41 protein-coding genes and 13 pseudogenes (1 of these 54 cut by a window edge) are annotated in these 57671 nt (G+C 62.6%); 37 read left to right on the forward strand and 17 right to left on the reverse strand.

Going from position 1 to position 57671, the window contains the following annotated elements; genetic code table 11:
• Positions 1 to 108: 108 nt before the first annotated feature.
• The 10 genes and pseudogenes from OG963_RS43695 to OG963_RS43740 form a co-directional block, all read left to right on the forward strand.
• Positions 109 to 708: a sulfite oxidase-like oxidoreductase gene (locus tag OG963_RS43695; RefSeq protein WP_331750319.1), complete on the forward strand. Its 600-nt coding sequence runs from the start codon at positions 109 to 111 to the stop codon at positions 706 to 708.
• Positions 678 to 1433, forward strand: a complete 756-nt coding sequence (locus OG963_RS43700) for a ferredoxin reductase (protein ID WP_331750148.1) — start codon at positions 678 to 680, stop codon at positions 1431 to 1433. The genes OG963_RS43695 and OG963_RS43700 overlap by 31 nt, the downstream gene beginning before the upstream one ends.
• A 1-nt stretch (position 1434) precedes the next feature.
• Positions 1435 to 1740 (forward strand): annotated as a pseudogene (locus tag OG963_RS43705) (DUF6510 family protein).
• Between the two features lie 113 nt (positions 1741 to 1853).
• Complete coding sequence (locus tag OG963_RS43710) at positions 1854 to 2057, forward strand: cold-shock protein (protein ID WP_331750150.1); 204 nt, start codon at positions 1854 to 1856, stop codon at positions 2055 to 2057.
• 208 nt (positions 2058 to 2265) lie between these two features.
• Positions 2266 to 2667, forward strand: a complete 402-nt coding sequence (locus OG963_RS43715; RefSeq protein WP_331750152.1) for a hypothetical protein — start codon at positions 2266 to 2268, stop codon at positions 2665 to 2667.
• Entirely contained in the window at positions 2664 to 3035 is a 372-nt protein-coding gene (locus OG963_RS43720) for a hypothetical protein (RefSeq protein ID WP_331750155.1), read from the forward strand. The genes OG963_RS43715 and OG963_RS43720 overlap by 4 nt, the downstream gene beginning before the upstream one ends.
• Before the next feature lie 334 nt (positions 3036 to 3369).
• Positions 3370 to 3567 (forward strand): hypothetical protein, encoded by a 198-nt coding sequence (locus OG963_RS43725; RefSeq protein ID WP_331750158.1) that lies wholly within the window; start codon positions 3370 to 3372, stop codon positions 3565 to 3567.
• A 78-nt stretch (positions 3568 to 3645) separates the two neighbouring features.
• Positions 3646 to 4380, forward strand: a pseudogene (locus OG963_RS43730) (transposase).
• Positions 4381 to 4781: 401 nt separating this feature from the next.
• A complete protein-coding gene (locus OG963_RS43735; protein ID WP_331750160.1) occupies positions 4782 to 5840 on the forward strand; it encodes a bifunctional DNA primase/polymerase in 1059 nt (352 codons plus the stop codon).
• Positions 5841 to 5934: 94 nt separating this feature from the next.
• A pseudogene (locus tag OG963_RS43740) lies at positions 5935 to 6211 on the forward strand (transposase family protein); the annotation flags it as partial.
• A gap of 258 nt (positions 6212 to 6469) precedes the next feature.
• Here the strand turns inward: OG963_RS43740 and OG963_RS43745 are convergent.
• Positions 6470 to 7236, reverse strand: a pseudogene (locus OG963_RS43745) (transposase).
• Between the two features lie 100 nt (positions 7237 to 7336).
• Between OG963_RS43745 and OG963_RS43750 the strand changes: the two are divergent.
• On the forward strand, positions 7337 to 7750 hold the full coding sequence (locus OG963_RS43750) for a hypothetical protein (protein WP_331750166.1): 414 nt from the start codon (positions 7337 to 7339) through the stop codon (positions 7748 to 7750).
• Between the two features lie 2005 nt (positions 7751 to 9755).
• Positions 9756 to 10913: an acyl-CoA dehydrogenase family protein gene (locus tag OG963_RS43755; protein ID WP_331750171.1), complete on the forward strand. Its 1158-nt coding sequence runs from the start codon at positions 9756 to 9758 to the stop codon at positions 10911 to 10913.
• A gap of 480 nt (positions 10914 to 11393) precedes the next feature.
• On the opposite strand, the gene OG963_RS43760 is transcribed toward OG963_RS43755, so the two are convergent.
• The gene (locus tag OG963_RS43760) at positions 11394 to 11582 is read right to left on the reverse strand and encodes a hypothetical protein (protein WP_331750174.1); all 189 of its coding nucleotides are present in this window, start codon (positions 11580 to 11582) and stop codon (positions 11394 to 11396) included.
• Positions 11583 to 12633: 1051 nt separating this feature from the next.
• Between OG963_RS43760 and OG963_RS43765 the strand changes: the two genes are divergently transcribed.
• The 3 genes and pseudogenes from OG963_RS43765 (at position 12634) to OG963_RS43775 (ending at position 14326) form a co-directional block, all read left to right on the forward strand.
• Entirely contained in the window at positions 12634 to 13329 is a 696-nt protein-coding gene (locus OG963_RS43765) for a helix-turn-helix domain-containing protein (RefSeq protein WP_371800402.1), read from the forward strand.
• A gap of 161 nt (positions 13330 to 13490) precedes the next feature.
• A pseudogene (locus OG963_RS43770) lies at positions 13491 to 13619 on the forward strand (IS5/IS1182 family transposase); the annotation flags it as partial.
• A gap of 95 nt (positions 13620 to 13714) precedes the next feature.
• Positions 13715 to 14326 carry a DinB family protein gene (locus OG963_RS43775; RefSeq protein ID WP_331750179.1) on the forward strand — a complete coding sequence of 204 codons (612 nt, stop codon included), beginning with the start codon at positions 13715 to 13717 and terminating at the stop codon, positions 14324 to 14326.
• 29 nt (positions 14327 to 14355) lie between these two features.
• On the opposite strand, the gene OG963_RS43780 is transcribed toward OG963_RS43775, so the two are convergent.
• From OG963_RS43780 to OG963_RS43790, 3 genes are all read right to left on the reverse strand, one after another.
• Positions 14356 to 15164, reverse strand: a protein-coding gene (locus OG963_RS43780; protein ID WP_331750182.1) for an IS5 family transposase whose coding sequence is annotated in 2 segments (ribosomal slippage) — positions 14356 to 14844 and positions 14847 to 15164 — 807 coding nt in all. Because the reading frame shifts where the segments join, the coding sequence is not laid out codon by codon here.
• Between the two features lie 157 nt (positions 15165 to 15321).
• A complete protein-coding gene (locus tag OG963_RS43785) occupies positions 15322 to 16479 on the reverse strand; it encodes an acyl-CoA dehydrogenase family protein (protein WP_331750185.1) in 1158 nt (385 codons plus the stop codon).
• Between the two features lie 3578 nt (positions 16480 to 20057).
• On the reverse strand, positions 20058 to 20825 hold the full coding sequence (locus OG963_RS43790; RefSeq protein ID WP_371800403.1) for a GNAT family N-acetyltransferase: 768 nt from the start codon (positions 20823 to 20825) through the stop codon (positions 20058 to 20060).
• A gap of 429 nt (positions 20826 to 21254) precedes the next feature.
• On the opposite strand from OG963_RS43790, the gene OG963_RS43795 reads away from it, so the two are divergent.
• Both OG963_RS43795 and OG963_RS43800 read left to right on the forward strand, forming a co-directional pair.
• Positions 21255 to 21902, forward strand: coding sequence for an XRE family transcriptional regulator (locus OG963_RS43795; protein ID WP_331750194.1), 648 nt, complete (start codon positions 21255 to 21257; stop codon positions 21900 to 21902).
• A gap of 180 nt (positions 21903 to 22082) precedes the next feature.
• Positions 22083 to 22711 (forward strand): annotated as a pseudogene (locus OG963_RS43800) (transposase).
• Positions 22712 to 23543: 832 nt separating this feature from the next.
• Here the strand turns inward: OG963_RS43800 and OG963_RS43805 are convergent.
• The 3 genes from OG963_RS43805 to OG963_RS43815 form a co-directional block, all read right to left on the reverse strand.
• Positions 23544 to 24563, reverse strand: coding sequence for a helix-turn-helix domain-containing protein (locus tag OG963_RS43805; RefSeq protein WP_331750196.1), 1020 nt, complete (start codon positions 24561 to 24563; stop codon positions 23544 to 23546).
• Positions 24564 to 25588: 1025 nt separating this feature from the next.
• Complete coding sequence (locus OG963_RS43810) at positions 25589 to 26422, reverse strand: N-acetyltransferase (protein WP_331750198.1); 834 nt, start codon at positions 26420 to 26422, stop codon at positions 25589 to 25591.
• 163 nt (positions 26423 to 26585) lie between these two features.
• Positions 26586 to 27113: a cupin domain-containing protein gene (locus tag OG963_RS43815; protein WP_371800404.1), complete on the reverse strand. Its 528-nt coding sequence runs from the start codon at positions 27111 to 27113 to the stop codon at positions 26586 to 26588.
• 286 nt (positions 27114 to 27399) lie between these two features.
• Here OG963_RS43815 and OG963_RS43820 point away from each other — a divergent pair, with 286 nt between their 5' ends.
• Complete coding sequence (locus tag OG963_RS43820; protein ID WP_371800405.1) at positions 27400 to 28020, forward strand: hypothetical protein; 621 nt, start codon at positions 27400 to 27402, stop codon at positions 28018 to 28020.
• 557 nt (positions 28021 to 28577) lie between these two features.
• On the opposite strand, the pseudogene tnpA reads toward OG963_RS43820, so the two are convergent.
• Positions 28578 to 28865 (reverse strand): annotated as a pseudogene (gene tnpA / locus OG963_RS43825) (IS200/IS605 family transposase).
• 16 nt (positions 28866 to 28881) lie between these two features.
• Between tnpA and OG963_RS43830 the strand changes: the two are divergent.
• The 14 genes and pseudogenes from OG963_RS43830 to OG963_RS43895 form a co-directional block, all read left to right on the forward strand.
• Positions 28882 to 29377: pseudogene (locus OG963_RS43830) on the forward strand (RNA-guided endonuclease InsQ/TnpB family protein); the annotation flags it as partial.
• A 413-nt stretch (positions 29378 to 29790) separates the two neighbouring features.
• A complete protein-coding gene (locus tag OG963_RS43835; RefSeq protein ID WP_331750203.1) occupies positions 29791 to 30309 on the forward strand; it encodes a transposase in 519 nt (172 codons plus the stop codon).
• Between the two features lie 925 nt (positions 30310 to 31234).
• Positions 31235 to 32104, forward strand: coding sequence for a helix-turn-helix domain-containing protein (locus OG963_RS43840; protein ID WP_331750322.1), 870 nt, complete (start codon positions 31235 to 31237; stop codon positions 32102 to 32104).
• A 173-nt stretch (positions 32105 to 32277) separates the two neighbouring features.
• A complete protein-coding gene (locus OG963_RS43845; RefSeq protein ID WP_371800406.1) occupies positions 32278 to 33294 on the forward strand; it encodes a helix-turn-helix domain-containing protein in 1017 nt (338 codons plus the stop codon).
• A 680-nt stretch (positions 33295 to 33974) separates the two neighbouring features.
• Positions 33975 to 35223, forward strand: a pseudogene (locus tag OG963_RS43850) (NF041680 family putative transposase); the annotation flags it as partial.
• A gap of 312 nt (positions 35224 to 35535) precedes the next feature.
• A complete protein-coding gene (locus OG963_RS43855; protein WP_331750206.1) occupies positions 35536 to 35868 on the forward strand; it encodes an Lsr2 family protein in 333 nt (110 codons plus the stop codon).
• 945 nt (positions 35869 to 36813) lie between these two features.
• Positions 36814 to 38499 carry a DUF885 domain-containing protein gene (locus OG963_RS43860; RefSeq protein ID WP_331750209.1) on the forward strand — a complete coding sequence of 562 codons (1686 nt, stop codon included), beginning with the start codon at positions 36814 to 36816 and terminating at the stop codon, positions 38497 to 38499.
• Between the two features lie 333 nt (positions 38500 to 38832).
• Positions 38833 to 39567, forward strand: coding sequence for a 4'-phosphopantetheinyl transferase superfamily protein (locus tag OG963_RS43865; RefSeq protein ID WP_371800407.1), 735 nt, complete (start codon positions 38833 to 38835; stop codon positions 39565 to 39567).
• A 426-nt stretch (positions 39568 to 39993) separates the two neighbouring features.
• Complete coding sequence (locus tag OG963_RS43870; protein WP_331750215.1) at positions 39994 to 41394, forward strand: serine/threonine-protein kinase; 1401 nt, start codon at positions 39994 to 39996, stop codon at positions 41392 to 41394.
• A 270-nt stretch (positions 41395 to 41664) separates the two neighbouring features.
• A protein-coding gene (locus tag OG963_RS43875; protein ID WP_331750324.1) for an IS5 family transposase occupies positions 41665 to 42479 on the forward strand; the annotation gives its coding sequence in 2 pieces (ribosomal slippage) (positions 41665 to 42007 and positions 42007 to 42479; 816 coding nt in all).
• 42 nt (positions 42480 to 42521) lie between these two features.
• A complete protein-coding gene (locus OG963_RS43880) occupies positions 42522 to 42668 on the forward strand; it encodes a hypothetical protein (RefSeq protein WP_331750217.1) in 147 nt (48 codons plus the stop codon).
• Between the two features lie 171 nt (positions 42669 to 42839).
• The gene (locus tag OG963_RS43885) at positions 42840 to 43136 is read left to right on the forward strand and encodes a hypothetical protein (protein ID WP_371800408.1); all 297 of its coding nucleotides are present in this window, start codon (positions 42840 to 42842) and stop codon (positions 43134 to 43136) included.
• 52 nt (positions 43137 to 43188) lie between these two features.
• Positions 43189 to 43605, forward strand: a complete 417-nt coding sequence (locus OG963_RS43890) for a hypothetical protein (RefSeq protein WP_331750326.1) — start codon at positions 43189 to 43191, stop codon at positions 43603 to 43605.
• A 1441-nt stretch (positions 43606 to 45046) separates the two neighbouring features.
• Positions 45047 to 45880, forward strand: a complete 834-nt coding sequence (locus OG963_RS43895) for an alanine--tRNA ligase-related protein (RefSeq protein WP_331750222.1) — start codon at positions 45047 to 45049, stop codon at positions 45878 to 45880.
• A 331-nt stretch (positions 45881 to 46211) separates the two neighbouring features.
• Here OG963_RS43895 and OG963_RS43900 read toward each other — a convergent pair whose 3' ends face one another.
• From OG963_RS43900 to OG963_RS43925, 6 genes and pseudogenes are all read right to left on the reverse strand, one after another.
• On the reverse strand, positions 46212 to 47549 hold the full coding sequence (locus tag OG963_RS43900) for a helix-turn-helix domain-containing protein (protein ID WP_331750224.1): 1338 nt from the start codon (positions 47547 to 47549) through the stop codon (positions 46212 to 46214).
• 935 nt (positions 47550 to 48484) lie between these two features.
• Positions 48485 to 49084 carry a hypothetical protein gene (locus OG963_RS43905; RefSeq protein WP_331750226.1) on the reverse strand — a complete coding sequence of 200 codons (600 nt, stop codon included), beginning with the start codon at positions 49082 to 49084 and terminating at the stop codon, positions 48485 to 48487.
• 43 nt (positions 49085 to 49127) lie between these two features.
• A pseudogene (locus OG963_RS43910) lies at positions 49128 to 49330 on the reverse strand (IS5/IS1182 family transposase); the annotation flags it as partial.
• A gap of 402 nt (positions 49331 to 49732) precedes the next feature.
• Entirely contained in the window at positions 49733 to 50800 is a 1068-nt protein-coding gene (locus OG963_RS43915) for a helix-turn-helix transcriptional regulator (protein ID WP_331750228.1), read from the reverse strand.
• A gap of 549 nt (positions 50801 to 51349) precedes the next feature.
• Positions 51350 to 52149 (reverse strand): annotated as a pseudogene (locus OG963_RS43920) (IS5/IS1182 family transposase).
• A 171-nt stretch (positions 52150 to 52320) separates the two neighbouring features.
• On the reverse strand, positions 52321 to 52845 hold the full coding sequence (locus OG963_RS43925; protein ID WP_331750230.1) for a GNAT family N-acetyltransferase: 525 nt from the start codon (positions 52843 to 52845) through the stop codon (positions 52321 to 52323).
• A 298-nt stretch (positions 52846 to 53143) separates the two neighbouring features.
• Between OG963_RS43925 and OG963_RS43930 the strand changes: the two are divergent.
• Positions 53144 to 53589: pseudogene (locus OG963_RS43930) on the forward strand (transposase); the annotation flags it as partial.
• Between the two features lie 616 nt (positions 53590 to 54205).
• On the opposite strand, the gene OG963_RS43935 reads toward OG963_RS43930, so the two are convergent.
• Positions 54206 to 54421, reverse strand: a complete 216-nt coding sequence (locus tag OG963_RS43935) for a hypothetical protein (RefSeq protein WP_371800409.1) — start codon at positions 54419 to 54421, stop codon at positions 54206 to 54208.
• 161 nt (positions 54422 to 54582) lie between these two features.
• Positions 54583 to 54831, reverse strand: a complete 249-nt coding sequence (locus tag OG963_RS43940) for a transposase domain-containing protein (protein ID WP_371800410.1) — start codon at positions 54829 to 54831, stop codon at positions 54583 to 54585.
• Between the two features lie 667 nt (positions 54832 to 55498).
• Here OG963_RS43940 and OG963_RS43945 point away from each other — a divergent pair.
• From OG963_RS43945 to OG963_RS43960, 4 genes and pseudogenes are all read left to right on the forward strand, one after another.
• Positions 55499 to 55793 (forward strand): annotated as a pseudogene (locus OG963_RS43945) (ATP-binding protein); the annotation flags it as partial.
• Between the two features lie 513 nt (positions 55794 to 56306).
• Positions 56307 to 56567, forward strand: coding sequence for an acyl carrier protein (locus OG963_RS43950; RefSeq protein ID WP_319740998.1), 261 nt, complete (start codon positions 56307 to 56309; stop codon positions 56565 to 56567).
• 61 nt (positions 56568 to 56628) lie between these two features.
• On the forward strand, positions 56629 to 56814 hold the full coding sequence (locus OG963_RS43955) for an MbtH family NRPS accessory protein (protein ID WP_319740997.1): 186 nt from the start codon (positions 56629 to 56631) through the stop codon (positions 56812 to 56814).
• 53 nt (positions 56815 to 56867) lie between these two features.
• On the forward strand, positions 56868 to 57671 hold the 5' end (the start) of the coding sequence (locus OG963_RS43960; RefSeq protein ID WP_371800411.1) for an amino acid adenylation domain-containing protein. 11217 nt of this gene lie beyond the right edge of the window; the window shows 804 of its 12021 coding nt (coding positions 1-804); the start codon lies at positions 56868 to 56870; its stop codon lies off the right edge, out of view.

The raw sequence follows: 57671 nt of genomic DNA on the forward strand, positions 1-57671 counted from the left end.
ATGGTCACCAGCAGGAACTCAGCTCTCGTCAAAGCCCACCCTGCTCCACGACGCTACTTCATCATCCACAGTGAAATCGACAAAGCACGACAGGAAGGGGGTGACACTGTGGGGACCTTCTCACCCGGTTTCCGGGGACGGCCGAGATCCTCCGACGGGCGGCTGCCGCCCGGACAGTACGAGGCCTACGACTTCCCAGTGCTGTCTGCCGGACCCACGCCCCGGGTCAGCCGCGACACCTGGCAGTTCACGGTGACCACCGAGACCGGCGCCGAGCACACCTGGACCTGGACGGACCTGATGAGGTTGCCCTCGGAGCGGCCGACCGTGGATCTGCACTGCGTCACCAAGTGGTCCAAGTTCGACACTCTCTGGCAGGGCGTCGCGCTCGACCTCCTGCTCGCGGACGTCGAGACGGCCGCAGAGTTCGCCCTGGTCCACTCCTACGGCGGCTACACCACCAACCTACCCCTGGAAGACCTACTCGACGGGAAGGCCTGGATCGCCTACGGCTACGACGGCGACGACCTGCACCCGGAGCACGGCGGCCCGGCCCGCCTGCTGGTCCCTCACCTGTACCTGTGGAAGTCCGCCAAATGGGTGCGCGGCATCCAGCTGCTGCTCGACGACGAACCGGGCTTCTGGGAGAGCGCCGGCTACCACGACTACGGAGACCCATGGCGCGAACAGCGGTACCAGGGCGACTAGGCGACCGGCTGCCCTGGCGGGCGGCCACGCTGACGGAGCGGCGGTCGGAGACACGAGGGGCGAGCACCCTGGTCCTGGAGGTCCCCGGCTGGCCGGGACACCTGGCCGGCCAGCACGTGGACGTGCGGCTGACGGCCGCCGACGGCTACAGCACCCAGCGCAGCTACTCGATCGCGTCCGCACCGGGCGCCGAGCAGGTCGAGCTGACGGTGCAGCGCGTCACGGACGGGGAGGTGTCGCCGTACCTCGTCGACGTGTTCTGTGCCGGTGATGCGGTGGAGCTGCGCGGGCCGGTTGGCGGCTGGTTTGTGTGGCGCCCGGAGCAGACCGAGCCCGTTCTCCTGGTCGCCGGCGGCTCCGGACTGGTCCCGCTGATGGCGATGGTCCGCGCGCGTCGTGCCGTCGGTGGCCGGTCGCCGTTCCGGCTCATCTACTCGGTGCGCACCCCGGAGGACCGGCTCTACCAGGACGAACTGCGGCACACCGACCCGGGGTTGGACGTGGAGTACGTCTACACGCGCACCGCCCCCGAGGGATCGCGGCGCCCGCCCGGCCGGCTGCGCGCCGAGGACCTCGTGGCGTCCGGGTGGCCGCCCGACCTCGAGCCGACCGTCTACGTTTGTGGTCCCACCGGCTTCGTCGAGTGTGTGGCCGACCAGCTGGTCGGGCTCGGTCACGCCCCTGGACTCGTCCGCACCGAACGCTTCGGTCCCAGCGGAGGCTGACATGACCAGGCTCCCCATCGACGCACCGTACGACGCCTATGACGATGCCCCCGAGGACGGCAACGTCATGGGCCATCCCCTCTCGGGGGTTTTCGCCGTCGACCTGACCGATGCGGTCGCCACCTGCACCGGCTGCGGCTGCGCGGAACCCGTCGCCGGGCTGCGCGTCTAGGGCCGCGGGCCCGGGTTGATCGCCCGTTGCCCTGACTGCGTCCACGTCGTGCTCCGGCTGGTCCGCGGCCCCGGCACCGCCTGGCTAAATCTGCGCGGAACTGTCAGCCTGCGCATCCCGCTCAGTGGCAGCTGAGCGAACCACGAGCGACAACCGAGTAAGGAACTTTGCAACGACGAGCTCAACATGGCAGTCATACGCAGCCATGCAGCTGGGGGAGCCCCCGGCGTTATTCGGAGGACAATAGTATGGCCAGTGGCACCGTGAAGTGGTTTAACCGTGACAAGGGCTTCGGCTTCATCGAGCAGGAAGGTGGCGGCCCGGACGTCTTCGCCCACTACTCCAATATCTCCGGCGGGGGCTTCCGCGAACTGGTCGAGGGCGAGCACGTCACGTTCGACGTCACCCAGGGCCAGAAGGGCCCTCAGGCCGAGAATATCGTCCACGGCTGAAACGAATAGTCAGTCCATGGACGCCCGAAGCCTTCGGGCGTCTCGGGCTGAATCCACTCGCGTAAGAGGGCCCGTCACAGCCGGGCCCTCTTCACTGCTCTGCCGCTACGCTCCCCGTCCTGAAGGCATCCGCAGTGACGTGGTCTGCCCGCCCCACCAGAGCGTGACGCTGTTGGTCTATTAGAGGCCTGCGTCCGCCCCCTCGAAGATGAGCTCGGCTGTCGGTCCGGCGGACCTGCTCACCTTCTACGACGGCATCGTCGAGGTCACCTGGGCAGGCATCGGAAACGGCTACTTCCTCGACCGGGCAAGTGACGTTTTTCTACGGCTCCAAGCTCAGGCGCTGCCGGCACGGCCCAGAAGGTGGCAATGGGCTCGAACGTCGGCGGCGTCTTCTGCGTCGTGGGCTCTGATGGATCGGTTCATTGGCGGGACAGCGTCGCGGGACGCATGGGAGCACGACAAGGTAGCGCAACTGAACGAGCGCAGCAGCATGTTCATCAATGATGGCGCCTATGTTCTATCTAAACCTCAGACGAACTGGAAATATGGCCATATCTTACGTCTTTTCCGTTCATGGGCGAGACGGGTAATAAAGGAAAACGAATGAAGTTCATGAAGTCTCTGTCCAGTGTCGCCGCTATAGCAGCCCTTACGGGTGGAGTAACAATCGTCAACGTGGGCACCGCCAATGCGGCGTCCACGGTTACCGTGTGCATGGATGTCAACTTCGTCAATTGTAAGAATTACCCGACAATGGTCGCAACTCTCCGGGAGCTCGGTGCGGCTAATGACAAGATTTCTTCGATTGCCGCGGTTCCGGTCCGGATGTGCTTCTATGACGACGCTAGCTTCCAGGGTAATTACATGGTGCTGCCTGCTGGCGGCTCTGTGTCAGACCTCCGCAGCGTAAAGTACATCTGGGATGGGAAGGTCCAGGACACGAACGACAAGATCTCCTCCTGGAGGCCCTGCTGAACCTCTTTAAGAACTCTCTGAGGCTGTACTCAAGTTGATTCTAAGGGCTGTCCCGTATAAGGAGTGAGCTGGGCGTTTACCTGACGGTACGGTCGTTGGGTGGAGTCGATGAGGGTGAGCGAGTGCCCGTTGCACGGGGCCGATGTGCGTCCTGATTACCTGGTCGGGAGGCGTCTTGAATAAGTGGTGGCTTCGTGGCATCTGTACGGCACGGAGGTTCCCTCCGACCCGCTGGACGTGTGGCTGATCGACGGCGAGGCAGTCGCCACGCACATCACGACCGGTTCGAACTGGTGCCTGATCGTGGAGACGTCGGCCCCTCACGGGATACGACATGGCGGAGTCAGGTCGCATCGAGGTGGCGTCGATCAGCGGCGAGACCCCGTTCGCGGACCATCTGGGCAAGACGGTACTGGCAGTCAGCGAAGTGGGTGCCCCGGACAACGAGCGGCTCGCACTAGAGATCGCCTTCGACTCTGGCCGTGTCCGGTGCGAGACCTGGTCCGGAGCGCTCCGCCTGCCCAGCACGTGATCAGCACACCAGCCGCGGCTGGAACCGTGTGAGGCTCCCGCCGTGGTTGGTGTGATCACGGCGCCGTAGCCGCCCTGGATAGGCCCCGTTCACCGGGCTGAGCCCCCGCTGCTTTGGCACGTTGGTGACACAGTTGCGGCGTGAAGGGGCTGACTTGGTCCGCAGAGGCCGACCGTGGAGCCTGCCGCTGGAGGACCGGGTACTGCTGGGCACGGCCCACTGGCGTACCAACTTGACGCTGCGGCAGCTCGCACCACTGTTCGACGTCTCGAAGTCCGCGGATGACCGGCTCATCAGCCACCTCGGTCCCCTGCTCGCGCTCAAACCCCGCAGACGGTTCCGCAAGGACACCGTGCTCATCGTGGACGGAACCCTGGTCTTCACCCGCGACCACACGGTGGCCGAGCAGTCGTAGAACTACCGCTACTCCACCAATCACCAGGTTGTCATCGACGCCGACACCCGGCTTGTCGTCATGGTCGGCCGGCCGTGCCCGGCAACCGCAATGGCTGCAAGGCGTGGGCACTGTCCGGAGCCAAGGGCACCGTCGGCCGCACCACCGTGATCGCTGACGGCGGCTACCGGGGCACCGGCCTGGTTACCCCGCACCGCCGCGATCGCGGGCAGAGCGAACTGCAGGCCTGGAAGGAAGAGCACAACACTTCCCACCGCCAGGTCCGCGCCCGTGTCGAGCACGCCTCCGCCCGCATGAAGACCTGGAAGATCCTCCGCGACTGCCGCTTGCAGGGCGACGGCATACACCACGCGATGAGTGGAATCGCCCGCCTGCACAACCGTGCCCTCGGCCGATAGACGAGCACAGCAGGCAGCAGCCGATCACGGCCACACTGACTCGAAGATCTTTACGGGACAAGCCTAGGCGACGTCTCCACAGTGAGAGGGACTGACGCGACTCAGGCCGGTAGCTATCAGCGCGTTAGAGGTACTTGGTTAGACACGCGCGTGTAGTGCCTCGGCATATCAGGTACGGGACTGAACTGGGGACTGAACTGTCTCCGCAGGGGTGGCAGAGCAACGGGACTACGGGACTGGCGGCCCCCGCCTGCTCGTCCTGCCCTGCTGAGCTACGCTCTGCTGGTCAATTCCGAAATCTTAGTCCCGTCAGACCTATAGATCCGTCGACGGCGGGCCTGAAGGAATACAGACTTCAAGCACGGACGCACGAGGACGATTCATTGGCCAGCCCGCCCGCGATGCAGGACGCGACCCCCCGCGGGAGCGGGACGGGTCGTGCTGTCGCCCTCTGGTGCGCCAAACAGGGCTGGCCGGTCCACCCGCTTGCTCCTGGTTACAAGGTCCCGCCGGCCAACTGCCAAACCTGCAGGGGACAGGGGCACTCCATCACTTCCTGTGAGTGCCGTGATTTGGGTCGTTGGTGTCACGGATTCCACGCTGCCACGACAATCCCTGCTCATATCGACGAGTGGTGGCGAGAGGAACCCCGTTTCGGTGTCGGAGTCTCATGCGGGCCCGCCAACCTGATAGTGCTGGACGTCGACGCACACGCGTCTCAGGTCCCCGACCGCTCCCGCCTCTTGCCCGGCATTCCGATCGGCCCGGACGTCAACCTTGCCGGTCTGGCCACCGGCTTCGACACGTTGGCTCTCCTGGCTGCCCTACGAAGCCAGCCGGATCCCACCACGCAGGACACCACGCTGCGCGTGCAGACCCCGTCAGGGGGACTGCACATCTGGTATCGCAATCCCGCCCCCGAGATCCGATACCGGTCTTCAACCGGCTCAAGTCTCAAGAGGGCCCTGGCCTGGCAGGTCGACATCCGCGCAGACAACGGATACATCGTCGCCCCACAAACCCGAACTCTGGCTGGGACGTACCGCCGGATCGGCGCATGCCGCTACCCCGCCCCGTTGCCGGACTGGATCGCAACGGAACTCGTCCGCACCGGCCACGTTCCTACGACCCAGCCCACAGCAGCCCACCCGCCCAAGCCTCCACGACAGCGTCGAGCCCCGAAAGCCGCAGAGCGCATGATGCAGCCACTTCTCGATGCCGTATCCGCTTGCGTCGCGATCCCACAGGGCGCGAGCTTTACGGAGAAGCTCAACCGCGCTGCCTACACCGCGGGTGGCCTGATCCAGGGTGGCCACCTCACCGAACCCGAAGCACGAACTCTTCTGCTGGATGCAGCGCGCACGGCCCGCCCGCACCAAGAACATCGCAACACCACGATCATCGAGTCCGCTCTGTCCGCGGGCGCGCAGCGCCCGCTCCATCCCCAGAGACGTTCATGAGCTCCGAGTCCGGCGGCTTCGACGCCGAAGCCGCCGCTACGCAGATCTCCCGGCACAGACAGTGGTTTCGTATTGGGATGGGCTGGCACCCCGCCTGGCCGGCATCAGTGCGGGCGTGACCGTCCTCGCTGACGGCGCTCACATCAACACCGTCCTCGTCGTCCCGCACCGCAATCGCGCCGGCCGGGCCCTGCTGCGCGACGAGGAAGCCGACAACACCGAGCACCGGAGAGTCCGGGCCCCGCGTCGAGCATGCCTTCGCCGGCATGAAGCAGTACGAGATCCTCCGTGACTGCCGACAGCGCGGAAACGGTCTCCACCACGCTGTGCAGTCGGTGACTCACATGTACAATCTCGCCCTCGCCGCATGATCACCCCCGCCATGAAACCCGCGCAGGCCTGTCCAGGCAAAGCCTTCTGCAACACGGGGAAGCTTCACCTGGCCCACTTCTCTCGCAAGCAGTTGAATTCTGCTGGAACCTACGTCGGGTCGGAGTCGAGCCGCGTATATGCAGCCGTGGACAGTAGCGGTAGCGGGACCGGCTCTACGAAATCGATTGCTAAGGGCCGTCCCGTAAATGATCTCTGAGTGGCCTCGGGCATGGTGGGCTGCTGTGCGGCGGGATGGTCTATGCGGCGAGGGCGAGGTTGTGCATCCGTGCGATGCCGAGCATGGCGTGGTGGACGCCGTCGCCTTTGAGGCGGCAGTCGCGGAGGATCTTCCAAGTCTTCATGCGGGCGAAGACGTGCTCGACGCGGGCGCGGACCTGCTTGTGAGACTTTTTGTGGGCCTGCTTCCAGTCGGGCAATTCCTCGCTCTTGCGGCGCCGGTGGGGCATCACGAGCCCGGTCCCCGGATAGCCCCCGTCGGCGATGGCCATGGTCTTGCCGACTGCGGCCTTCGCTCCGGACTCCTCCCACGCCTTGCAGTCGTTGCGGTTGCCGGGCAGGGGCCGGCCGACCACCACGACCAGGCGGGTGTCGGCGTCTATGACGACCTGATGGTTGGTGGAGTACCTGTAGTTCTTCGACTGCTCGGCGACGGTGTGATCGCGGGTGGGCACCAGGGTGCCGTCAACGATCAGCACGGTGTCTTTCGCGAACCGCTTGCGGGGCTGGAGAGCGAGCATCGGCCCGAGGTGATCGATGATCCGGTCCGCCGTCGACTTGGAAACCCCGAACAGTGGGCCCAGCTGGCGCATGGTCAGGTTCGTGCGCCAGTAGGCCGCAACCAGCAGGGCCCGGTCCTCAAGCGGCAGACTCCACGGTCGGCCCCTGCGGACCGCATCCGCACCCTCGCGCCGCAGAACCGTCACCAGCTTCCCGAACTGCCGCGGGCTCAGCCCGGTGAACGGCCTATCCAGGACGGCTCCGAAGCCGTGATTACACCAGGCACGGCGAGATCGTCTCATCTTGATCATCGTGCGGGTCCGGTCAGCCCCTGGCGGGACATATCTCGTTCGTCCGGACGGATCCGGCGTGAGAGCCTCGCGCCTGTGGCTACTGAAACCGAGGTGGGAGAGCTGTTGCACCAGCGCGGCTGGCGGACGGCATTCACAGTCGCTGAGAGGGTGAACGCGTGGGCCACCCTGGTGAGCTTCATCGAGCGTGGCTATGGCGACGACATCTACGAGTACACCAACGACCTGTACTGCCGGAACTGGCTGCACGAGGCGTGGCTCCTGCTGGATGAACACATCGTCCAGCTCTGGACCCCGCAGATTAAAGCTCTGGATGACCGGTACAAGGCCGCGACCGTGGACGATGATGGCCAAGCACTTGACCAGTTCCACAGGCTGCCCGGCCCCGACCTGTGGTGGTGGCGGCGACACCCCCGCATCCTCACCAAAGACCTCGGGCGTTCGCTTCGCTCGGCCGGCGCCGTCGGCACCGACCCGGACACCGCGTGACCCTCAGCCTCCTGGGATTACGGGACAGCCCTTAGGGGGCTCCTGTGGGGGTCACGAGGAATGTAGGAGGCCCCTCGCAGGCCTGATGAGTCTGGGAACTTCTGATCAGGTGGCTGCCTTCGGCTGTCTGACCATTTCGAGTCCGCCGCTAGGAGGCTTCGCGCGGACATTCCGGAACGCAGTTGCGGAGCCTCCTGCGAGGGCCGCGGTGCGCGCCCGGGGCGGAGAACGGTGTCGAAAAGGGGAGCGCGCCGCCGACCGCGTACAACTCACCCGTCTGCCCGTCTGCCAGCGGCTGGCCTCGGTTGTCCACCCCACTCACCGCACCTGGGGTACCGGAGCGCGGAGCATGCCCGACCAGGACGTCGCCCAGCCGGCCAGCGTGAACTCCCGGGAGACCCAGGGCAGGGCACGTCTGCAAGAGCGAAGTCGGCACGTAGCCGGGTGCCAGGCAGAGCCGTGAAGTGCCGGGCCACGAGATCGCTCGGCACCGGGCGGCCGATGAGCTGCCCCAGACGCGGCCGGGATAGGGAGGACATCGACGCGGGCGTCGTACTCCTCGGGGCTGAACACGGCGGCGGACATCGTCCTGTCGCGTTGTGCCATGGCTCCCGTGCCCGGCAGGGTACGCAGCGATCCTCCGTTGGCGAACGCCTACCACATTGCGGACAACACGCGCGGGCCGGCCGACGGCCAGCCACGAAGACCCGACGCGGAGCGGGGCCCACTGTCTGGATTCGCTCAGCCACGGGGAGTCGCCAGGCGGTCGACCGCTACGAACCAGGATCGATGCCAGCCACACGGCCCACGACTCGAACCTACTCAGACCGACCGCATCATAGGCCCGGGCGAGCCCGTCTTTCACGCCCCGTTCTTACCAATGCAGATTGGCCGTTGGCGTCGGAGTGCAGTGCCTTGCTGCAAACCCGCGGCACCTTCAGGGGGTGTGAAGGTGCCGCGGGTGTTTCACAGTAGACTAATATAAGTTGGATGAGTCAATAAACCGGCAACAATTCCCGGTGAGCCAGGACTGACGCCATCCCAAAACAGTTTCCAGCGGCAACCAGGCTACTGAGTGACGAAGTGATCGCATAGAACACTGGTGCCAAAGGTGTGCGTCGGTCGCCCTCGGTCCGAGAGGCGAAATCCATCAGGACCCGCTAACTGATCATTTCAGAATGAGGTTCGTTGGGGGCCTCGGCAGTCGGTGGTTGTGTGGGCGGGATTGGTCTGCGCCTGCTGATCTTGTACCTGCTGACCTGTGGGAGCACATGGTCCCGCTGTTGCCGGCCCGTCTGTCCGGGTGCCATCGGTCTCCCGGGCGGTTGCTGACGGATCACCACGATGCGCTGCGGGGGATCGTTTTGCGTGCTGTGCAGGGGTGTGAGTCGACGGGATGCTCCGGCGGAGCTGGTCGGCTGCGGTGGCGTGAGGGCCTGGCCTCTGCGGGACTGGACCGAGCCTGGCGTCTGGCCGAGTTGTGGGCCGCGGACTTGCCTGATCGTCGACCGGCGCAGCCCTCCGTTGACCGTGTCGCTGAACAGCGGAAACCGTCACGGCATCATGCAGTTGATGCCCTTAAGGGATGCGATACCCGGGACCCGCGGGGGTTCGTTCGTGGCCTGCCGCGTCGACTGTCTGCGGACTGTGGCTACGACTACAATAAGTACAGTCTCCTTTGGGCCCGCGGCATAACCCGGAAGATCGCCTGTAAAGGCGCCGCCCGCGGTTCCACGCAGGCCAAGACCCGCTGGGTCGTCGAGCGGACCTTCACCTGGCTCGACCAGTCCAAGCGAATGCGGATCCGCCGCCAGTTCTTTCGCCTCCAGAGCCAGCTGATTTCGTTTGACTGCCCCAGATGGTTACGACAGTCACTGTCGCCGGTTTTCCAAATGCAGGCCCTGGCATTCTATCGCAAAAGATGCGGGGGCGGTAAAATGTGGGCGCGCATATTAGGGGGAAAGTTGCATGTGTTTGCATTATCGATTTATCGGAGGTTATAGCGGTGCGCCGTACGGTGTTTAACGAGGATCACGAGGCGTTCCGGGAAACCCTGCGGGCCTTCATCGAGGCCGAGGTCGTTCCCGTCTACGACGAGTGGTTCGCCGCGGGCCAGGCGCCGCGCGACTTCTACTACAAGCTCGCGGAGCTCGGCGTCTTCGGCATCAGTGTCGACGAGGAGTTCGGCGGCGCCGGCATCGACTCGTACAAGTTTGAGGCCGTCATAGCTGAAGAGACCGCTCGCGCCGGTGTCCGGTTCGGCGGTTCCGGCGTGCACGTGCTGCTCGGCCTGCCGTACATCAAGATGCTCGCCACCGACGAGCAGAAGAAGCGCTTCCTGCCGAAGTTCGTCACCGGTGGGGAGATGTGGGCCCTTGGGATGACCGAGCCGGGCACCGGCTCCGACGTCGCGGGCATGAAGACCACCGCCAAGCTCTCCGAGGACGGCACGCACTACGTCCTCAACGGCGCCAAGACCTTCATCACCGGTGGCGTGCACGCCGACCGCGTGATCGTCTGCGCCCGCACCTCCGCGCCCACCGCCGAGGACCGCCGCTTCGGCATATCCCTCTTCGCCGTGAACACCAAGTCCGAGGGCTACTCCATCGGCCGCAAGCTCGACAAGCTCGGCCTGAAGACCTCCGACACCGCCGAACTCGCGTTCGTCGACGTCAAGGTGCCCGTCGAGGACCTCCTCGGCGAGGAGAACAAGGGCTTCCACTACCTCGGCCACAACCTGGCGTCCGAGCGCTGGGGCATCGCCTTCGACGCGTACGCACAGGCCAAGGCGGCCGTCCGGTTCGCCAAGGAGTACGTCCAGGACCGCACGGTCTTCGGCAAGACCGTCGCCTCGTTCCAGAACACCAAGTTCGAGCTGGCCGCCTGCCAGGCCGAGGTGGACGCCGCCGAGGCCGTCGCCGACCGCGCCCTGGAGGCCCTCGACGCCGGCGAGCTGACCCCGGCCGAGGCCGCCTCCGCGAAGCTGTTCTGCACCGAGGTCGCGCACCGCGTGATCGACCGCTGCCTGCAGCTGCACGGCGGCTACGGCTTCATGAACGAATACCCGATCGCCCGCCTGTACGCGGACAACCGCGTCAACCGCATCTTCGGCGGTACCAGCGAAATCATGAAGACGATCATCGCCAAGAACATGGGCCTGTAACGCGGCCTGCCCAACGAGTGGTCTTCTCGAGATGATCCGGCGCTCGCGAAACCGATGGACACGGTGGATCTGAGGATGCAGCCGTCATCGAGAGCGAGCGACTGGCGAAGCTGCTCGCGCAGCGCGGCCAGCTTTTCGAGGGCAGCCGTACCGCTGTTCAGACGCGGCCGCATCCAAACGTCGTCAGCGATCGCGGCCAGCGTGAGTGGCACCGTCACCAGATGATCAGTGTGCGGACAGGCTGCTGTGACAAGGTGCTGGCAGGCATCATGGATCTCCTGTTTTTGCCCCTCGGCGGGACATAAAGAGGCGCACCCCGGACTGTCCGGGCATTGGGGGTGCGCCTCCTGCTGTGAAGTGGTGCCCATTCCGGCTTGCTGGTCGGGCATGCTGGATGGAGCTCCCGTGATGTGACGGTGGGGGAGCATCTCGGGACGGTCTCCGCGCCTTAACCGATGCTGCGGCCGCCCCCCGCTACCGTCAGGCGCCGGCCGGCCTGAGGGGCGGGTTGGCCGTGATGTTGGCATCGAGCAGGTCCTTCTCGTCGTGCAGACACTGACCAGCCGTAAGCCGGAGCTCCAAGAGGATCTCCATCGGGTCACTCTCGGTCTCGACGCCGATGTCGGCGTAGCCACGACCGCAGGTGCACGGCACGATCAGCGTAAGCACTCGGTGAAGCGCTAGAAGCCTGAGTTGGGGCGCGTCGGCGGTGGCGTGGTTGGACGGTGGCCTATGGCTGCATCACACTCTGCGCACCACCGAGGAAGACGGTGCGAGGGCTGTCTCTTGTGAGTATCACTGCCCCGCTTTGAGCTCTCCACGACGTCTGGGCAGCCGACCACTACGGCAGCCTCGACGCTCTCACCGCACCTGGCATCACCTGCTGGGTGGGCAAGGCCTACGGGGTGTTGACGGGGCAATCTGCACCCCTTGCTGCGTCCGTTGGGTCACCTTTCCCCCGCTCAGCAGGCCGTCCGCCCGGTCCCATGCGAAGATCCGGACTCTTGTCAAGCAAGTCCTCGCCACCTTGAAGAGACCTGGCAGCTTCTTCGCAAACTTCGATGCGCGACCACCCGCATCACGAGCCTCGTCAGGCCGCCTCCTCAACCTGCAAATGGTTGGTCAGGTCAACTTGAGTTGCGTGCTCGAAGACCTGCGGAGGTTCTGAGCACGCTCTCCCATCTGCAGTTAAAACCTATGCGGCACTAAAGTTCTACGTTGCGGCATGGAAATCCTATGAATCTCCGTGCCATGAAGTATCTTACGTGAGATCTGCATGTCAAAAACTAATCTCAAGTCGGGGATTTATGGAAATCGGACCCCGCTGTCTCGATCGATTGCATTCCCGCCTGAAGTGAGGTTCATTATGTCGCGTGATTTTGGTAATGGAGGGAAATTCGGTGGGATTCGATTCGAGGGAAGAATTTCAGTAAAGTCGACCTCTCTCGGGTTTCGCACAGTCCAAGCGGTGAACATAAAATCGCGATACACCACCGAAATGCATGACCTTATGAGGATGCCGGCATCGGGTCTAATCAATCACATAAGCGACATCGAGATCCCTGACTATGGAGGAATCTATTGCTACCGATTCCGGGCGAGCGGGTACCGACTGGGGTCTCTAACGTATGCCACTCAATACACCGATGAAATAAGGGGGATCTCTGGGGGAGGAGATCGCGAGAGCGGTATTATCGCCAAGTTCGTACTCTCGGGCGAGATGAGACTCGAGAACGGCAAGACATCGCTGATCGTCAAAGCTGGTCAGGCGTGCATATTTGACACTCGGAGACCCTGGAGGTTTTGGAAGTCTGCCAACACCAGCTACCGGTGGGTCATGCTGCCAAAGATTCCGATATTGCAAAATACGGGTGGTCTACGTCTCGCGGATCAGCCCGTCCTTCTCGATGCCTCGAAGCCGGAAGCGAAGATCGCAATGTCTTTCCTCCAGCAGTTGAAGTCGCAGGACCTGGGGCGCTTGAGCCTATCCGGCATAGCATCTACTGAAGAAGCGGCATCATCGCTGCTCGCTGGCGCGGTATCCAGCGCAAATGTTCTTTCTTCTCGAGAGTTTGATAGCGCAACACTGGCAGTTGCTCAAGATTTCATCGACAATAATCTGGAATGTCCAGAGTTGAGTCCCGCGCTGATAGCGAATGCTATATCGGTGTCTGTGAGGACACTGCATCGCGCATTCTCGAATGCCGGCAGCTCCGCGATGGGGTATGTGCGGATGAGAAGGCTTCAGGGGGCGCGAAATGACCTGTTGAGCTCTGACCCGACTGAAAAAATATCTTCTATTGCGGCCAAGTGGAGATTTTCTGACGCGAGTCACTTTATTCGCCAATTCAAGGAAGTCTATGGCGTCACGCCGTCCTCTTACGTAAGGGAATTCCGCTCTAATGGAGGAGGCTGATTGACGCTCTTGAATGTTATAGAGAGAGGGGGTGTGTAGCCTAAATGGCACCGCTGGGTGAGATGCGGAGGAAGCGCCGAGAAACTGCTAGTGGCAATCGGATGCGATGTGCCGACTAAAGCATGTTGCAGAAGGCTTTGGGCCGGGCATTTTTCCCTTGCATGGGTGCGGTGTTGAGGGCTGAGCCGTTGTGGGTGGAGACGTTCACCGGGTTGCGGATGCGGCAGTTCGACGGGTTACTGAGGGCTGTCCGGGAACGAGGTGGTGATGGTCCGCGGACCGGTCGTCCGTAGAGGTCGTAACAAGATCTTGTGGGGATGGCCCGGTTAGGCGTGTGAGGGGTTCCGCCACCGGTCCGTCGCCCGTGATGGCAGAGTCGTCTCGCATGATCGATAATTTCGCGAAAGAGTACCTACACAGCGATCTGCGAGAGCTGCGCGCGGCGGTCCTCTGGAAGCTCGATGGGCTCGTTGAGTACGACATCCGACGCCCCCTGACCTCGACTGGAACCAACCTACTCGGCCTGGTCAAGCACTTGTCGATCTGGGAGTCCAGGTACTTCGGCGAGGTTTTCGACCGACCGTTCACCGAACCTCTGCCCCGGTGGGACAACACCATGGAAGGCGGCGGCGACATGTGGGCGACCGAACAGGAGACGAGGGATGAGATCATCGACCGCTACCGTCGCGTGTGGGAGCACTCAGATGCGACGATCACCGCCCTCGCTATAGACTCCGTCGGCTACGTGCCCTGGTGGCCACGCCCCAACGTGAAGCTGTTCAACATCCTGGTCCACATGCTCACCGAGACCAGCCGGCACGCCGGGCATGCCGACATCCTGCGCGAACAGCTCGACAACTCGACAGGGACAACAGCCGCATACGCGACTCAGCAGCACGACGCAGCCTTCTGGGATGCCCACCGAGCGAAGATCGAGCGAGCTGCCAAAGCAGCCGTCGCCAAGCCTGATCACGCTGGCTCTACCGAGAGCTCGTAGCACGGGGCTCTGTAGAGCTCGTGACACGATCACGATCCGGCCTTCTTGAGGCGCCTCCAGCAGATGAGACTGCAGGCCAACGAGAGGAAGGCGTCGTGGAGTTCAAGGCGTCGTTCCCAGCGCACGGCGAGGCGCTTGAACTGGTGGAGTAGGGCGAAGGTCTGCTCCACCACGTAGCGGAGCTTGCCCAGGCCCTTGATGTTCGGGGCGCCCTTGCGGGAGATCACCGGCATGATCTTGCGATGCCGTAGTTCTTGGCGCACGGCCCTGGAGTCGTACGCTTTGTCGCCCAGCAGGGAGTCGGGGCGGCGGCGTGGGCGCCCCACCCGTCCGGCAGTGGGCGGGACGCCGTCGACCAGGGCGAGGGTCTGGGTGATGTCGTTGACGTTCGCCGCGGTGGTGATGACATGCAGGGGGGTGCCGCGTCCATCGCAGATCAGGTGGTGTTTACTGCCCGTCTTGCGCCGGTCGACCGGCGACGGACCGGTCTCGTCGCCCCCTTTTTCGCGCGGACGTGGGAGCCGTCCACGCAGGCGCGTGACCAGTCGAGCTCGCCGGCCGCGTTCAATTCCGCGAGCAACAGGCGGTGCAGCTGGTCGAAGACGCCTGCCTGCTGCCACCGCTCCAGGCGCCGCCAGCAGGTCTGTCCGGAGCCGAACCCCAACTCCAGCGGCAGGAGTTGCCAGGCGATGTCCTGGTGTAGGACGAACAGGATGCCCTGCAGACAGCGCCGGTCGTCCACCGGCTTCGGACCTGGCGAGCGCTCCGGCCAGGGCGGCAATAGCGGCTCGATCAGCGCCCACAAGTCGTCATCCACGATCCACGGCCGAGTCGTCACACACCACGAACGGCCCGATCGTCGCACAAGTCACGTCTCACCAGGACGGTTCAGCAAGATCCTGTTACGAGCTCTTAGCTCTCGATACAGGCGAGTGCCTATTCCTTCGTTCCGACGAGCATCCATCCGTGACTCATATGTGCATGGACGGCATAGGTCAAAAGAGGAGCCTGTCGGGGGCGTTGCCAAAACGAACGCGTCCCGCGTCTTCGAAGAGGACAGCGGAATGATTGGCGTGCTGGAGAGCAACCATACCGTCACGGAAGAGTCGCTCAAGGGGATTTCCTCGATAGAGCGAAGACGAGCTACCAAGCTCATACATCTCTACAAGAACTTGTCGGCTGACCTGCGCAGCGTGGCTCATCGCAGATCGAAGTGCGGCACGCTGCTCAATGGTTACCGGATCTCCATTTTCGCCAGCGGTGTCCAATGCTTCGGCTGCGGACAGTAGAAGAAGCCGAGCTGCGTGCAGAGAGGCTTCGGACCGTGCGATGACAGCCTGGGCACGAGCAGACTCCGAAAGTGTGCCTCCGCCATTGGACATTTTCTTGGACAGAGCGAGAGCTACGGTCTCCTCAATGGCAGTCTGTGCCACGCCGAGCACGACCGCTGAGCAGCCAGGAAGCACGAGAGCGGGCATGAATCCCTGATAGAGAGGCCTCTGGATTCGAGCCGGCACATCCATGCGAGCTACGAGCTCTTCGGGTACGAAGGCGTCGTTGACGAGGACATCATTGCTGTCTGAGCCAACCATGCCGCTGACATTCCACGTTGCCTTAATCGAAAGCTGGTCCCGGTGAAGTACGAACAACCGTACATCCGGGCTGCCTGCATCCGTCAGGCGGGGGCTGCCGTTCTCCACAATGACGCCGATTACTGTCAGCCAGTCCGCATTCTTGATGCCACTGACTATCTTCCAGTTTCCCGATAGCCGGTAGCCGCCATCGCTCGGTATTGCCGTGCCGGGTGCACCTGAATTCGAGAAGACTGGTTCGTCGTCGCCCGCCCAAATTCTAGCGTTACCTTCCTCGCCGAGTAGTGCACCGATGAATCCGAAGTTGGCGTTCCAAACCACCCATGCCACAGATGCATCGAGTCGACCGAAGCCTTCGTACACCTGAAGAACTGTCTTCAGTGAGGTTTCGGAGCCACCAAGCTCACGCGGAGTGAGCATGCGGAAGGCGCCTTTGTCACGGAGCTCGTGCAACAATTTCCTAGGCAGGCCTCGGCCCGCTTCCATACCTTCGACAGCTGCCTCAATAGAAGGGGCAAGTTCCGTTGGCAGGTCTATCAGGCTAGCCTCGTTCATGTTCATTTACCCTCTTTCATTGCAGAGATGGAAGATGCCGCCATGGGCGCGGCGGGAATTAATATTGGAATCTTCTTCAGAGGAGTGGCTGGCTACATATGCAGCTTCCACGGGGGGCACTTCCGTGCCGGGCCGTGACCGTCGGCGGCACCAGGGAGTGCTGCCTGTGATGGGTTTCGTTGCACGGTCGGACTACACCTGGTTGCGGTCGTCTTCGATCCGGACTTTTGAGAGCCAGCCACAGCGCACCGGGTGGGCTTGAGAAAAGCGGGCTGGACAGAAGCTGCCAACTAGTCCTGTGCGAACCCTCCGCCAACAGTCTTATACGGTGCCCGCGGCGCGAGAGCCCAACCAGTGCCCGACGCCTACGGGGCATCGTCCAGCACCGTGAGGTGCGCCTGCCGGCCTCTCCGAGCTACAACATCTGTACCCATATCGCAGCAGCCCGAGAGCGGCTTGCCTGCGGTCTTCAACAGCCTGACTGGAGGAGAAGCGGAGCCCCATCACAAATCCGGATACGACTCTCCGGATGCGGAACCGGGGCCCTCCAACCGGCCGCAACCCCCGCCTAGGCACGATCCCGGCGCACTAGTCGATGACGGCCAGTCGTCAGTAGACGTGGCAGCTAGCGTCTCTACCTGGAGGGCTTTCCGCGCCATAGCCAGGTGACCCGTTCGTAGAGGGGTCGGAATCCAGCACGTTGCATATTGTGGAGCGAGCTGTTGTGCTCGCCTGGGCCCTCAGCACCGGTCTCTGCGACAATCCAGCGGCACCCAGCCTCCTGCGCAGCTAGAACACGAGCTGCGAGGAGTGCAGACTGGGCGCCGCGTCCGCGTGCCTCTGCGAGGGTCGCCCCGCCGAACATGTCGGCGCACTCTCCGTCCACGAAGATGCTGCCAACCGCCACAATCCGGTCCGCTTCCCATACTGCGTACTGGTGCCAGTTCGGTCGACCTACACACGCGGCAGCTGTCTCGGCCATTCCTGGAACGCTGAACCCGAAGCCGCTCATCATCACTGCAGCCCACTCATCCGCTTCAGCGGAGCTCACTCGGCCGATACGCAGTTTGGGGTCAAGCGCAGGGACTTCAGGCGGCACACTCCGCGTCGTTTTGACATTGCGCACCAGCTTGGCGAAGCTGCGTCCCGGGGTGAGGTTCGCGCTCTCAGCAATTCTGTGCCAGTTCGGTCCCGACAACGGTGGTGCAACCATGAAGGCAGCCTGGTCCACTTTGTGCGCACGAAAGAAAGCGTCCGCGCGCGCTACGTCGTCAGCCGTGGGTGGCTGATCTACGGAGAAACCCCCGACCCGGTTAAAGAAGTTGCTCGGGTCATTCTTTACCAACAGCGCCATTGCATGACCAAGGTCCAGTGAAGCGATGCCCAGTTGTTCTCGGACCGAGGCTGGAGCTCCCATCATGAAGTCCGTGTACGCCTCTATCTCAGTTCGCTCCGCAAGACCCAACGGCACTGCAAATTTCATTACTCATGATCCTCTTACTCGGTCTCAACATGCTGCTCAGTACTGCTGGGCAGTGCACCATCCGGTGGCTAAATAGACGGCCAGATGGGCGCCCGCTGAGTTGACGATGATGAGCAGCGTCCAACTGACGTTCTTGGAAGCCGATACGCACTGCGGCAGTTCGCCACATTTGCGCGGGGGCTTTGTTGTATTAAAGACGCGCCATCCAGCCAGCTGAGATATGCCAGATGTACACAGGAAACCTATTCTTCTTTCTCGCGTCCCGCCAGAATAGAATATGGGTGCCATCTTCAATTGGTGCGTCAGAGTGCATAAGCGCCAGCTTGGTGGGTCGGTGCTCACTGCACATCCTGTTGCAAGGTGGAGCGATATGCTCTTTGAACTGGCCATGTCGAGATCCACACGGCGGAGGTGCTAGCGGGTTTTCGGGGCAGAGCATCTCTGTGTGGCATCCTCGCCAACTACCGCTGCAGGCTTACGTGTTGCAGTTGACGGCCCACTTGCGTGGAACCTTGATGTTGCGGAAAGCTCGGTTGTGCCCAAACTTTGAAGCCGGCAGCTGTCCGCATCCTCTACCGCTCCGCACTTCTGACGGCGCCGCTCCGGCCATGAGTACGCAAGAGCACTGCGGACTGCGTCGATGGAACACGGGTGCCGATCCAAAGAGGAGCCAACCGATGGACACGAGCCTGTTCAGCGTGTACCTGTGTTTGCACGTGGTGCGCGAAGGCCATGGCGGGACGCGAGTTGTATCTGCACTGCTCGTTACGAGCTCTTACCCGCGATTAGCGTCAAGCTCCCTGCCCGGATTGCTGCCAACCGCTCCTCCGAACGGCGACGTTCCTGCGCAACCTGCTCCATGTCGGGATTCACGGACACGCTGATTTCTGCGTGGATGCGCTGGTAAATACCCGCCTCCAGGAGTGGGGCCTGTATCTCGTTCCATGGCGTTGGTCCGACAAGCAAGGTGAGGTCCTTGATTCGCCCAGCCAAGTGATCGCACTTGATCGACCAATCCCCATTGATGGCGGAATTGCGAGCCTCGTACAGGTCGCCCCATAGGCAGGACAGCTCCCTCCGGGTAGCCTCCTCAAGCCAAGCATGGTTCTTCATTCAAGCCTCCAGTTTGAGCGCCCGCCTATAAGGTGCGGTAGAGCGGTTCTACTTTAGGGTAATTGGCAGCATCTTTGTTATTTATAGGTGAACAGGAGGGTGAACTAGATGCACATCGCCAGGGAGTTAGGCTAGTCTCGGCAGTGTAACCATTGCCTAAAGTGTTTTTGATCAGGTTGATATGTTCCGGTGAACGTGGAGTAATGGTATTTCATCTCACGCTGATATCCGTGGGTCGATGAGACCAACCTTCAACGTGAAGAGGCCCTGCGCGGGAGATCTAAGACCCTGCGAGCAAACCTGAATAGGAGATGAGCGCCGTGGGCACTCCTGCGGCACGCACCTTCACCATCACCGACGTTTGGGCGTGCTAACTTGCGCGAGCGGCCCTCAGGCGGGACGGCATTGCTCGTAACGCATCTACGAATTCCCTCCGACCTGTACCCCGGGACTCTCCGTTACAGTTGTGGATAGGATCTGCGACCACTTCTGAGATACGCCGGCTCACACTCGCGATTAGAGTGGTGCGGTCAAATCTTGTAACGAGTGTGAAAGTCGTTGACTCGATGCCTCGTGCAGATAGCTGCGGTGTTTTGTGATACCGACCGGGAGAGGTGCGGAGTTCGTAGTCGCTTAGGATTTCAGATGAGCCTCTCGTCATCTCTTACTGCGTGAGGAATATTCGCGACGCGCTTTTCGCCTCCGAACGTGCTGACCGCCCCGGTGGGGAAGATCGGGGTGAGCAGAGTTGTTTCCGGACATATGGAAAGTTGATGTCGGATGTGGACCGTACTGTCTTGTCCCGTGGTCTCCAGGGTCCTCAAATGCATGTCCTCAGGACCCGGTGTCGCTTCGTAGGTGGCGAGAAACGACTCGTAGTCGACACTGAGTTGACTGGCTTCTGGACAGCGGAGCATTCCCAGCAGTTTTTGATCGCGTACATCGTCTCGGACGTGACCTGCGCTATGGAGTCGGACGCCCTCCGTCGTCACAATTCAGCAGTGAACACGGTCATTCGTTCCTCGGTACGGAAGCCGATCGACTCATACATGGGTTCGCCCATTTTGCTCGCGTAGAGAAATGCAGTGGGGGCGCCAGCGGCTCGGCCGAGGCGTACCAATTCCATCGTGATGACTCGCCCGTAGCCGCGCCGTCGATGCTTGGGCAATGTCGTAATGTTGAAAATGCCCGTCAGTCCACTGTGGACGGCTGCCATGCCCGTCCCCACCGGCTCCCCGCCGAGTTCTGCCACGTAGTGGGTGACTCCGTCGATCTTTGCCAGCGCCGGGTCGGCGAAGATCTGGAATGCCTCCTGCGGGCCTTCGAAGCCCGCGGCCAGGGTCTGGGAATACCTCTCGAGCTCATGAGCAGATACCGCCCGTACATGCAGAGACGCGTTGGCAGGCTCATCCGGTGTGCCCTGTTCGGGGCGCCGGATCATCAGCGGCTTACTGGCGGACTGAGTGAGCCCGTACTGTGCCGCGACCTCGGTGATGCGCGGCTCCGGCACTCCGCGCACATGAATACTCCAAGGGAACTCTCCCTCGCTTACAGAAGCCGCCAGTATGGCTATCTCTTCAGGATCCGGTGCCTCACTAGTACTAATCACGGCGTTGAGCGCTGCGATTGGAGACCTGCTGACGGCTAGGAGGGCGTCGTGCGATCCCCTGCGGGTGTGACCTGTAGCAGCAGCCAGCTTCTCGAATGTGGCCGCGTACGCGCTCACGATCGGTCCAAGCGGATCATTTTCGTGCATCGTGCGTACGCCCTTCGTGAGGTATTTTGACTCGTATTGCAGATTCTGCCAAATATGCGGCTGCGGCGAATGGGAGCACTCGAGCGGAGTGGAACACAACAACATCGAATCCGTGATTTAGGTCAATCTGCTCGTGCGTGTCCCGTGAGGCCTACGGTCACCCTCGGTGTCCTGGGCGTCCTTGCTGCGCAGGACTACTTCGAACCAATGGATACTGTCGGCCTCAGCCCCCAGCACGCAGTCGCTAGATGTAAATCCCCTGGACTCCTTGGTTACTCACAGCGTCTCTTTCCTGACTGTCCGCCCCCTGCAAGGTCGGCGGGACCGCTCCCTATGTGCGAATTGCCACCCTGGGCGAGCTTCTGCGCTCCATACAAGTCGTGTTGCTGTTTTCGGGAATCGGAGCCGAGGCAATGGTGTTGAGCCATCATGGAATCTCACGAGGCGATCGCCCTGGCACTAGCGGAAGTAGGCCCTCAGCTGCGGCGACACCGTATGCGTCGTGGTGTGACTCTGACGACGCTCGCTACGGCGACCGGTATATCCAAGAGCACTCTGTCCCGGCTGGAGTCGGGCCAGCGGCGTCCCGGCCTGGAGCTCCTGCTGCCGATCGTTCAGGCGCTGCGGATCAGCCTGGACGACGTGGTCCAGGCTGTGCCGCAGGAAGGTCCCTTCAATCAGCTGAAGCCGCAGCCCTGGAACGGGATGGTGCGTCTGCCGCTCGCCCGCCAGATCGGCCCCATCCAGGCGTTCAAGCTGGTCGTGCCGGTGGGCCGTGCCCACCCCGACCCACAGAGCCACGATGGGCGCATGTGGTTGTACGTCCTGTCCGGCAGCCTGCGCCTCGTGCTTGGAGACAAGGATCTGCAGGTGAGGGTCGGCGAGTCGGCCGAGTTCTGCACCCGGGTGCCGCACTGGTTCGGCAACAACTGCCATGAGCCTGTCGAAGCGCTCTGCCTCTTTGGCCGCCAGGGTGAACAGGTGCGACCTATTGTGACGCCGTCAACCGCCGGGCACAGTCGAGACTCGGCAGCCGCCACACTTCCTTCCCCGAACACCCTCCACGGCGAGAAATGACCGGCCCGTCGAAGATTGGCGCGACGCCGAAGCTTCCCGGGCAGCGGGAAGTGGGTCTATCCGCAGATGGAGTCCTCGCGTGCGGGGGACGTCGCCCAACCCCCGGCCGGCAAGCTTCGAGCTTGCAGCTCGCCCTCTAGTCAGTACGCAGGACGTGGACGTTGGGCACCTGATTTCCGTGTGCTTTCGAAGCCGTTGTGGGAATGGTTCCAGCGGGTGGTGCCGCAGACGCCGACTCGACCTCAGTGCGGCGGTCGGCGCCAGCACGGTGACCGTGAGGCACTCGCCGCGATCGGTCGTCGTGTCGACGTCGGGCTGTACGTGGCAGCAGCTTCCCACCGCTTCGTTCGGCCTGTCGGGAGCGACGGCTCCCCGCCGGTTCACCGAGCGGCAAGAAGATCCACCTGATCACCGACCGGAATGGTCTGTCTCTGTCTGTCGGAATCTCCGCGGCCAACGTCCACGACAGCCAGACCCTGATTCCCCTCACGAAGGGCGCCCCACCGGTGCGTTCCCGCCGCGGACCTTGGCGGCACAGGCCGGCCAATGCTTCATGCGGACAGGGGGTAGGACAGCGTCCACCTGCGGCGATGGTTATCGGCGCGCGGCATTCAGCACCGGATCGGTCGCACAAGGGAAGGGGCAGCTCCCAGCGGCTGGGCCACCCCCGTTGGGTCGTTGAGCGGACCGTCTCCTGGCTGGCCGGCTGCCGCCGCCTTCATCGCCGCTACGTTCGCAAGGTCGAACACTTCTTCGCTTTCACTGGCATCGCCCGCACGCTTATCTGCCTGCGCCGCCTCACACGCTGATGTGCCGTTGCAATAGCCTGACTGCCAGGTCGTGGTCGTAGTGAAGGGCCAGGTCCAGGGGCGTATGCACGTCAGGCCCGGAGTGCTGCGGATCAGCGCCGAAGGCTAGGACCACAGCGGTGGTAGTCAGTCAGCGGCTCGCCGCTCTGCAAGGCGTCATCGCGTCCTTCGGCTCAATGGCGTGCGTCAGGAGGGTCATGTTGTCGCATACCTCATTGGGGTCGACTCCTCTGGGCGGCAGCTGTGCCAGGGTGTCTGCGATCCTCGTTCTCCGCGCCGGCATTCTACCGTTGCTGCACCAGCCCGCCGGCGCATTTCCCCTGATCGCCAATCGACATAACTTGTTAGGCAGCGGCGATCGGGATGGTGCTCCCGTGCCCTGTTCTGCCTGGCCCGACGATGGGCCAAGGTTCTCTTTCCATGCTCCGCGATGGAACCTTCTACGACGTACTCGTCGACTAGGTCGATCAAGACCGGCTGACCGCAGTAGTCACAAGGACGCGGCCCTCACCAGCCGACTCCTCGACACGTGATTGAACACTCATGACAGCCACAGCGCCAGGCGGATTCCCCGCCCAGCACCGACTCCACCACCTCGACCAAAGAGATAGGGGCCTCGTGAGCTGGCGGGCAGAAGTTGCCCTCCTGAGGACGATTGCCGCCGGCAGAGATCGACGCGGCGCCGCGGCGCGCTATGTCGTTGTCAACGGCATCTTGGTAGGACCATCCCACTCTGGTCCACAGCAAATTGCGGATCGGTGCCAACACTACTTGGTTTGGCGCAGGTTATATGCTCGCATGACAGCGGCCACGGCATATCTTAATCCGCAAGCTAGGATATTTCACCATTCTTCAACCTCTCGCGAACATAGGACGCCGGCGTAACCCCATACTTTGCCTTGAAGTGGCGAACAAAATGACTTGAGTCAGAGAACTTCCACTTTGCAGCGACAGAGGACACAACGGATGCAAATCCAGCATCAATGAGATCATCATGCGCTCCCTGAAGACGGCGTTGTCGAACCTCGCTCATTACGGAGCTGTCAATCCGCGCGAACGCACGATGCAAACTCCGCACTGAAACTGCAGCCTCCTTCGCGATCATGGCGGGTGAAAGTTCATCATCGAGCAGGTGCTTGTCCATGATTCGGCGAGCAGACGCGATGATCGGATCGATGAAATCTCGCGATCCATATTCGTTATCGCCCCTGATCAGGCTCGATATCAGAGAAGCGAGACCATGCTGTGCGATACCATCCATCGCACTCGACGGGCTTTTTCGCCGCTGCTCCTCAATCAGTTTCATGTAATTCGCGATGAACTGCACCTCGGGTGTTTCGAGGTCGAAACGGCAAGCCCTCTTGTGAATCTGCCTCATCGCATCAGGAGGGAGCAGGGATCGAGGCACTATAATAAGGCGGGAGTTGGTGGAAGGTGCGCATCGAACCCACCACTTCTCGCCTGTTTCCCGAACGCTAACCTGCCCACTCTCTACTCTTACTACCTGGCTCGCGCTTTCGAAGACCATGCCTCCCGAAGTGATCATCTGAATGATGACCGGCGCTCCATCGCCCCCAGTTCCGGTCCCCGTCACCGCGTCGGAGTACACGTGAGCAGTCGCAATTTCACCAATCGAGTGGCCGGTGATCTGAAATTTGTAACCATTTGACACATCCCCCGGGAGCTGAAAATGGTTAAGGTAGCGAAAAGGGCTGGATTTCGGCTGAGCAAGCAGTTTCTGGGCGTCTTTCATCTGTTTGTCGCTGAGTCTCAGGTCAACGAGAGTCTCAGCCTCCGGCGAAGGAGCCACGAACTGGCGGTTTTTCATATTCCTATTCATCTCTGATGCCATATCTCCAAGATGTTTTTTTGATTTCCCTTGCCCGAGACTCCTCCTGAAGCCTCGCCCTGCTCATCGGACTAGGCGAAGCCGAACACTCTCCATAACCCGCGAGTCGAAGTCGTTCCTTGGATTTCACCACTGCCGGACCCGCGGATGCTCCGCACTGCCAAATTGGGCGAACGGAGGGAAGGGCCACCTGCTAACTGGTGACTCATTCCGGCTGCGATAAACATGTTGGCTCATGCCTCACTGGGACCCCTTACGGCCCTACTTCCGGCCGTTATATCCGCTGTCCCAATTCCGCGATCAGTCTCCGCAGGGGCGCTGAATGTGGAGGTATGGCTTTCGGTCAGCCCTCTCTGGAATGGCACACGCGATACCGCTTTTAACGTAGGTAGGAGCGGAACCGCGGGAACCATAGATCCTGTGCGCGATGACCTGATCGGGTTTGGAGAGGGCGCCCATGGCCGGCTCCCGGGACACGAATGCGTTCCAGGAGGTGACACGCTCAGATGCTGTCGTGCGCTGGCCGGGCGCGTGCAGGGCTCGGGTGAACACGCCGTCCAACGTGTGGCGGCGGGAGGGGGTACAGACGGTTTTCCATGGTCAGTAACGTTCCGGCAGGTCACGCCAGGAAGCTCCGGCCCGGATCTTGCAGACCATCCCTTTTGATGACCTGCCGATCCGCTACCCGCGGACGGCCCGTCGCGACCCGCGGTATCAAGGAGAGAGTAACTCCCACTCCTGATCGGTGAGTTCACGGAGGATCACCCCGTCATAGACCCCATCCGATGATCTTTGAAGACGGACCCTAGCTCTGTCCCAGCTTCGTGAAGTCCGCGGCTGAGCGTTGATCCGAGTCAGGAGGGTTCGAACGAGGCTCAGCCACACTCACTCGAGTGCTTTCACTTGCTTTACCTGCCCCTCGGCTTCCTGCGCGGGTGGGCTGGTGTCTGGGCGTGGGTTGCAAGGGTTCTGTTGAAAACCTGACCCGAGCTATCCGCAGCTGGCACGACGGCGCTGCGCCCCGGGAGTCATCCCTGCCAGAGCCAAGTGAGACGTTCGTACAGAGGCCGGAACCCGGCACGATGCATGTTGTGCAGCGAACTGTTGTGCTCGCCCGGACTCTCGGAACCGGTCTCCGCGACGATCCATCGGCACCCGGCCTCCCGCGCAGCCATGATGCGGGCCGTGAGCAGCGCGGACTGTGCGCCGCGTCCACGCGCCCCAGCCAAAGTAGCCCCGCCGAACATGTCTGCGCACTCACCGTTCACGAAGATGCTCCCGACCGCCACGATGCGGTCCTTCTCCCACACCGCGTACTGATGCCAGTCCGGCCGGCCCACACACGCCGCGGCCGCCTCGACCATCCCCGGGACGGCGAACCCGAAGCCGCTCATCATGACGGCACCCCACTCCTGAGCCTGGTCACGACCCACTCGACCGACCCGCAGCCCGGGATCCAGCGAAGGAAAGTCCCCAGCCGGCGGCACCATCGCGACATCACGCACCAGCTTCACGTAACTACGGTCCGGCGTGAGCCCCGCCCGCTCGGTGATTCCGTACCACTCCGGCGACAGCAACGGTGGCGCAACCATGAAGGCGCCACGCCCGACCCCATGGGTCCGGAAGAAATCCCCCACCTTCGCCACGTCATCACTCGACGGCGGCCGGTCCACGGAGAAACCCCCGGCCCGATTGAAGAAATTACTGGGATCATTCTTCACCACCAACGCCAGCACAGACCCGAGATCCAACGAAGCGATACCCAAGCCCTCACAGACCGAGGTCGGCGCCCCCGTCATGAAATCCGCATACGCCAGAATCTCAGTCTGCTCAGCTAGACCCAACGACACAGAATCCGACACGAAAAACCTTCCTCTTGCTTCGATCCATCATGATGCGCACGAAAACGGAATCGGCGCTGCCATTGCAGGGTTATTCAAAGTTGCTGCAAGTGAGCCGGCTAGTGGGTTTCATCAACCTGCTGCTTGATGCGGATTTACACAACCTTCCGACCTTCACGATCGGTCAGTCACGCATCCCGATCGCTAGCCCTTCCGAAGAAGATGATTGCGTCGATGCGTTCATCTGCTGCCAGGATGCCTGCTCTTCTTCCAAACCGACCGTGCGGAACCGGGTATGAAGTTCTGCTAGCTGTTCCGGTGTGGGGTGCGAACCCATCTTGCCCAACTCGAGGAAGAGTTCCTCATTCCCCGCTGGCGAGGAGACGAACAGCGCCCGCCCGCCGGTTGCGGTCGTAAACGAGTGCTGACTTCCCTTAGGTACAACTACCACCGTGCCGGGGCCTCCGGAGAACGACGCAGTACCGACCCGGAAGTCGTAGTGACCCTCCAGCACGTACATGATCTTCATGAAGTCATGATGGGCGTGAGGAGGGTTCTCCCTAATCACGTCGTGGGTGAAGACGAAAGCCCCCAGAGCGCCATCAACGTCCTTTCCGCGGACCATGACCTCAAGCCAATGGCGGTTCCCGGGATCCACCCTAATTCCCTCACCTGGTGCTACCGCCCAGCCATCGACTCCCCAGTTGTTCACTGAGACTCCTTTTGTGTCACCCCGCGGTCGGCAGACCGGCAGGACTTGCGTGAGTGCGTGCTCCCCCAGACGCGTGCAGACGGCAAGATCGCGGTCTGCACAGCGCGTGGCCGGGGGAGGGGTGCCACTCTTGGAGAACTTCCGCGCTCAGCACAAAGAGTGTTGCTATTTCCGGGAATCGGTACGGAAGCAGCGGCGTAGGCGGGGCACCGGAGATTCCCCGACAATGGCCGGGCGCCGGCCGAAGGGGGCCACCGCTACGGCGTCCTGATGGAGTCGGGTTGCGTTGAGGGCTGTCGCCACGAAGCTGCGAGGTGATGCTGGCGCTGTCCACGACGGCACTCACACGCGACGAGACCGCCGCTTGCTCGGCACGAGGGCCCGCGGGGCGATGGGCTCCAAGAGGATGGGACTCGCACAGTTCCTCGATGCCTGTGGCGAGGAGTTTGTGCTGGTCGAATACTGTCTGGATCGAGTTGGCAAGGCTGGGGACGATCAGTGTGGCCGCGTCAGTGCCTGGAACGTCGACGCTCTGTTCGTCCATCGCGGTAAAGGTGTCTTCGGCCAGACGCTCGGCCATCCACGGTGCCTTCGGTCGGAGCATGCCGACCAGCGGGCGACATGCGGCTTTGCGGATCTGAGCCGGGGAGCCGAACCGGTCGATGAGCCTGAGCACGGCAGAGTGCTACATTCTCGGGCCCAGCACCACACGTGCCAGCGACAGGTTGATCTACGGCCGTTCGCGCGGTCGGTTGCTGATGCGGTCGGTTTCGCCGGCCAGGTCGTCGTCGAAGCCGACAATCATCTCCAGCTTGGCGGCAGTCTCGTCCGGCCGGGCAGGTGGGCGGCCGGACAGCCCATGCCGCGGTCGACCGCCAGCGGCAGGGAGCCGACGGAAGCGGGCTGATCGACCCCGACGAGCACGGTTCCGCGCTTGGCCTGCAGTTTCCCGAAGGCATCGCGGAGTTTGGGTTCGCTGCTGGGGGCCGCTCGTTGAACTCCTTCCTCCCGGCCGGAATGACGGCGATGGTGTGATGTTCGCCTTTGCCGATGTCCAGGCCAAAGAAAACGCCGATCTCGCTGACGTCGATCACATGCGTCATCCGATCCGTCCCGGCCGGCCGTACCCCGGTACCGATCGCTACATCCAGATTCCAAGAGCCTCCCGGCCTGCGAAGAAGCCGGTCGGTATGCCCCCGGGCACGTTGAATAGAGCCCAAACGTAGCGTCCAGGGTGCCGGTCGGCGCCGGCTCGCATCGCTCCTCGCCGCACATCGGGCTCATGATCAGCGTGCGGCGCCATCCGGCACCCGCGCAGTGCGGCTCGCCCGAGGCATGAACGTGTGCGACCGCTACTGGGTCTATTCGCAGTGCACGGGGCTTCAGCCCGGTGGTGAAACGAAATCTGAGAACTGCTCTGACCTCAGCTGTGAGCACGGTCTGCGCTGTTCACCACAGCCAGTGTCAAAGTGGCGGGTTCTGCTGCTCGATGTACTGCTTCACGATGCTGAGCGGCGCACCGCCGACGGACCCGGCGAAGTACGAGCCGGACCACAGGCGTTGTGCCCCTCACTAGTGGCCGACAAGGTCGGGGAACTCCTGGCGGAGCCTGCGGGAGGACACCCCTTTGAGGGAGTTCACGAGCCTGGACACGGCGACCTTCGGCGGGAAGTTCACCTGCAGGTGGACGTGGTTGGCCTCACTGTTGAACTCCACCAGCCCGGCCTCGAAGTCCTCGCACACGGCCCGCATGATCTCCTCCGACGTCCTGATCCGCGAGAACCAAGCGGTTGCCGTGGAGAACCTGGCAGTGAAGGGCTTCGCCCGCACGTACCTGGCCAAGTCCGTCCACGACGCCGGATGATTGGTGTTCGTGAGCATCCTGGAGTACAAGGCCGCCCGGTACGGGCGCACCTTCATCCGGATCGGCCGCTTCGAGCCCACCAGTCAGGTGTGTTCGGCCTGCGGGGTGGAAGACGGCCCCAAGCCGCTGAACGTCCGTGTGTGGACATGCTCGGCGTGCGGGGCGGTCCTGAATCGGGGACATCAACGCGGCACTTAACGTTGCCCATGCGGCCGGACTGGCCGTGACAGCCCGTGGAGCGCAAGTAAGACCGGGACCCGTCCCGGCACCGCGCAGCGAAGCAAGAACCCACCCGAAGCACCCCACACAACCCATGTGGGAGCAGGCGAAAATCTCCGGCCTTTATAGGCCAGGGAGGATGTCAACGCGACCGGCACAGCGACTCGTGCAAGAAGTCTGACCCCGGCGACGCCCTCGTGCTGGCGAACATCCTGCGCACGGGCATGCCCGCTCACCGGCCGTTACCCGACAACTCCGACCTAGGCCGGCGGTTGCTGTCCTCGCCCGTGCGGACTCGTTATGGAACCGGCAGTAGCTCGCCAACCATCTTCGTTCCCTGCTGCGCGAGTACTACTGGGCCGCCCTGGACGCTTATGCAACCTGGGGGAACCGCCTGTGCCGTCGCGAGGCTCGCGAACTTCTGCAGGTCGCACCGACTCACACCCGGGCCGTGGAGTTAAGACGCACCCAGCTCCAGGCCGCCCTCAAGCGCGTCGGCCGCCGACGCGGCATACGGCGGAGGGTTCCTGGGACGTCTTCCGCGCCGACTGGGCTCACCAGCCGCCACTGGTCGAAGACGCGCTCGGCAAGCAGGTGCTCGCCCGGCTCACCCAGTTGGAGGCCGTCTGCACCGCCGCCGGGCACCTCGCAAAGGCGGTGGAAGAGGCGTTCCCTCGGCACCCGGACGCCGAGATAATGTTGAGCTTGCCCGGGTTCCGCGTCCAGCTTGCCGCCCGGATTCTCGCCGAGATCGGGGACAACCGCCCCCGATTCGTCGACGCGCACGGACTGAAGGCATACGCCAGCCTCTCGCCCGTCACCAGGGCCTCTGGCAAGAAGTCCTCCATCACCGGGCGCTGGGTGAGGAACGACCGCCTCAACCACGCTGGCTACCTGTGGGCCTGCGCATCGCTCCGCGCCTCCGCCGGCGCCATCGCCCACCAACGGCAACGACGACGTGAGCATGGTGACTGGCACCTGGTTGCCCAGCGCAACCTTGTCAACCGCATGATCGGAAAGCTCTGCCACTGCCTTCACTACCGCAAGCTGTTCGACGAGCACACCGCGTTCCCACCAACCTGGCTGCCGCCGCTTGACGGCATAGCGACGTGAGGCGTGTACCGCGAACTCAAACGCGGCTTGGACCTGGACCACTTCAAGGGCCGTTCCTGGCCCGGCTGGCACCACCACGTCATCCCTGTGGCCGCCGCCCGTGCCTTCCTCACCGAACAGCGGTTGTCGCCAGAAGCACCGGAATCAGGCTCACCCTCTACTAGACCCTCGCCCCCTCCGGAACACCCTGAGGTGGTGGACAGGCATCTGTGCCAGCAACCCTTACCCAACAAAACCTCCCAGATCCAGACAGACCCAACCGAGTCCCAGTGGGGGCCGGCATTGCAAGGCCTCAGCCAGACGGCAACACGTTCACGCGTACGCCTGCGTGGAGGAGACGGGCTGACACCGCGCGTGGCACCGCCAAGCAGATGTGGCATGCGGACCGGGCTGGGGGAGGGGGCCGTGCTCCAAGGATCATTCGAATATCAGCCAGTGACTGTTCGGCGATGCAGTCGGTCTGCATGGCGCCTACGCCAGCTAATAATGTATCCAAATATACGCCTATATACCATTTTGTGTGGTTTGCTGCGTTCGCGTAATGGGCATCAGGATTCTATCCATCGTCGCTGAGAGACAATAAAACTGGGTGTGCTTTGTGATGCAGTTCGGATTAATTCACCACGGGTTGACTGAAATTGAACAGGCTGGCGCTCATGAAGATCAGAAGTTCCTGCAGGAGAAGAGCCCATGTAACCACAATACGCACATTTCGAAACGAGTGGCGGCATTGTGGCTGGTACCTCCGGAACCGCTTCCCAGGAACACGCCAGGCAAGCCGTAATAGCGGGAGGATCAGTAAGTAGTGGTCCGCGCGATAGAGTCGGCGGGTAGAGACCGACTCGAGCTTCTGGGGAGATTGCAGATACCACGGGACCAGATTCCTGAATCAGGCCATGTTCTATGCGATCTGAAACCTCCACCCATGAGGCACCTTAAAGAGGTGCGCGTCCTGCAGCCAACCAATCCGAACGGTTTCCAGTTGACAGTGGCCGGATTCTACGTCGGAAGGGTTTTGGCGGCCGTGCAGCGATCAGGATCAGTAACCGCACTGTCGGGTAAATCGGATGGCGACGATCCTATCGTAATACACGCAGTAACTTCCGGGTCGCTCACATTTGAGGGAGCTCGCGAACAGCATACGGTCCAACCTGGACAGCTCATAGTGAGAAATTCTGGTAAGCCCTGGAACCTAGCATCCGGAGTTCGCACGTCATCCCATGTGCTAACCATCCCTAGAAGCCTTATAAAGCCAACCTCCTCTGCTGATCCTCTCAGGCGAGCTCGTATAGCTGAGGCCAAGAGTCCAGAAGTAAAACTGTTGTTCTCTTACCTCAATATGCTGAGGACGGCAGATGTTCTCGATTCTCCTGCGGCCTCAGATCTGGCAGAGAGAGCGTTCTTGTCGCTCCTGTCCGGGATAATTGAAGACAAAAATGCCCCTGTCCGAGTTGATCCAGATGAAGTAGTTTTGACTGCGAGAGCAGTGATCGAAGAGAATTTGGAGAATGAAGACCTCACACCAACTTTAGTGGCCAACAAACTGGGCATATCGGTGAGAACGCTTCACAGGTTGTTCTCTGCAAGTGATTGTTCCGTTATGTCCCTCATCAGACAACTCCGTATGGAGCGAGCGCGCATCGATCTACTGTCCTCTGACTCTACAAATGGCGTTTCTAATGCAGCAGCAAAGTGGCACTTTTCGGACGCTAGTCATTTCATTCGAAATTTTAAGCAAACCTATGGACTCACCCCTAGGTCCTATGTTCAAGAAAATCAAAATACGGGGGAGTGACAGGGCTGGGTAGGCTGCGTTTTATGCCATGGTGCATTGAAGGTGCCTTCCCGTATTTGCAGCTCTGAAGTATCCCAACGCACGCCGCGTTGCTACCATGGCGTGTGGTTGTCATTCCGTTTTTTTGAGACGGTTGAGTCGTAGATCAGATATTGCGTAAGTGGAGTGTTGGTATGAGTGAGCATGTGACACGCTTCAGCCGACCTGCGTTCTCAGCCTCGAACGGGGAAGTCGTCATCGATCTACGAATCACTGAGGCGCAGAGGGGGAGCGTCCTCCACGAATTAATAGCTCACGAGATTCATGGCCCCTTCGCGTATCTCTATCATCTTCGCCTACCGGACATCGCGCCTAGGCGAGAATTCCGCATGGAGATTCTTGGGTACTCAATTGGGGAGATAGCTTCTACCGTGTTGCGTTGTGATGCGGCGAAAGTTACTCCTGGAGTTGGATACAAGACTTCCGCGATGATCGTACAGGTGGTCGCGTCGGGGGCGATGAGATTTGAATCCGGAAGTGAAGTAGTTTATGTGCGGCGGGGACAAATGTGCGTTCGAGACACGAGTCGACAATGGGAGGTCAGTTGCGAATCTGGTACCTCATCGCGACTTATTGTAATCCCTCGAAGTCTAATCGGCAGTAATGCAATTAGGCGTGGCGACACAAAGGCGCTATGCTTCGACGTTCAAAAGCCTGAATCGCAGTTCATCCTTAACTATGTAGAGTTGTTCGAAGCGGAACGCCAAAGGGCGGTATCGCCGCAGCGAGACAGGGTTGTGCGGGACGGTCTAGCGACTCTCATCTCGAGCCTGATTAGAAGCGATCGTGAGCACACTGACAGTGTTTTTGACAATCTAACGGTTGTATCTGCTCGCAAAATCATAGAGGCGCATCTGTTGGATGATGAGCTATCGCCTTCTCTGATTGCTAAAGAGCTCGCGGTTTCGTTGCGAAACCTGCACCGCTCATTTGCCCGGATCGGTAGTTCGGTGATGGACGAAGTTCGGCAGCTTCGCCTACAGGGGGCACACGATGATCTCGTCAGTTCGGATCGGTCGACCACCGTTTCAGAGGTAGCTGCAAAGTGGAAATTCTCTGATTCTAGTCATTTCGTTCGGAGATTCAAATCCGAATACGGAGAAACTCCAGCATCCTATGCGCGCGGAAGTGCGAAGAAGGGTCGAGCATAGGCCTATGTGGTCAGCTGCTTTCCATTCTTAACCTCAACTTGTCTGTTGGTAATGGCCAATGGGTCGCTGAGGCAGGGCTTCGTAACCGCGGACTAGGTGCCGTTTCTGCATCAGGTGTCCGAGTGCTTTGTCTGTGCTTGGAATTCTTCGGTGGATGAATATTTCACGACGTAGATGCCTCTCACCTCTACATGCTAGAAGACATGATCTACTATCCGCAGTCGACCCTAACCTCGTCATATTGGAGTGCGAAGCAGCGAACCCTTCGCGCAGGCGTTTCCGGCTGGTAGGTCGTGCGTCGAGGCGGCCATGACGGTTATCGCGAGCAAAGAGCCGAGCGTTTCCGTGGCTACGTGGCGCTTGCACTCTTTTCTCTTCTTGCTGGCGTCGATGCCGTGAATGGCCACAGCAGCGATGCGAGCACCCTTTCGATCAACGTTCAGCGTGCATCAGAGATGTCACTGCAAGAGGAGCCTGGAAGACTCACGAGACACGCAATGATCCACCCTCGTCTTGGTCGTTGCGGACAGCCCAAGTCACTCGCAAGCTAGATCAGTTGCATCTATGCGACTGTCTCGGCGTTACCTCACTTGATCTTTAACGTCCGTCGTCGAAGGTTGCGTCGAAGTTGATCACCCGGTTCGGTAACCGCCGTACATGGAGGCGGCCTTCGTCTGATCATGTGCTCCGACCAAGGAACACGCGCGCGCGTGTTCTGCGCCTGTCTGACCGCTCGTTCGGACGTTTTGTTCGAGCTGGCTGATGCCGTTCTGTGCGGCGACGGGCCTGTGGGATCGCTGGCCGAGCTGTCGTTGGTGGGTGAACACCGCCGCGGTCATGGCGGGCTCTACGCGGCTGTGGCGCATGGACGGGCAGATACCGGCCGGCTTCTGCGGGCACTGGCCGGGGTTCCACTGCCGCGGGCTGCCGACGGCCGGCTGGTCCTGGCCGTCGACGTCACCTGTCGGCTGCGGCCCGACGCCCACACCTCACCGAAGCGCATCCTGTGTCACACCTACGGTCGGGGCAAGGACCAGCACATCCCGATCCCAGGCTGGCCGTACTCGATCGTCTGCGCGCTCGAGCCGGGCCTCATGGACCACACCGCTGGCCGCACTGCGTCTGAGGCCCGAATACGGCCCCGCCACGGTCACCGCCCGGCAGCTGCGTGACCTGGTCGAACGGCTCATCACAGCCGGACAGTGGTCCACCGGTGACCTCGACATCCTCATCGTCGCGGACGCCGGATACGACGCACCCCGCCTCGCCTTCCTGCCATGGGACCTGCCGGTCCAGGTATTAGCCCGGATGCGCTCGGACCGAGTCCTGCGTCGAGCTGTCCCGCCCAGGCTCCCGCACACCCAGGGCCGGCCACCCCGGCACGGCGGCGAGTTCGTCTTCGGGCCGCCCGGCACCTGGGGCACCCCGGACACCGAAGCAGTTACCGACACACGTCTCTACGCCACCGCCAGGGCCCGGCCCTGGGACCGACTCCACCCCAAACTGACCCACCGCTCTTCCTGGGCAGACGACGACACCCTCCCCATCGTCGAAGGAACGGTGATCCGCCTGGAGATCGGCCATCTGCCCAGCGGAGCAACACCGAAGCTGGTCTGGCTTTGGTGGTCCGGCACCGACGCCACTGCCGCGAACGCCGACCATCTCTGGAAGGCATACCTGAGACGCTTCGACATTGAGCACACCTTCCGCTTGTTCAAGCAGACTCTCGGCTGGACCTCCCCGAAGAACCGCAGCCCCAATGCTGCCGACCGATGGACCTGGCTCATCCTTGCCGCCTACACCCGACTACGACTCGCCCGAACACTGGCAGCCGACCTACGCCGGCCGTGGGAGAGACCAACACCACCAGACAGGCTCACCCCCGCCCGAGTACACCGCAACTTTCAGCACATCCACCCCAAGGCCAGCCCCCATGTGGTCACAGCCTCAGCCACTGACATGGCAATTCAGCCTTCCTCGAAGGTGTTGGGGAGGGCCAGACGGGGGTGAGGCTGCGCAGTGTGGAGTCTCCACCCACAACGGGCTCAGCCTTCAACACCTCGTGCATACAGGGGGAATGCCTGCATTCAGCCTTCTATAACATGCTTTAGATCCATCTGATTGCTTTTTAGTGCATGCGCTGCGTCGAGGTGCTGTGCGGGAAGGCAGTCCCGTGTCTTCCTTGAAGTTCCTCGAAAAGCTGGGAGTGGACTCCTCGGAAAAACTGGGTACCATTCCTCTATGGCTCAAAAGATCGTGACCATTTACACGGATGACCTCACAGATGTGGAATCCGAAGACGTGCAGACGCACACCTTTTCACTCGACGGCGTAAATTATGAGATCGACCTCGCATCCGATAACTACGACAAGCTGTTCGAGGCGCTTGCTCCCTTCATCGGCAATGGTCGCAAGCTCGGACGGACCTCGAGCGCCAGGCGATCGCGTAAGGCGCCTGCAGACGGACCCAGAGCTGAGGAGATCCGGTCCTGGGCCCGGGAGAACGGTCATGAGGTGAATAACCGGGGCCGCGTTCCCGCCAGCATCCGAGAAGCCTTCCGGAAGGTCCGCTGACATCGATGCGTGAGAGAGGGCTCGACTAGGGACTCTCGTACTCTAAGGTCGCGATCGGTGGGTCGAGCAGCGCGGTCCGCGGCGTGCCCCGCAGAAGTCTGCACTGCTGCTGACAGATCCAGCCTTCCGTCTCGCCGCTGGACGAGTCGGTGACACGGCTGCTTCCTCGGAAGCGAAGGCCATCTGTGCTGAAGCCCGGGGTGCCCACATATGTTTGATTTGATCTTGAAGCAACGATGGCCAGCGATGTTCGGCGGTCCAGGGAAAGACGCACTGCCTCCTGTTAGGTGTAAGCAGGTACAAGTCCTGCCCGGCGCTCGGTGAAAACCCTGTCCCGCTTCGCGGTGCCTGGTTCTTTCACGCCGGAGTCGACGCCTTTACTGGTACACATCGACCGTCAGGCGGTCGAGTTCGCCGCCCGAAGGCTGCCAGCCTTCGTCGAGAGCCGGCAGCCCGCTCAGTGCGGTGTGCAGCCGCTACTCGTTCGGCTCTGCGTAGGGTTCACTGAGCCGTCGTGCAAGATCATCCTGCCATTCCTGTGCCTAGTTCCGAAGCTCACTGATGAGAGCGGTGTCCACTCCGTTGGCCTCGAATATCGAGACCCCTGCGAGCCTCGAGGGTGGCCCGCGGATATCGAGCGTCTACCAGGGCCCTGCGAGCCGGTCGCGAGGCCCCGGCGAACTCGCAGCCCGGATCGGGCGCGTGTTCGCGGCAAGACCGCCACGCAGGAAGACGTCGCGGGATGGGGCCTCACCCCACGTGGTCGGACGGTGTGCGTTCAACGATCGGTGGTCGTGTGCCATCACCGTGCTGACCAGCACCAACCGATCACACTGCAGTGGGGTCAAGATAGAACACCGGCGCCATCCAATCCTGTGGCAGCGGCAAATTTCTGCGGGCTGATCCGCAAGTCACCTGAGTAATGTCGTCCGCCATGATGGGGCAATGCAGACTTCCGCCGACGACAAACTGCCCCGTGATGTGGCCGACGACTACCTCGATCGCCTGTCGCGTCTCGAACCTATTCTGGCCACCCAGCTGGGAGCGCCCGGCAGTGCCCGGCATCTGCCAGACCTTTCTCCCGCCGGAGCCGAGGCGCGTGCCGGGCTCGCCAGCACTGCGCTGCGGCAACTCACCAGGGCTGAGAACCTGCCCGGCGGGAGTACCGACGAGGAGCGGCGCTGCGCACGCCTGCTGCGCGAACGCCTCACCGCGGAGCTGGCGATGCACGAGGCCGAGGAACACCTTCGAGCGGTAAGCAATCTCAGATCACCCGTGCACAACGTGCGAGAGGTGTTCACCGCCATGCCGACGGAGACGCCGGATCACTATGCCGACATAGCCGCGCGCCTGCGCATGGTGCCCGTCGCGCTGGAGGGTTACCGGGCGTCGCTCAGCAAAGGCCTCTCCAAAAGACTCCCAGCGGGACCCAGGCAGGTCGACGCCGTGACGGGGCAGATCACCCAGTGGCTCGGCGAGGATGTGCGGTCGAGCTGGTTCCAGGAGCTGGTCACCGATGGCCCGCAAGTGCTGCGCGAGGAGCTGGACGCTGCCGCCGCGAAGGCCACAGGGGCCTACGCCGCCCTGCGTGACTGGCTCCGCGGGACCTATGGTCCCGCCGTCGTGGACTCACCCGACATCGCCGGTGACGAACGCTACGCCCGATGGGTCCGGTACTGGAACGGAATGGATCCCGACCTCGAAGAGGCGTACCGCTACGGTTGGTCGGAGTTCCATCGGCTGAGGGCCGAAATGGCATCGCAAGCTGCCGGCATTCTCCCCGGCGCCACCCCTTGGCAGGCACTTGAGTATCTTGCCGAGCATGGACACGCGATCGACGGTGTGGAACGGGTGCGCCACCGGCTACAAACGCTGATGGACGATGTGATCGCGGAGGTCGACGACACGTACTTCGACCTGGCCCAGCCCATCAGACGGGTCGAGGTCAGGATCGCCCCCCCTGGCGGTGCGGCACCTTATTACACCGGCCCTTCCGAAGACTTCAGCCGACCGGGGCGGACCTGGCTGCCTACGATGGGCCGTACTCGGTTCCCATTTTTCGACTTGGCGGCCACCTGGTGCCATGAGGGGGTGCCCGGTCACCACCTTCAGCTTGCGCAGTGGACGCTCGTTGCCGGAAAACTATCGCGTTATCAGACGACACTCGGATTGGTGAGTGCGAATACGGAGGGGTGGGCTCTTTATGCCGAGCGATTCATGGACGAGATCGGCTTCTTTTCTGACCCCGAGTGGCGAATGGGTTATCTGGACGGCCAGATGATGCGCGCCAACCGCGTCATAGTGGATATCGGCATGCACCTGCAGCTGAGAATCCCGCCGGACAGCCATTTCCACCCTGGAGAGCGCTGGACGCCGCAGTTGGCGCGGGAGTTCCTCGGTGCTCACACGGGCCGACCCGCGGATTTTGTCGACAGTGAGCTGGTTCGCTACTTGGGTCGGCCCGGCCAGGCCATCGGCTACAAAATGGGCGAACGGGCCTGGCTGGCTGGCAGGGCAGCAGCCCGCACCGCGCGCGGCGACGCCTTCGACCTCAAAGAGTGGCACATGGCAGCGCTCTCGCTGGGATCGCTAGGACTGGACGACCTGGTCGAAGAGATCTCTGTCCTTTGAATCGGCATCCAGGGCGCCGATGTTCCAAGTGCCTGTCGCGGCGGTTCATTGACGCTGTGGGTGGGTCCGTTACTGGTGGACACATCTGTGTCGATCTGCAGTTCTCCGTGAACGAGAATCTCCGCAACCGATAAGGGTTGGGGCCGTACCTCTTCGCAGGCGAGCTCGGTGAAAGCTCCGGGAGTTGCCTTGGTATCCTCGTGCAAATCGTGCGACAACCGATTTGACGACGAGACAGGTCCCTCATCGCTGGCATAGCGATTCTAATCAGCACGCCAGCGACGGCTGAAGCCGGGGATACCCACGCAAGACCAGGGATGGATGACTCGACCGGTGCATCAGCCCATCCAGTTCGACCCGGAGGACGCCGGCCGGGGTGCGTTGCCGTCGTGGCCTGTCCGGACACCTGCCCTGTGGATCGTGGACGCCGTGCGGCACGGTGATCGTGCGGAGCGGCTCGCCCCCGGGATCCTCGACGCCGGGGAACGGCGGCGGGCCGAGAGCTTTGTCGCGTCGGCTGACCGCCGCTGTTATGTCGCGGCCCATGTGGCGCTGCGGATACTGCTCGGTGCCCGGCTGGGCGTGGAACCCCGCGACGTACGGATGGTCCGCGAGCCGTGCCCGTCCTGCGGTGGTCCGCACGGCCGGCCCGCGACCGACGGCGGGGTGCACTTCTCGCTCTCGCACAGCCGGGACCTGTCGCTGCTCGCGTTCGCCGCCGTGCCGCTGGGCGTCGACGTGGAGGCCGTACCGGGCATCGAGGCCGCGGCGGAGGTCGGAGCGATGCTGCATCCGGCGGAGTCCCGGGAGTTGGCGGCGCTCCCTGCGTCGGACCGGCCCGTCGCCTTCGCCCGGGCCTGGACGCGCAAGGAGGCGTATCTCAAGGGCGAGGGCATCGGGCTGGCCCGCGATCTCTCCCTCGACCATCTGGGCACCGGGCCGGTACCGCGGCCCGGTCCAGCAGGGTGGACGGTCGCCGATGTGCTGGTTCCGGCCGGCTATGCGGCCGCGGTGGCCGTCCGTGCGGCGGGGCGGCCACCGGTCGCGGACGGCCACCGGCGAAAATGATCCGGCGGGCAGAGCAGGACGACCGACCGATACGGAGGAGTGGGCAGATGCCGCACGAACGAGCTGGACAGCAGGCGCGGTCGGAGGACCTCACCGATGTATTGCCTCTAAATACACCGACCCCACCCTGAAATCCTCTGTACTGGAACCACGCACCCTCGAGTGCGGGCGGGTCGGGTAGGTGTAACACCCTCTATAGCGGGACATGTAATAAATTGCTACAGGCGATAGTACAAGCGTGCCGCGAGAATGGGATCTGGACGCCAATTCCTGCGAAATGACCGGACGAACGCTTATAGTCGCCTGGCCGAAACCGATCATCGGACGGATGGCGCGACAGACGGTCGCGAAAGCTTCGCCGGACCTGTCCTTCCGCGTGGAGAAAATGAGCGTGAAAGGGGTGGCCACCCAATGCATGAGCGAGCCATGTCTACAGGGCAGGAGCACCGGCGCACGATTTCCGGCCGCTATCGACTGCTGTCGTCTCTCGGAATGGGCGGCATGGGGACGGTATGGCGTGCCTACGATGAAGTGCTGCAGCGCGAGGTGGCCGTCAAGGAAGTCAGAGCCCCTATCGAGCTTGCGGCGCCGGAAATCGAGCGCATGAACGCCAGGCTGGAACGTGAAGCATGGGCGGCCGCGCGGATCTCCCATCCCAATGTAGTGACTGTCTACGACGTGGCGAAGGACGACGGCCGCCCATGGATCGTAATGGAACTGATTCGCGGCTCGTCCATGGCGGATCTACTCAAAGCCGACGGCGCGCTCACCCCGCAACGCGCGGCCCATGTAGCCGTGGAGGTGCTGGCCGCGCTGCGTGCCGCCCACGCGGCAGGGGTGCTCCATCGAGACGTCAAGCCGGCCAATGTACTGCTGGCCCGCGACGGCCGGGTGGTGCTCACCGACTTCGGCATCGCCATGGTCGAAGGCACGTCCGCGCTCACAATGGCCGGCGAGATGGTCGGATCACCGGAGTTCTTGGCGCCCGAACGGGCCCTGGGCCAGCAGCCAGGCCCCGCGTCGGACCTGTGGTCCCTCGGTATCTTGCTCTATGCTGCGGTCGAGGGGCACTCCCCGTTTCGGCAGACGACCCCGCTAATCACCCTGCGCGCCATCGTTGAAGAGGATCTGCCTCCGGCCCGTCGGGCTGGCCCCCTGGACCTTGTCATCGTAGGGCTGCTAGAGAAGGATCCGGAAAGGCGCCTGACCGCGGAGCAAGCGCATGAGGAACTGCGCGCTATTCGCGACGGTCGCATCACTGACGTCAGGGCACATCCGGCAGCAAGTCAGGTGACGGCTCCCATCGTTGGCGGACCGGTCGCGCCGACGCATATCCGGCGCCGTCGGCGCACCACTGTGCTGGGAATAAGCGCGGTGGCGCTGCTGCTCGTGGGCGGTGGGCTTGCCTACAAGCTGGCGGACGGCGAGCGGCAGGAGAGCGCGGCGACGCGGGGTATGTCGGGATCGCCGCAGACAGCCGGAACGGTGGAGGTCTCCGTAGACGGCGAGTACAGCGCCTACCGGGGCACCTGCCCTCCGTTCAGCGAGAAGGCCCCCACCTTCACCGCGACGTTCACCGTCGACCGGACACCGGCCGAGGTGACGTATCGGTGGGTGGCGGATAACGACTCATTGACCGATGAGAAATGGCAGACGCTGTCGTTCGCCGCAGACGGCAAGACGACGCAGTCAAAGATCCTGGATTTCTCATCCTATTACGGTGAGTCGTTCCGTACACTTATAGGCGTCGAGGTTCGCGAGCCGCATGCGATTAAGTCGAACAAGGTGGTTCTAATGATCTCCTGCGAGGACGTCGAGGAGCGCTGAAAGGAACCTGAATCAATTCCCGAGCCGGTGACCACGTCGGCCTGGCTTAGCTAAGCGCGTGTGGAAGCGCACGGTGCACGAGCAGACCGTGACCGTCACAGAAGTCCACGCTTGTCCAGCGTCTCCTTGACCCGCCACTCCTCGATGCAATACTTCGTCGTAAGCCCGCCAAACCGCTGCCATGACGCCCAAACCGCCGGGTGAACGGCTGTGGGATCGGTGGAGGTTGTAAGGAAGCGTTCTGCGTGGCGAGGTGGGTATGTGCAGTCCATCGTGGAGGGGACGTGGAGTTGGATTGTTCCGGATGGGCTGTGGGAGATCGCGGAACCGCGGATCCCGCCGTCGAGGGTGCGGCCGCAGGGCGGCGGGACGCAGGACACGCCTGATGAGACGCTGTTCGCGCCGATCGTCTATGGGCTGGTCAGTGGATGTGCCTGGCGGGCTTTGCCGCCGTGCTTCGGGATATCGAAGTCGACCGTACATCGTCGGTTCCTGATCTGGTCGCGGGCAGGTGTGTGGGGCCGGCTGCACGAGGAGATCCTGCACCGCCTGGACGACGCCGGCTTGCTCGATCTCTCCCGAGCTGTCCTCGACTCCGCCCACGTAAGGGCGAAAAAGGGGGCGAACTCACAGGTCCGAGCCCCGTGGACCGGGGTAAGCCGGGTTCCAAGATGCACGTCCTGTCGGACGCGAACGGACTGCCCGTCGTCGGCCTCTCGGCAGCCAACACCCACGACAGACTCGCCCTCAAGCCCATGATCCAGGGTCACCAAACGAGACACGACCCTCACCGCGGCCGGTACTTCAAACCCGAACGTCTCCACGCAGACAAGGCCTACGACATCCCCCACCTGCGAAAATGGTTGTGGGGCAAGCACATCGGTGTTCGTATCGCACGCAAGGGAGTCGAGTCCAGCGAACGGTTAGGGCGCCGACGATGGGTCATCGAGCGGACCATGTCCTGGCTGACCGGCCACCGCCGGCTCAACCACCGCTACGAACGCCACCCCCGCAACTACCTGGCATTTCTCGGCCTCGCCGCAGCCCTCTGCTGCTACAAACGGCTCATTCGCCTCACCACATAGGACACGGTCTAAACACCCTTCGACCAGGCCCTGGTCAACGCGATGGCAACCACGGTCGTCATCCTGTGGCTGGGCATGCTCGCTGTCGCCGTGCTGCTGCTTTGTTTTCGAATCGCCAACCCTGCAACCGCCTGGGCAATGCTCGTCGGGGTCGCACTGGCCCTGGCCGGGGCAAACTCGGCTTCCTGATGACACGGCCCGCGCCGGGACAGCAGTACGGCGTCTCCAAGGTGATCGGTGCCCACAGTGTTGGTGTACCGGACAGCGGGCCCTTCATGCCGCTCACCGACTGGTCGCGACCGGCGGGTCCCTCACTTCGTCGGCGTGCATGCACCGCAACTTCTGCCACTGCTGGCCAGATTGCTGACCACCATCGCACCCCGCTTCACCCGCTTTGCTGACAATTGGGATCGTATGCGCCTGGTCCTGCTCGCCTCGGGGGCTTACGCCGCAGCCTTCGCTCTAGTCGTCTGGCAGGCGCTGTGTGGCCAGCCGCTAATCCACCCGGACGGCGCGGCCCCGAGCGTGACCGTTCTGATCGTGGTGGCTGTCACGCTCGGAACCTACGTATCACTGCGCACTTTTGCATCCTCTTCAGAGCCGGCGATTGACGCTGAAGGCGCGCCGTCGCCCGCGTCGGAGCGGCTTGCGGCATGACCGGATTCCTCCTCGACTCTCCTTTCGGCTGGCTGCTTCTGTATGGCTGCTCATGATCTTCGCACCGACGTGCGGCGTGACTGCCCGCATCGCTGGGTCACCGTGGATGGCGGTGCCTGTGCTACTCGTCCATTTCGTGTTGGCGGTGCCGGCTGCGAACGCAGCGGAGGTTTACTGCGGCGCCCCGTGTTCGGTGTGCGTCACGCCTCCGGCGAGGCTGCCGCGCGTGCCCTCGGCTGCTACGAGGGCGTCGATGACGGGCTCGGCACGCATACGATTGGCGAGTGCCCAGCCGGCCAGTCGACGAGAAGCGAGGTCAATGACCGTCTGGCTGATCGGTGTCCGGCGCGGTCCTCAACCGGCCCCGACCGACAGCGCGGCTGAAACCTCTGTCACCGTCCAGGCGCAGCTCGTGGTGTCCCCGTCGCCGCGCGCCTTCGTGCCCTCGCCGCCTACGTCCGACGGCTAACCTCCCTCACTGTCACGGCTCAACCGGAGCCCGGGTACTTCGGCGGACGGGGCGTCGTCACATACACCGTCGGCAACTGCCCGGACGCCTTGGCCACCGGACTCCGGCTGCGCTTCGGACTGCCGAAAGGCATCCCGCCGGGCGGATGTGGATCACTCTGACCACAACCGGTACGAACGCTGAGTCCGGCGACAACGGAGCGACCGCATGGCTGCGTGCCCTCAAGCCGCGCATCGTGGCCGTGCCCGCAATCGGCAAGCCCTGGTTTGTCACCTCGATACGGGGCAACGTCTTGACGGCCCGCCACCAGCTGCGCGATTAGCAGCACGCGGTTTCCGTTGGCGGATGCCAACTGGGTTGCCACCCGCGGGTAGCGGACCGAACTGATACTGCCCGGGCGCACGATCTGCTGCAGTTTCGGCTCTTCCTGGGCGGTCAGCCCGCGCGCCCGTAGCGGCTCGGCCCTCGCCCCTCGAACCGTCGGAACGGACGTCACTGCCCACCCAACCGTTCCAACCACCCGTCCGGCGAATCAACCAGTCACAGCAACCGCGTGTGCTTCAGCAGCACAACGGCAGGTCGCCATCAACGGGTGTACCGCCCCCTGCTATGGAGACTTGAGAGTCCATCGTCACCGGAAGGTCCGCTCTCACTGCCTGAGTGTCCCCCAACAGCAGGACGAGGGGGGCGAGAAGGAAAAAAACAAAAGTACGCACAGCGGTCACCCTTCAGTCAGTACAGCCCGAGGTCAAAGACCAGCCAGAACATCGTGACAGGCCATGACTCAGTCAGTCAAGAATTGCGATTCAAAGTCAATATACTCCTCTTGCCCGATTTTGCTGTGAAGTTGCTTGGGCGTATTGAGGTTATATTTGGCGATATCAAGCTACTGACAAGGGGACCTAAAGCTTTTGTTATACTGGCTGTCACATTTAAGTCACTAATACATCTGGAGTGGCAAGTTGTGACGACTGCGCCGACCGCCATCCAGCAGGTGTCAGATGCATTGGCCGACCAGGGATACCGCTGGCAGCCGCCTCCGCCTCTCACACCGTCCGCCCGTCCTGGGCTGTTCGCGAGTCACCTCGTGTCGTCGTGGATCGATCCACTTCTCACGTCGTTGTCACACTCCCGGGGGGGCGTCTACACACTGCGCTGGTCGATCGAAGCGCGCCAGGTACATTCGGTGCCGGCGGCGATGCCCCCGTCGGCCCAGCGCGTGCTGAGCGCCGTCTGGGCCGGGGCTCGCCCGTTCCACGTTCCCATCGCGGAGATTGCCTCGGCTCTGGCGCGGGCCGGGGTTGATTCGAACGACCTGGCGTTCGTCTTGTCCACACGCCCCTCGGAAGCTGACCCCCTGCACCAGGCCCTCGGCCACCTCGGGGTGGGGGCTCACCGGATAGGGTTCGACTGGCATTCACTCGGCACAATGAATCGGGCGATGCTCACAGCGGGGCAGCAGCTCAGCATCGAGTTCCCCGTCGGAGCCCCCTGCAGCAGTTCTTGCGGTCCCGGGTGTCGCTGCGGTCGCTACCTCGTACTCGCCCGCCTGCAGTTCAGCCGAGCGTCCCCGGTGCGCTCGCTGCTGGAGGTCGCCGTGCTGGAGAGCGAGCTCCTTAGTGTCTTGGACGACACTCGTGAACCCTTCGGCGTCCGGCGTTTCGCGACGCTGGTGAAGAGCGTCCATGAGGTCCTCGCATCGAGGGAGACTCGAACCGCGCATGACCAGCGTGTCCGTGTGCTGGTCGATCGCGCATTCACCGTTGCGTTGCTCATCGGATCCGGGTTCCTGCCTGGGCCACGCGGGCATGCACACGTGGTGCGCCGACTACTGAGACAGGCAGGCACAGAACTGGTCCTCACAGGGGCTTCCCTGACTCAGCTTAAAAGTCTGGTGCAAGTGGCGGATGAGTCAGTGCGCGCGCAGCTAGGTTTCACGCCGCTCAGCGGTTACTTACTCGAGACCGTCAAGGAGGAGCAGGATCGCTTCTCGCGCGTGCTTTCCAGGGCGCCGATTCTTCTGAAAAATGTAATGGCCCGACACCAGCATCCCCTCGATCGCGCGCATTTCCTCCTGCGCCTACGCAGCGAACGAGGGGTTCCCCTTGCTATAGCTATGGCTTGGTGTCAAGAGAACGGCTTTACTATTTCCCTGCAACAATTGGCCAGGCTTGATTGTAACCACTTATCCGGGAACGAGGCACACCGCCTTGATCGGAGGTCGGTCGGCACAGCGGGACGCGACACCGACGCCACAGAATCGCCCAGCAGATAACCCGCCAGCCACATGACTGAAGAGCTCGATAAAGGACTCGCGGCGCGATCAGCTCTTCGACAGGAAAAGGCCACCCGTTTTCTCCGTGGAGACCTTGTCCGGTCTGGTGCGGTGAGACTTCTACGGAATTAGACAGGTAGGCGAGCGTCGGCGGCGGTAAAGGCGAATTCCTGCGCGCTCGAACGGCGAGGAGATGAACATAAACAGAGTGGTGGCGAGCATCGGTCGCCAAATTGACCCTCGTGGCGATCTTGCCGCAGAACTATCCGAGGGAATTTCTGCCGCTGTCCGGCAGTTTTCCTCGGAGGTATCTGCGTGATCCGAACAACATCTAGTTCCGCTCTAGGTCTGGTCGTGCGACTGATATGAGACTACTGCGGTGTCCCATGAGACGCATGCCCTGTCGGTAGGCCCACACGGCGCGCTCGCTCTCCCCGCATTTTTCCAGAATCTCGGCCAATTCGGACCACGCGAAGGCAGCTTGGCGTCCTGCTTCGGAGGCCTCCAGGAGTAGAGCACCGCGCTCGTAGGCAGTCTGTACTGCTTCATGGTCGTCGCGCAGCAGATGTGCTGCCGCGAGGACCAGCTGAACGCGTGCGCTTTCAAGGCGATGTTCCGGGCCCAGCAGGTCCAGGGCGCGTTCGGCGTGCTGGATTGCGCTTTCTGGCTGACCGAGCATGACGTCAGCCCGACCTATCGCAGTTTCAACATAGGCGACGTCAATGCTGCTTCCGACAGCCCGTAGCGTGACCGCGCTTTGTTCGAGCAGCGCCTTGGCCGCTTCCGGATTCGCATCCTCTGTCTGCAGCAAGACAGTGGCGTACGCGTTGCGGACTCGTGCCAGAGCACGTTCGTCATCGCCTTCAGCATAAATGGCGACGGCCTTCGTGATGAGTGTCAGCGCCTCGTTCGATCGCCCTTGACGATGCAGAATCACACTGGCGTTCCAGTAAGCTCCCCCTAGCGCCCTGCGATCGGTCACGATCGCCGCTCGGCCTATTGCCTGGGAGGCAAGGAACCCGGCACGGTGCAGGTCGCCACGTTCGGTATAGATGCCGATTAGGGTGGACAACAATTCCAGGTACTCAACGCTGGGGGGAAGGTCATTTGCCTCCGCAAGAGCCTTCTCGGCAACTCCTATCGCATGAGACAAATTCCCTAGCTCTCGATAGCAGCGGCATAGGGACATGACCAGGCCGAGCTGATCCACGGCTCCCCGTCCCTCTGTAACGCGCTGTCGATGTAGTGTCTCATAGCGTAGCGCGGCGTCCTCGAGATTTCCCTTATGTTCGAGGCATTGTGCAATTCCCAGATCGACGGAGAAGAGGAGATCATAGTGTTCGGCGGCGGACAATCTGTTGCGCAGTTCTGTGAACCCCGTCAGAGCTGCCTCCGCATCGCCGTTGCGCAACGCAAGTTGTGCGTAGCGCAACTCCAGCTCCAAGTCGACGGCATCGTGCTTGGCGAGCGATCCAGACAAATAGGAGGCATCACAGCCAAGCCGCTCAGCGAGCTGTGCGATGACCTCCATGGAAGGTACACGTTTGTCGGCCTCCAGTAGAGAGACGTAGCTAGGAGACAAGTCCGGGCGGGCCAAGGCTTCTTGTGACAAGCCTGCCATTCTCCGGAGACGCCTAATCCGTGACCCCAAGGATTCGTAATCTGTCACTGTGACTCCTCACTTGTCAGGCTCCGACGGCGACCCGATTGGAGGCTAGTAGTTTGTCGACGGGGCAGCGTAACGACCTGTCAATGTCATTACGAAATGCTCACTTTCTAGCTTTCGGTGTCGGATGACGCCAGGCTCAGCCCGTCCGCCATGGACACGGTACCTTCTAGATCACTGGCAATGCTGACTACTTATATTACAGTCTAGTCATAGAGTAGCTGGTGTAAACAGTCGCGTTGCTGACAAATGCCGATGCCGGCTGGTGCCACGCCCGACTCTTGGTGCCCCGTTGCAGCGGTCACCCCGGTGCCCGGCATCATGCGAGTTCGTAGGTGTTGGCCCTGTAGACGGCGACGGCCGTGAAACTCGGCCAACTGTGTGGCGTCGCTCTGACCGCTCGGCAGGACGCCAAATGCCACCGGTTGCCGTCGTATAAGAGAGACAGGCTCGATAGGTGGCCTGGTGTCAGCCCGAACAGCTTTCGATGTACTCGATGGAGGCCGACGAGGCCCCCTTGACGCGCCCTCAGTCAGTGATGGGGGCGAGGCGGCATGCCGTGCACCACGGCGCCGTGGACGTCGCCACACTGGACGACGCCGTGCTGCACGACGGTGCCAGGCCAGTTCGGAGCCGATCGGGGTCGTCTCGGACCGAGACGAGCAGACCGCGACCGTTTCGGCCACGAGTCCATTGACGCCCATGAGGCCGGCCGCTGCCTGAGCGACGCACTGTTGAGATGGCGGTCGAGCTCTGTGATTTCATCGCACCTAGCTGCCGGACCCGTTCGGTCCGCCTGGCGCGCGCACTTTGTTGCGCAGTAAGCAGAGGGGTCGGATCCGCCCGCCAGTTGAAGGTTCGGAAGGCTCCTCCCTGTCATGGGCTCCTACAACGTCATGTATCCGCTCTGACCGCAGGTACGGAGTGGCATTGCCGCTCTACCGCTCGGCGGTGCCGTCCTCACCGTCAATCTCGTAGATCCGCCCTTGAAGTCGTTCACTGGCCCAGTCCAGCCCGACGCCCAGGTCAAACCAGTGCCGGGCCTTGCGGACTTCGGGCGGTGAGAGGTTCACCGCCGCCCAGGAGAACACCCCCAGGAGGATGGAACGCCCGTGCTGCGTTGTGCGCACGGACAACGCAAACGGCGCGGCGAGCGCCGCGCGGGTGACCAACATGACCTGTTCGTCCTCAGAATGTCGACGCCCACCCGTGAGAAACCGGGGCGTTTCAAGGATCTTGACCCAGTCGACCACTGCGTCTTCCACCTGGGCGCGCAAGGACTCTTCGAGGCCCTTCCGGAGGGCGGCCGCGGGATCATCGCCGAGCCAGCCAAGCCAGTGATCAGGATCAGTGAGCTTGCTGAAGTCGTCCTGTGGCACCCCGTGACGGAGATTCTCCTGGTACTCGCCTGTCAGTTTCCCGCTGTTATCCACCAACCACGCCCCGCGGATGGCCTCGGGAGGTACGTAGCCGTTCGGGTCGTCGATATACGTCGGGTCGATCTCGGCAACGCTGCCACAGGGATTCTCAGCACCCATTATGTGTGGCCGACGCCAAAGGCCCCGCCCGGGCTACTCTTTTTGGGGCGAGCTTCCGCAGTGTGAAGTTGGTGTGCCAGTACGCGGCGACCAGCAGGACCCGGTCCTCCAGCGGCAGGTTCGACGGCCGGCCCTTGCGGACAGGGTCCGCGCCTCCTTGTCGCAGGTCGGTGACCAGCCTTGCCGAGGGCTGAGCTGGGTGAAGGGGGCTATCAAGGACGACTCCGACGCCGTGATCACAGACACTCGGAGATCATCTCAGTTGCGGAGGCAGGACGATTCCGTCGATCCTGTGCGCTTGGCATGCAGGACAGGGAGGGAAGATAGGACTGGTTCTTTTCCCAGGCTATGGGGACAACAGCAGTCCGGACGGCTCCTGTCCTACAGCGGCTTTGCCGCGTTTCGGCGGCACCCGGCTCAGACCGAGGCGTTCGACCTCTCCGAGATGTGAGGCTTCGGCGGCGATCGGCTGTGGAGTGATGTGACCACTGCGGTGGAGCCACTGTTCGATCACCTGATGACGGCCGTGACGACCTCTCATCTGCAGACTGCGCAGTGATCCTGGCTCGGTTGGAGGCGATCGCTGATGAGTGGGCGCAGAACAGCGACGATACTCTCCTGCACCAGTACATCGCGGACGCCCGTCGGCTAGCCGACGTCCTGCGGTTCTGCGTCGAGAAGCACGTCCCGCTGCTCTCCCTCAGAAGCCCGCGCTGACAGCGGAACCCACTTACGGGATAGCCCCTCGTCGGCAGATGCAGAATCCAATTGTTTCTGTGCGAGCAAGCCTTGTTGGGCCGCCAGCACACCGGCCTGGAAGCGGCTCTCTGCGCCTAGCATCTCCATGATGTCCGCGACATGTTTCCGCGCGGTCCGCAGTGACATGCCGATGCGGCGCGCGATCGTGGCGTCTTTCACCCCTGCCGCCATCAGTCGCAGGATTGTGCGGTTGATGTCCTTCGCGACGAGCTCCAGGCCATCAGCGGCGGCATCAGAGAAGGGGGTGGCTTGCGTCCACTCCTGCTCGAACACGTCACACAGGTAGCTCACGATGGACGGCTCTCTGATTACGACGGCACCCCAGGTATCACCTAGTTCAGGGATGAAGGCTAGATTTCTATCGAAAGCGATGAACCGCCCGAACAACTCGTGCCTGGTGCGGTATTCAGCGCCGTGGGCAGACAGGGTTGCGACATATGCCTGACTCGGGCCGTTGAATCGGGCCGTGTGGTGGTACAGCGTGCGGATTCGTATTCCGCGGGACAGCATCGCGGTGTCGCGAGGAAGAGCTTCCCGGAGAACTTCGGGGACCCGTTGGCCGCCCGGCTGGCAGGTAAGCATCTCCACAGTGCATTCCTGGGAAGCGAGGGTCAACGCGGCGCGGACCTCTCCCGGACCGGGAATGACCTCGGCCGCCGGGCGAAGCTGGCGCAGACTGTCCCGGTAGTGGTCGCGCAGATTCGCGAATCGCTCTCGAATGCCGTGAAGCTCCCTCTGCTGGGTGTGGATGGCGGATTCCATGGAAGTTGTAACGACAGCAGCTACAAGATCCGGGTCGACCGGGCGAAAGCGGGTGGGATCTTCTGGATCGGCACGAAGTAGTCTGAGAGCCGTGAGCGAGGCTACAGCGGCCTCCAGTTCGTCCCTTTGTAAGCCGAGTTCTCGCGCGGCGAGGCCGGCATCCATCCGGCCGTTTCGCGCCAGCCAGCGATACAAGGCGACTTCTATATCGCCGGGCCGTGGTGACGGTTCGGATGACCGGCCCTCGTTCACTGCGAACACTACGAACCCCGTTCCTCTGGCCCGGACAGCTTGTTGGGTGCCTGGACGCGGAGCCCGGCCCGCAGGCGCCGGATGCTCGCACCCACGCCCCCACCCACTCACTGCTGACTACGAGTTCCCAGACGGTGCGGAATATCGGCTTCACAAGGGGGCACGAAAGCCAGGAAGGGCTTTTCGTCCCGCCCCTCATTCGATCATTTAGAGGCCGACCCCACACTGCGTCGACTATGACGATAGTGGCGCATGACAAGCTTGTCAATATAGAGTCAAAGAATCGGATTGGATCGTTCCGTTTTTAGAGATGGCACCTGATTGCAGCCCGCCAATGCGAGCCACCCGGAGGGGCGGATACGGGACAGTGGCACACGGGGCGCCCAGGTGCCTGACCGCTGTGGCAAGATCACCTTGAGGGGTATGTCGTTTTTTAGAGCGTCCGCCAGTAGGTCATCGCATGCGTGGGCTACCGGGTCGGGTGTTCCAGCGCTAAGGGGGCCAGGAGTGTCGGATCAGGCAGCGGACGGTGATGACGGCGGCTGCCAGGGCGAGGAGAAACTCGAGGGCCGCCCACCGTCGTTCGGTGCAGCGCCGGAGCTTGCGGAAGTTGTGCATCCAGGAGTTCGTGCGCTCTACCACCCAACGGCCGCCGGTCTGGATCGGGGTGTTTGTGCCGCGCGCGTCGATCCCGCGGGCGGCCAGGTCGTCGTGGACCATGTGGTAGTCGTATCCGGCATCCAGGGCAAGGCGCGGGTGCCTGGGCAGCGGCCCGAGGATCGGCTCCAGGGCGGTGAAGCGGACGAGGGTAGCGGGCAGCAGGGTGTGGTCGCAGGTGTTGGCCGGTGCGGGCTCGGTAACCAGCCGCATGCCGGTACCGTCGGTCAACCGCGAGCGCTTCAGGTCAAGTTTGGCTCGGTCGACTGGACTCCTGCCGGCGTACTCGCCCCCAGAGGGCGCCTTGGTGATGCAGCCATCGGCGCTCAAGCGGTCGAGTTCGAGGCCGATCATGCGGTCGTAAGCGGCAAGCGCGATCAGCCGCAAGGTCTCCATCACGCCAGCGCGAACCACTCGTCGCGGCGCCGGCGCAAGGTGGTAGCCGAGCAATGCTCGTCGGCAGCACGTTCGTATCCGCAGCCGAAGACCAGGACCTGCACCAGGCGGTCAAAGACGAGCGCATCGCTGATCCGCGGGCTGTGGCAGTCCAGCGGGTGCTGGTCCTCGCGCATGGGCAGCAGCGCGAGGAACTGGTCGCGGATCGGGGCGAGAATGCATGACGGGACAGCAGGCACGGATCCCCCGGTGATCATGAAGCATAGAGAGCCCCGTGATCGGGCGAGCCGCGTCTGCCTGCTATCGCCTACTCGCATACACCTTGGGGAAGTTGGTGCACCGTCGTTGATTTGCTGCCGAGCCCGGGCTCAGGGTGCTCGGCAGCAGTGGGCCCCGGTTCATCCCCGCCGTCAGCGGTTGAGGAAGGAGTAGCTGCGGCCAAGCTCGGTGAAGCCGCGGCAGGAGTACCACTCGCGCGGCCAGTCGGTCACGTCCGCGATGAGGAAGAGCTGCGGGATCCCGGCAGCGGCGGCCAACGCCAGACCTGTGGCGAGCAGGGTGTTTGCGTGGCCCTGCTTACGGTGCAGCACGGCGGTGACGAGGTCCTCCAGCTGAGCCAGCCCAGAGGTTCGGTCGCGGTAGAGGTCGGCCCAGGCCGCGATCTCCCCATCTGGTGTCCGGGCGGCCAGGAAGAACACCTCCTCGGCGCCGCGCAGGCGGGCGGTGCGGCGCTCGGTGAGCTGTCGAGCGAGATCCGCGTCCAAGCCCCATTCCAGCTGCTGGCGGAACACCGCTGCTCGCAGCTCGCCCAGCTCGACCGGGTGCGCGGCAGGTTCGGGCAGCGCGCAGCCAGCTGTCTCCCGGGCCAGTATCAGCTCGGTGTCCCGGTGGTAGCCGGCCGCCGCCAGCACCGGGGTGGCCCGCTCCCCGTGCACCTAGTCCAACATCTTGATCCTGTAATGCTGGCGCGGTCCAAGACCCTGTGCAACCAGTTCGGGCAGCGCCGCTGGTTCGGCGTCTGAGGCGTGGACTATCAGTTGGTTGTGCCCCTGCGAGTGAGAGAATCCCGCGTTGCTAACGGCGAAGGCCCCGGGCAGCTCGACGGTGTCCGAGGCTTGACGTTGGGCGAGGGCGGGGCGGAACGCGGTCACTCGCTCAAGTAGATCCGACATCCTCATCATGATCGTCCGCACTGCCGCGGGCAACAACTTTTCCCTACGGCGGACGCTCTTACCCGATCGCGTTTTCGCGTTCGACGAGTTCGGGCCGCTCGGCATCCGCCCCGTCGCACGCTCCTGCTGGGCGCCACAAGGGCGCTGCCCAGTTCCTGGCCGCGCTGAAGTCGATCTGTGCCGCCCGGTCCGACGGCTTCCCCATCTACGTGATCATGGACATCCTGTCCGCGCACAAGGCACCAAGATCCGCACTTGGGCGAAGAGGCACTGGGTAGAGCTGTGCTTCACCCATACCAATGCCTCCTGGGCCAACCCTATCGAGGCGCGCTTCGGACCACCGCTGCAGCAGTTCCCCTGGTGAACTCCAATCAGTCCAACTACACCGTGCAGACCCGGGCCCTGCACCGCTACCTGCGCTGGCGCAACACCAACGCCCGCCGCCCCGACACGTCCTGGTTGTCCACGAAATGGCCCCTCGGAACTCTCAACTATCAGCCCCGCTGACCACCATGTGGTCCCGCAGCGACCAGCCGCACCAAATCCTGCGGGACACGTGGCCTTCGAATCTCCGACTGCGGGGTGGAATATCGTCCCGGTGAACCTTCCCGGTCACAGCACTAGGCGAGGAAGAGGTGCTCGCATAGGAAACCTGAGGGTCTGCGGATCCGATCGAGTCAGGAGTGAGCAGCCTGACGACCACGACATCGCTTGCGGGATACATCCGGTATCCCCGCTTCATTACCCAGGAGCGTTGATGACCTGCAACTTGGTGAGCGGAGTGGCTTAGGAGCTTCAACTGTCCATGCGATCAGAATCGACATCGACCACAGAGGTCGGAACCACCGCATGCACGGACTCAACCTGATTAGCGCGAGAAGGAGTTCGATCATCGTGACTGCGCTCCTGCCTTACGCGCCAGGGGAGCACGGCAACGCGCAGACTACCCACAACGACTCCGACAGCGGCTGGGGAGGCTGTGCGCCAGGTCCGGGATGCGCCCGTCCGGCGAAGGTGACGAGTCCGGCATGAGGGAGGGCTACCGACAGGGAGGGGAACGGACGGAATGCCACTGCCTGACGGTCAGCTCGACCCATTCCTCTCGGACGTGGAGTTGTCCTTGTCAACTTATGGCCGGGACCAGCTTGTCGTGATTTGGCCGCGCGGCGCTGATCGGCTTGCCCGAAGCGTTGCAGACTCCCTCGCCGCTGATAGCGGTGGCGGCCACCCGGCTGGTGTCGTGGCCGCACGGCTGGCGGACCGTCTTGGCGATCGCCTTGGAGAGCCGGTCACTGCTGCCTGGCGCACATGCCTCGGGCAGTTGTCGAGCAACCGCCACGAAGCTATATACCGCACTGAGTGGAACACGCTTCTACTTCCTGTGCGGGGCGCTTTACGCTTGTCTGTCAGCCCTTTCGATGCCGACAGGCACTGGCCAGCGCTCTTCGCACGCGAGCGCACGAGTCCGTTAAACCTGCGCCTGCGCATGGGAGAAGCTGTCTACGTGCCCCGCGGCTTCATATGTGAATTGTCTGAGACCGCTGCGTCAACCATGCTCCTCGAGCTGGCCCTGAACACGAAGTAGGCAACCAGCCGGACCGGCAGTAGCCGATTCCGTTGCTGCACCCGGCCCGTCTCCACCAACTCCTCGTCCACGAATGACTGAGGAAGTGCCGACGTCAGCACCCCGACCGAGACTCGGTCGGACAATCGCTCACCAGATGACTTCAGGTGACCAGTTCTCGGCATATCACCAACAGCGATCGAACCATCCCGAAGATGTCGGTGTCGAGGGGATCAGGCGATGTAATGGCCCTCTGCAATAGGCGTTCCAGGTGTTAACAGCAGAGCGGGAGATCCCTCGCATGTATTACGTTGACCACGAAGAAAGTGTCACGAGGAAGCGTGCGCCCATAAATTCCAGTAACTCCATGAGAGGTGCTAGGTGTGATAAATGCACTCAATATGCATACGGATAACGAAATCGCGATACTATATCGCGGTGCCGCAATATTGAACGAAATGCGTCTCGCGGGGGCAGAATGCATTGTAGATTCACACAACTTTCTTCCACGGGAAGGCTGGTTGGATGAATTGATGTCTCTGCCGATCGTCACCTCGAATGGTGGAGCATGTAATGAATATTGGCAGAGCGTGACAGGGGAGTCAATATTTAGCGAGCATCGGAAAATTGTTAGACTTTGTGACGCTTTAGAGGGTTTACTCATTTGCTTAAATTGACACATACGGCATGAAAAGAGTGTGGCGGTCTGGTTCGCGGGGGGAGGTGATGGCGCTCGTATGCCTTTACTGGCGGGTAAGTTCAATTCTGAGCCGCCTTTGGCTTTCTTGGCTCTGTCTGCATGGCGTGAAGGGGACGAGGGCCCTTCACGCATCAATGGACCACGAGGTCTACCGGATCGAGGCTGCCGGGTTCTCACGCGACGAGTCGCTTCGCAAGTTCGACTTCGAGGCCAACCCGAACATCGAACCCGCGACGATCCACGCCCTCGCCACCTGCGAGTGGATCAAAACGAGCCTGCCGGTCCGCCTGATCGGCGACTCCGGCACCGGCAAATCGCAGCTGCTGATCGCCCTCGGGATCGAGGCCGCGATGGCCGGGTTCCGGGTCAAGTGCGTGCTCGACACCAAGCTCGTCAACGAGTTCGTCGAAGTCCATCGCCCGCTACGGTCGCGTCGATCTGCTTTGCAACCCTTCTTCAGGAACCCCGTCTCGTCCATGAGCCGCACCCCGTCGCCGCCAAGGTGCTCCAGGACGTAGGAGCGGACCTCGTCACGCTCCTCGTCGGCGTTTCGGCCGCTGGGTCACGGCCAGTTGGGCTGTGCTGATGTGGTCGGCAGCGGTGTTGCTGCCTGCGTTTAGGGGGAGGTCCGCCTGAAATGCGGTCGGCCAATATCAATGGTTTGAGGGTGGCTGTGAGGGCGCAACTGAGCCCGATTGGTCGACTTGTCACGAATTACCCCGAAATTCTCCTTCGCGGCGATATGTCGCTTTAGTGCGTAATCCTCCGTTTCTAGGTGAACGTAACTGCCTCTCTTTCCTGTGGGGCAGGTTGGTGAGCGGGTTCGTGACTAGGGGGACCGAGTTCCGGCCTTCACAGTGAAAGTGCGGTGTCGAACGGGCCCCTGGACACAGTCACTTGTGGTACCGCGACACCAAGGCATTTCAGGGATATGACCACAGCCGGGAAGGGAAACGCCGGATGAGTGTGGAAGTTGGCTCCAAGGAAGTGCGGGACATCGCACAGCGCATCGCCGAGATCTTCGGGGAGGTGCTGGGCGCGGAAGCGACGCCCGCCACGGGCAGCGCGTTCCTGGAGAGCGGTGGCGACTCGCTCACCGCCGCCCGCGCCGTGTCCCAGATCAGCGCCACCTTCGGCGTCCGGGTCACAGTGCGCGACCTGTTCCGGGCCGGCACCGCGGACGGCCTCGCCGCCGTCACGACGGCCCGGCTCAACAGCTGACATTCCCGCAGTTCGGGCGGTGGCCGCCCGGTTTCGTGACGACTTTGGAAGAGGTGAGGGCATGGCGTCGGAGGCGTTCCGCGTGGTGGTCAACGGTGAGGAGCAGTACTCGATCTGGCCGGCTGGCCGGGAGCTGCCCGAGGGCTGGTTCGACGAGGGCATGTCCGGCTCGAAGGATGAGTGCCTGGCGCACGTCGAGCAGGTCTGGACGGACATGCGCCCGTTGAGCCTCCGTCAGGCGCGGTGAGACGACCGGCATGAGCACGCAGAGCAAAGCAGCCGTTGAACTGGGAGGACGTTGTGACTGGTGAGGAGCTGGGGGAGGGCCGGGTGCTGACAGCGAACCGGCGCGCCCTGCTGAGCCAGCGGTTGCGCGGGCGTACCGGGGCCAGCAAGGAACGGCCGGGGCCCCTGGGAGACATTCCGCGACGGTCGGCCGGGGAGGCCGCGCCGCTGGCCCCAGTCCAGCACAACTTGTGGGTAGCGGACCGCCTGCTGTCGGACAACTCCACGTTCAGCGTGCACCGTGTTCTGCGCCTGATCGGCACGCTCGACCGTGCCGCCGTACGGCGCGCTCTCGACGCGCTCGTCGAGCGCCACGAGTCGCTGCGGCTGATGTTCCGCGACGGTCAGCCGCCAACGCAGACTGCACTGCCCCCGGCCCCGGCAGCGCTGCGTGAGGTCGACCTGACCGGGCTCCCGCCGGCCGCACGGGCCAACGCAGCCATGCGCCTGGCTGAAGACGAGATCGGCGCGCCGTTTGACCTGGAGCGGGGACCGGTATTCCGGGCTGTGCTCGTCGCCTGCGACGAGGACACACACATGCTGGTCCTCAACCTGCACCACTGCGTCGCAGACGAGTGGTCCTGCGGATTGCTCGGGCGCGAGTTCGGCGCCTTGTACGCCGCCTGCGCCGAGGGCGCCGAGAACCCGCTGACAGTCCTGCCGGAGCTCCCGGCGTCGTACACGGACTACGCGGCCTGGCAGGCGGATCGCCTCTCTGGCGACCTGCTCGCCACGCAGCGGGCCTACTGGCGCGAGGCACTCGACGGCGTACCCCCGGTCTTGGAACTGCCAACGGACCGCGTCCGGCCGGCAACGCCG

Origin of the sequence: Streptomyces sp. NBC_01707 (assembly GCF_041438805.1) — a bacterium.
Classification (GTDB): Bacteria; Actinomycetota; Actinomycetes; order Streptomycetales; family Streptomycetaceae; genus Streptomyces.

What these genes read in the sequence shown, in the direction of transcription:
- OG963_RS43700 (WP_331750148.1), top strand. Translation starts at nt 678, where the DNA reads ATGGCGCGAACAGCGGTACCAGGGCGACTAGGCGACCGGCTGCCCTGG.
- OG963_RS43710 (WP_331750150.1), top strand. Translation starts at nt 1,854, where the DNA reads ATGGCCAGTGGCACCGTGAAGTGGTTTAACCGTGACAAGGGCTTCGGC.
- OG963_RS43715 (WP_331750152.1), top strand. Translation starts at nt 2,266, where the DNA reads ATGAGCTCGGCTGTCGGTCCGGCGGACCTGCTCACCTTCTACGACGGC.
- OG963_RS43720 (WP_331750155.1), top strand. Translation starts at nt 2,664, where the DNA reads ATGAAGTTCATGAAGTCTCTGTCCAGTGTCGCCGCTATAGCAGCCCTT.
- OG963_RS43725 (WP_331750158.1), top strand. Translation starts at nt 3,370, where the DNA reads ATGGCGGAGTCAGGTCGCATCGAGGTGGCGTCGATCAGCGGCGAGACC.
- OG963_RS43735 (WP_331750160.1), top strand. Translation starts at nt 4,782, where the DNA reads ATGCAGGACGCGACCCCCCGCGGGAGCGGGACGGGTCGTGCTGTCGCC.
- OG963_RS43765 (WP_371800402.1), top strand. Translation starts at nt 12,634, where the DNA reads ATGAGACTCGAGAACGGCAAGACATCGCTGATCGTCAAAGCTGGTCAG.
- OG963_RS43775 (WP_331750179.1), top strand. Translation starts at nt 13,715, where the DNA reads ATGATCGATAATTTCGCGAAAGAGTACCTACACAGCGATCTGCGAGAG.
- OG963_RS43785 (WP_331750185.1), bottom strand. Translation starts at nt 16,479, where the DNA reads ATGAACATGAACGAGGCTAGCCTGATAGACCTGCCAACGGAACTTGCC.
- OG963_RS43790 (WP_371800403.1), bottom strand. Translation starts at nt 20,825, where the DNA reads ATGCACGAAAATGATCCGCTTGGACCGATCGTGAGCGCGTACGCGGCC.
- OG963_RS43795 (WP_331750194.1), top strand. Translation starts at nt 21,255, where the DNA reads ATGGAATCTCACGAGGCGATCGCCCTGGCACTAGCGGAAGTAGGCCCT.
- OG963_RS43805 (WP_331750196.1), bottom strand. Translation starts at nt 24,563, where the DNA reads ATGGCATCAGAGATGAATAGGAATATGAAAAACCGCCAGTTCGTGGCT.
- OG963_RS43840 (WP_331750322.1), top strand. Translation starts at nt 31,235, where the DNA reads ATGAGGCACCTTAAAGAGGTGCGCGTCCTGCAGCCAACCAATCCGAAC.
- OG963_RS43845 (WP_371800406.1), top strand. Translation starts at nt 32,278, where the DNA reads ATGAGTGAGCATGTGACACGCTTCAGCCGACCTGCGTTCTCAGCCTCG.
- OG963_RS43855 (WP_331750206.1), top strand. Translation starts at nt 35,536, where the DNA reads ATGGCTCAAAAGATCGTGACCATTTACACGGATGACCTCACAGATGTG.
- OG963_RS43860 (WP_331750209.1), top strand. Translation starts at nt 36,814, where the DNA reads ATGCAGACTTCCGCCGACGACAAACTGCCCCGTGATGTGGCCGACGAC.
- OG963_RS43870 (WP_331750215.1), top strand. Translation starts at nt 39,994, where the DNA reads ATGTCTACAGGGCAGGAGCACCGGCGCACGATTTCCGGCCGCTATCGA.
- OG963_RS43880 (WP_331750217.1), top strand. Translation starts at nt 42,522, where the DNA reads ATGGCAACCACGGTCGTCATCCTGTGGCTGGGCATGCTCGCTGTCGCC.
- OG963_RS43890 (WP_331750326.1), top strand. Translation starts at nt 43,189, where the DNA reads ATGATCTTCGCACCGACGTGCGGCGTGACTGCCCGCATCGCTGGGTCA.
- OG963_RS43895 (WP_331750222.1), top strand. Translation starts at nt 45,047, where the DNA reads ATGCTCACAGCGGGGCAGCAGCTCAGCATCGAGTTCCCCGTCGGAGCC.
- OG963_RS43905 (WP_331750226.1), bottom strand. Translation starts at nt 49,084, where the DNA reads ATGGGTGCTGAGAATCCCTGTGGCAGCGTTGCCGAGATCGACCCGACG.
- OG963_RS43940 (WP_371800410.1), bottom strand. Translation starts at nt 54,831, where the DNA reads ATGCCGAGAACTGGTCACCTGAAGTCATCTGGTGAGCGATTGTCCGAC.
- OG963_RS43950 (WP_319740998.1), top strand. Translation starts at nt 56,307, where the DNA reads ATGAGTGTGGAAGTTGGCTCCAAGGAAGTGCGGGACATCGCACAGCGC.
- OG963_RS43955 (WP_319740997.1), top strand. Translation starts at nt 56,629, where the DNA reads ATGGCGTCGGAGGCGTTCCGCGTGGTGGTCAACGGTGAGGAGCAGTAC.